Genomic DNA, 57,671 nt, shown 5'->3' with positions numbered 1-57,671 from the left:
AGGCCGACCTGACCACGCTGCCCACCCGCAATGTCGGTAGCGCCGACGACCTGCTGTTCTCCGAGCCGCTGACCCCGCTTTCCTACAATCTGGTGGTGCGGATCAATACCGATCCGCCGCAGACCGTGGCAGACCTGCACAACAAGGTGGTGGCGGTGAATCGTGGGCTGGTCAAGGCCATGCAATGGGAAAAGACCTTTCCCGGCGCCATTTTCAAAGAGGTCAACAATCCGGTTTCCGCCTTTGACATGGTGGAGAACGGCAAGGCTGACATGGCACTGGTTGCCACCATGAACAGCCGCTACTACCTGCCACTGCTGTTCAACGGCAAATTGCGCGAGGCAAACATCACCGGCTTGCCCGGCAATGTGCTGTCGCTGGCGGTGCCGAGCGATCATCGCATCCTGCTGTCCATTCTCAACAAGGCGCTGTTCAGCATCGGCCCGGAGAGCCTGGACAATCTTTTCAATGAACGCTGGCGTACCAATGTGGGGGCCAGCAACCAGAGCTGGTATGACTACAGCCTGGGCCTGATCTATCTGGTGATCGCCGTGGCCAGCCTGCTGCTGCTGGTGTCGCTGGCCTGGAACAGCCGCCTGCGCAAGCAGATCGCCAAGCGCCAGACCGCAGAAAAGGCCTTGAGCGACCAGCTCAACTTCATGACCACGCTGATCGATGTCACGCCTTATCCGGTCTACGTGCTGGACCGCAAAGGCCAGCTGCTCAGTTGCAACGAGCATTATCTGCAGGCGCTGACCCTGACCCGCGAAGAGGCCATGAGCCATCGCGACAATATCGGCGGCATCATCGACATCGACGACAAGTCCCGCTCCACCCTGGCGCAGGATTACCAGCTGGCCATCGAATACGGCGTGCCCATCCAGCGCGACCGTGAAGTCATGCTCAACCGCCAGCACATTTCCGCCTTTCACTGGATACAGCCCTTCCGCGATACCGAGGGCGTGATCCGTGGCGTCATCTGTGGCTGGATAGACATCAGCGAACGGCGCCGGCTGATCGAGGAACTGCAGGCCGCCAAGGAACAGGCCGACAAGGCCAGCCAGGCCAAAACCACCTTCCTCGCCACCATGAGCCATGAAATCCGCACCCCGATGAGCGCGGTCATCGGCATGCTGGAACTGGCCCTGCGCCAGGCCGACCATGGCGTGGTGGATCAGCCCTCGCTGCAAGTGGCCTACGACTCGGCACAAGGTCTGCTGGGCCTGATCGGCGATATTCTCGACATCGTGCGCATCGAATCCGGCCATCTCAGCCTGAACCCGGAGCCCTGTAATCTGCTGGAACAGACCCGCTCCGTCATGCGCATTTTCGACGGGCTGGCCAGGCAAAAGCAGCTGGGGCTGTTTCTGGATGTCGATCCGGCCACACCGGCCCCCTGGCAGGTCATGCTCGATCCGCTGCGTTTCAAGCAGATCCTGTCCAATCTGCTCAGCAATGCCATCAAGTTCACCCAGCAGGGCAGCGTCACCGTGCGCGTGCGCCAGAGCGTGCTGCCCGACCAGCAGTTGCTGGTACAGATACGGGTCACCGATACCGGCATCGGCATCTCGGCCGAAGACCAGCAGCGCCTGTTCCTGCCGTTCGGGCAGGCGGTTGCCTCGCAGCGCAATGTCCAGAGCGGTACCGGGCTGGGGCTGGTCATCAGCCGTACCCTGTGCGAAATGATGCAAGGCTCGCTCACCCTCAGCAGCCGCCCGCACGATGGCACCCGGCTGGATATCGAATTGCGGCTGCCCCTGTCCGGACAAGCCTATGTCGAAGTGGAGGCCGCGCCGTCGGCCAGCCTGCAGGCCGGGCAGTCGGACAAGCTCAGGCTGCGCATTCTGGTGGTGGACGACAATGTGGCAAACCGCCTGCTGCTGTCGCAGCAACTGCGCTATCTCGGCCATCAGACCGATGTGGCCGCCAACGGCCGCGAAGGCCTGGTCATGTGGCAGCAGGGGCGATTCGACGTGGTGTTTACCGACTGCAACATGCCGGAAATGAATGGCTACCAGCTGTCCCAGGCCATTCGCCAGCAAGAGGAGCAGGAACAGCTGGCCCCCGTCCTGCTGCTGGGCTTCACCGCCAATGCACTGCCGGACGAACGCGAGCGCTGCCGCGCCGCCGGCATGGATGACTGCCTGTTCAAACCCATCAGCCTGGCCGGCCTGCGCAGCTGTCTGCAGCAGCACATGCACGGCCGCATCAGTGAAGCCGATCAGGGACAGGACCCCGGCTACAGCCTGGACGAACTCTCCTTCATGGAGGCCGAACAATTGCAGCAATTGCTGGGGCATCTGCAACAGGGTCTGCAAGACGACATGGAATCGCTACGCGCCCTGGTCTTGCTGGGCAATGCCGCCGGTGTCGGACGCATTGCCCACCAGATCAAGGGGGCCGCCCGCATCATCAATGCCAGCCAGCTCATCGTCTGCTGCCAGGCCCTGGAGGAATATTGCCGCCAGCATGAGGAGATCAGCGAGCAGCAAGCCGAGGTGCAGGCACTGTATGCTGCCGTCCCCGATCTGCTGGCCGTGCTCAGCCAGGAAAGGGCGCAGCTGAGCTGAGCCACCAGCCCCCGCCGCCTGCCTCAGCCACACCGCTCGTCGCCTCCACGACACTTGCTGGTAGTATGGATAAATCTTGTCATTTAAACTGCAGGCAAGTCCCGTTTCCCCCGCTGCCGGCATCCCTGCTCATGGCTGGATACCGGCATTGCCATGGCCCGTGCGGCCTGCCCGTTCAACTGCTGGAAGGACCTTTCCCCATGCAAGGCAAACAAAACATCATCGATCTGCTCAACACACTGCTGGCGGGAGAACTCACCGCCGTCGACCAATACCTGCTGCACGGCGAAATGTATGCCGACATGGGCCTGCACAAGCTGGCAGAAAAAGCCCTGCACGAATCAGCCCATGAGCGCGAACACGCCCAGGCCATCATCCAGCGCATCCTGTTTCTGGAAGGCAAGCCCGACCTGAGCAAGCGCGAAGCACTGCAAATCGGCAGCACCGTGCCGGAGATGCTCAAGTCCGATCTGGCCGTGGAATACAAGGTCACGCGCGAGCTGAAAAAGGCGATTGCCCTGTGCGAGCAGGAAGCAGACTATGTCAGCCGTGAAATGCTGGTGCTGCAGCTGGACGACACGGAAATGGACCACGCCTACTTCCTGGAAAAGCAGCTGCGCCTGATCGAGCTGACCGGCCTGGCCAACTACCTGCAAAGCCAGATGGCATAAGGATACATCATGAAAGCCGACAAATCCGTTATCAAATTGCTCAACCTGCTGCTGCGCAACGAACTGACCGCCATCAACCAGTATTTCCTGCATGCCCGCATGTTCCGCAACTGGGGACTGCAACGCCTCAACGACTACCAGTACAAGCAATCCATCCGGGTGATGAAGGAAGCCGACGCCCTGATCGAGCGCATCCTGTTTCTGGAAGGTCTGCCCAATCTGCAAGATCTGGGCAAGCTGCACATTGGCGAAACGGTGGAAGAATGCCTGCGCAGTGACCTGCGCTATGAAACCGAAGTACAACGCCCGCAACTGCTGGCCGGCATTGCCCATTGCGAGCAGAAGCAGGATTTTGTCAGCCGCGAACTGCTGCAGGACCTGCTGGAACACTGCGAAGAAACCATAGACTGGCTGGAAACCCAGCTCAGCCTGATTCAGGATGTCAGCCTGGCCAACTACCTGCAAAGCCAGATCGGCAGCTAAGCCCCCGGCGACGGGTACCAGCCCGCCAGGCCCGCCCAGGCACCCGGCATTCTGCGGGTGCTTTTCTTTTGTCCGCGCTTCCCCTGGCTGGCGGCAACGCGGCCAAGCGGTCAATGCCGCATCCACCTCGCTACATCGTCCATGCGGACGTCCCGGCTGCGTTCTCCCTCATGGCACAGTACAACGCAAGCGGATGACAGTATGTCTTTCCGTGGCAAGACCACGCCAGACAAGCAGGCCTTCCCCGTCCGGCATGAGACGGCATAGCGGCCCATTTGCAATTGTCATGCAGGCAGTTCAAAATCCGAGAGGACGGGGCGCTCAAGGTGTTGCAGGCTGGCCGCCACTGCTGTGCGGCGGCTGGGCAAGTGGCTGATCCGCCTAGCCGCTTGCGATGCAGTTACAGCCAGGCAAACAGATGATATGCTTTTGAGATATTTCATTTGCATGAAAGATGCTTTCATGGAGCCAAAGCGCGATCTGTACCAGATACTTCATGTCAGCAAAGATGCTGACGTGGCCATGATTACTGCCGCTTACAAAATCAGGCAGGAACAACTGGAAAGCAAGCCGGATATCGAGTCTGTCAATGAGCTAAAGCTGGTCAACTGGGCTTATGTGACGCTGCGCGATTCTGTCACCCGGGCGCAGTACGACATGAAAATCCAGAGCACCGCCACACAAGCCAGCCCGGCCATTAGTTATTATCGGGACGCGTCTGAGCTTGCGCATACAGGAGATGGCAAGGGTAAATACACCCTGTTACTGCTGCTTGTCTTTGGCTTGGCTGCGGCCTACCTTTATTCAAATCACAGCAATACGGCAAAGCATTTGGTCAATGAAGGCGCTGCCGTCAACGGCCTGGTCAACAACCAGAGCAAGGAAATTGACATTGCCAAGCAGGCCGAAGAAGAACAGGCGCGGGCCAATGCCGCTCGCGAGCAGGCGCTAAGACAAAATCAGGACACCCAGAAGCTGGCGGCACAACAGCGAGAGTTTGAAGCACAGAGCCGCCGCGATGCCATGGTGGAAATCATCCGCCAGAATCAGCAGGCACAGCAGGAGCAAATGAAAAAGGCGCAGGACAGGATGATACAGTTCCAGGAGCAGCAGCAAGCCAATCGGAGCATTGCCTACTTTGCTTGTTATAACGCCGCACGCAACGCAGCACAGGAGGCGGCTTGCGCCAGAATCAGATAAGTACCATCGTTGCCAAAGGACCAGGCCGTGATATGCATCCGCGATGACAGGCAGCCCGCATTGAGCGCTTGATACAACAGGGACTGCCGCTGGCTGGACGGGTAAGGCGAGTGGAAATTCTGAAGCCGATGAAAAATTTTCGCCGGAGGCAGGAAAATTTTTGCGGAGCTGGGGTGGGTTCAGCTGCACCAACAGCGGCACAATCGGTGTTGGCAAGGTGAGACCTAGATTTGTATGCGGCATCTAAGTCATTGATATTGTTGGCGCACCCGACAGGGATCGAACCTGTGACCTTCAGCTTCGGAAGTAGGTACACAGATCGACATCCTTGTGGTTGTAAATTGTTGATACTTAAGCAGGATTTTAGTGGCAGCGTAGGTGCACGTCTAGGTACACAAACAGGTACACAGCGTGGAAACAGGTCAAAAAATTCTGGCAAAAATTTGTGAGAGATCACCTGGAGGTCTCGCTGGCTGTTTATACCCCCGGTAGCCTTACCTTTGTGGTGAATGCCACCGATAGACCAAGCAGTGGATTGTTCGAAATAAAAAAGCCCACATAGAAGTGGGCCTTGTCAGTTAATTGGCTTAATTAGAACTTGTAGCCAATACCAACTGAGGTCATGAATGTAGACGGCTTAACCCCGTCTTTGGAGCTGTAATTGGTTTGTTGAACTTCAACTACACCATATAGATTAGTAGCAAATTTATATTTAGCACCTGCACCGAACGTTACGCCGTTAAACGTAGTTGAAGTGCTACCACGTACAGCAGTTCCATTCACCGTGGCGTTTACATCCAGTTCACCGGTAGTTTGTGTATAGCCCAGTTTGGCGTAAACCAATGTGTTGTCATTAACATTGAAACCCGGCTCTACAGCGATGCCCCATGTATTTGTACCCTTGGCATTGACAGTACCACTAACGGAACCATCAGTCCCACTGATACTGCCAGCCTTTTGATCGCCCAGAATCACATAGGCAGTGCCAGCCAGATTGTATTCACCAAATGCTTTGGAGTAGCCCAGGCTGATTTCGCCAACTGTACTGTTGTCGGAAGGAGAAATTCCATCAAAATCAGTTTTGGAGTGTGCATAGCCAAGTTTTGCTTCTGCAAACAGGCCATCGAAACCACCTGCGGATGAGGTAGATGCTGCACCCAACAAAGCTGCAAAGAGAACAATTTTTTTCATGTTATGACATTCATCACGATTTTATCGGAGCGGCGATGCTAGATTGCATAGCATAAAACGTCAATTGAGTATTTTTACTTATTTGCAAATGATATTTGCATATGCAGTTGATTTCATTGTTCATATTTTGTACTCGCAATGCCTCGAATTTAAGCACGATGCATCGATCTGTCTTTTGGTGTTGAAAAGTGATCGCTAAGCTGCAGCAGAACATCTCTGTGTCAGCGGTGGCAAAGGAATACGGGATCAGCCGTGCATCGGTGATTGGTATCAGGGATGGCCAAGCGTAATGAATGGGCAAAGTGAATCGCTGGGACAACTTGAGGACATTCTGTCCGGTCGGTCTGAGGGCTGGTCTGCCACGTTGAACAAGATATCACTCTGTTCGATACGCCAGTCCATACCCTGTGGCCGAAGTCGCCAGCCGCCTCGGCGTCTCTGCCCACAGCCTGTATCAATGGCTGAAACGCTACGACCCCAAGCGCGCCCAACCGACCGAGTCTGCAGACCAGCAAGCCGAAATCCGACGTCTCAAGGCAGAGCTCAAACGGGTCACCGAGGAGCGCGACATCCTAAAAAAGGCCGCCGCATACTTTGCCAAGGCGTCCGGGTAAGGTATGCCTTCATCCGGACCCATGCGCAGCAGTTCCCTATTCGACGTCTGTGTCGTGTTATGTCGGTGCACCCCAGTGGCTACTACGCCGGGAAAGCGTCACCGTACTCACCGCGAGCGCGAGAAGACCAGCGCTTGCTGGGGCAAATCAAGCAGGCCTGGCTCGAAAGTGGCGGTGTCTATGGCTATCGCAAGGTGCATGACGACTTGCAGGCTCAGGGAGAGCGCTGTGGCAAACATCGTGTGGCTCGGCTGATGAAGCAGGAGGGCTTACGTTCGCAGACGGGTTACCACCGGCGTCCTGGGCATTACAGTGGCCGCCCGGCAGTGGTGGCACCTAATCACCTGCAACGCCAGTTCACCGTGAATGAGCCAAATAAGGCCTGGGTAACCGACATTACTTATATCCGCACGCATGAGGGATGGCTGTACCTGGCGGTGGTGCTGGACCTGTTCTCACGGCAAGTCATTGGCTGGTCGATGCAGTCACGTATCGATAGAGAGCTGGTGCTGAATGCCCTGTTGATGGCGGTATGGCGACGTCAGCCCAAGCAGGAGGTACTGGTGCATTCCGACCAAGGAAGTCAGTTCAGTAGCTACGATTGGCAGGACTTCTTGAAAGCTCATCGCTTGGTGCCCAGCATGAGTCGGCGCGGGAACTGCCACGACAATGCCGTGGCGGAGAGTTTCTTCCAGTTGCTGAAGCGTGAGCGTATCAAGCGCAAAACCTATCACGACAGGGAAGAGGCCCGGCGGGACATCTTCGATTACAGCGAGATGTTCTACAACCCGAAACGCCGGCATGGTTCCGCAAACGGGCTATCGCCGGTAGAGTTTGAGAAGCAATATTTCCAACGGCTCAAGAGTGTGTAGAGAAGCCGGCGCGATTCAGATGTTTTTCTGAGGCTATGTATCTAATGAATTATAAAATTAGCCATGGAATCCAGCCGTTCCTTTACCTTTTCCCAGCCAGGCATCACTTGCCCCATCAGTCTGTAGAAACGCTCACTGTGGTTGTGTTCGGCCAGGTGGCATAGCTCGTGCAGGATGACGTAATCAATACAGTCTCTGGGCGCTTTGACCAAGTGAGGATTGAGCGTTAATCGTCCAGCAGGGGAGCAACTACCCCATTGGGTTTGCATGGTCAGGACTCGCAGTGGTGGCTTTTCGTTTACCCATAGGGCTTGTTCCAGCATGGCTTCCAGTCTGCGGGCAAAAACTTCTTTGGCACGGGCCTTGTACCAATCAACGAGCAAGGCGCTGATCTTTTCTGCCGACTTCTCACGTGCCGTGACTTCGATCTTACCGCGCAGTAGTTTTACTGCTGGCTTGTCTGCGGGGTTTTCGATGACCTTCAGGACGTACTGTTTGCCTAGGTAAAAGTGGCTTTCACCGCTGATGTACTGTCGTGGACGTACATGCTCCAGGCGCAAGCGAAACTCGCGCAGTTGCTGATAAATCCAACGTGAACGCTGTTTGGCGGCCGCAATCACTTGCTCATCGCTGGCCGTCTCAGGCGCACTGATTTGCACACGGCAATCCGGTAGCACCTTGATCAGGATCTTGCTGCTGCGCTCTGCGCGCGGTAGCCGCTCAAAACGAATCTGCTTGTCTGCATAGTTGAATGACAGATTCGTTTTGCTTGGCTTTGGCTTTATTGTGACGCTCACCTCAAACCCCAGCAGCATTGAGGCCAACCCGGGTAATCTGTACCACCCATTCCACCATCGCCTTGGCCTGATCCATACCTGCGCCAATGGCTTTGCACTCTTTGAACAAGAGTGGCAGCAATTGCTTGCGGATGTTGGCATCGATGTTTTGCGGGTTGATCGAATGCTCGCCAACCACTGTCTCAACCAGTTGGTCGATGTCAAAAGCCAGCTTCACCCATTTGCCCATCACCTGCGCATCGCTGATGGCAAATACCTCGGGCAGGGTCTTCTTGAAGATGCCGAAATAGGCTTGTGCATGACGGTTGCCATTGAATGCATCCGGTAGCTCATCCAGCTGGCGACTTTGCACTTTTTCTTCAAACTCGTGAAACAGCAAATATTGCTTGAGCGGATGATCGAACAGCTTTTCCGCCTCGGCAATGGCATCGCGCAACAGCTTGGAGAAGGCCTCCTGTGCATACGGATCATCTCGCAGCTCTTGCTCGATCATCTTCGCCACCCGGGTCTTGATGATGTCGGTTTCGTTGCGGGTTTTTTCTTCCGACCAGTCTTCCGGTTTGGGTTTACTGCCCATCTTGCCGACTTCATAGGTGCCGCCCGGTTCACGTACGTCAACACCGACCACGTGCTTATCCAGCAATTTTTTTACCTGGGCGGCGTAGTCGTCGTAGTTGATGGTTTCGCCTGAATCTTGCTTTACCAATTGGCGCAGGCTGGAGAACTGTTTCACCGTTTCTTTGTAATGCTGGCGGTCGGCATCGCTAAAACTGGTGTCCTCAAAGAAGGTTGCAGATTGCAGTGCCACTTTCAGGCAGCCGGAGAACTCGCTCAGCGCTTCGTAAAAGTCATCTCGCACCTTCTGGTTTACATCAACCAGCTCGCCGTTGCGTTCTTCGGTTTTCGGGATCAGTACCTGGCGCAGTTGCTCGATGTCGTTCTTGTTTTTAACGCCATCAAAAATCGCCCACAATTGCTTATACAAGCGCGGCAGGCGTTTGTATTCGGTGCTCATCGGGTTGTACAAACCGGCGATATCGTTGATGTCGTAGCCGCCCTGAGTGCGCGAGGCCAAGTCCTGATACTTGGCGATAGTGGTATCCAGCTCGGCCAAAATGCCGCGATAGTCGATCAGCAAGCCGAATTTTTTCAGCGGATGCAGCCGGTTCACGCGGGCAATGGCCTGAATCAGGTTGTGCTCTTTCAGTGGTTTGTCGATATACAGCACGGTGTTTTTCGGCTCGTCAAAGCCGGTCAGAAGCTTATCTACCACGATCAGCAGCTTCAGCGATTCATCTTTATCAAAACGCTCGATCACCTGCTTGGTGTAGGCCTGCTCGTCTTGCGAGCCGACATTGTCTTTCCACCACTGCGTCACTTCCGGGATCGAGGCCTCATCCACTTCCGAATTGCCCTCGCAGCTATCCGGTGCGCTGATCACCACGGCAGATTCAAATAGACCAACCTCATCCAGGTATTTCTTGTACTTGATGGCCGATGCTTTGCTATCACAAGCCAGCTGGCCTTTCAGGCCTGCCGTGATGTTCTTGTCAAAATGCTCGGCAATATCACGCGCAATCAGCTGGATGCGATCGTCTGCACGATACAACTCACCGCGTTTGGCATACTTACGCTTCAGGTCAGCCTTCTGCTCATCGGTCAGGCTGGTGGTAATGCGTGTGAAGCCGGCATCAATCGCTCTGTCGTTGATATCCAGATCGGGGATGCGCTCTTCGTACAGCAGAGGGGTAACCGCCTCGTCCTCCGCCGCTCGCTGCATGGTGTAGGCATGCACAATCGGGCCGAATTTGCTGGTGGTTTTGTCATCCTTCAGCAGTGGCGTGCCGGTAAAGGCGACAAAGGCGGCATTGGGCATGGCCTGTTTCATGCGGATATTGCTCTCGCCCCCCTGGCTGCGGTGGCCTTCATCAATCAGCACGATGATGTCAGGGCTGGTATTCACACATTCCGGCAGCTTGGTTGCGGTATTGAATTTATGAATCAGCGAGAAAATGATGCGTTCGTTGCCGGTACTAATCTGTTCAGCCAGGCGCTTGCCGGAGGTCGCCAGCGCGGCTTCTTTGTCTTTCTTGCTAGACAATTCGCCACCAGAGGCAAAGGTTTTGGAAAGCTGGCTTTCCAGATCAACGCGGTCGGTCACCACCACAATACGACATTGCTTCAGCGTATCGTGCAAGATCAAAGCCTTGCTTAAAAACACCATCGTAAAAGACTTGCCCGAACCCGTGGTATGCCAGATCACGCCGCCTTCGCGGCCACCATCGGCGCGGCGGGTATTGATACGGGCAATCAACCGCTTGATGCCAAATACTTGCTGATAGCGGGCCACGATCTTGCCGACCTTTTTATCGTAGAGCGTGAAGTAACGCACCATCTCCAGCAGACGGGCGGGCTTAAGCAGGCTGATCAGCAATTTATCTTGCCCGGTTACCGCCAGCTCGCCACCGGCTAGCAGCGATTGAAACCAAGCCAAATCCTTGGCGGGGCGATGGCTGAACAGGGTATCAGTCTGAAGCTGGCTTATTGTTTTGTTCTTGATCGCATACATCTTGGCATCCGAGATATCCTCCTCGCGCCATGCTGCAAAGAACTTCGCAGGCGTACCGCAAGTGCCATAGCGACCATCGCTGCCATTAATAGACAGAATCAGCTGGGCATAGGCAAACAGGCGCGGGATTTCATCGTGACGCTGATTCCGCAGCGATTGCGAAATGCCCTCAGCAATGGTCGGGCCTTTTTTGGCATTGCCATCAGGTCGCTTGGCCTCGATGATTACCAACGGAATACCATTCACAAAACACACAATATCGGGGCGGCGGCTCTCAATGCCGCCAGTGCGCGTGATGCTGTATTCCTCGGTAAACAAGAAGCTGTTGTTCTCAGGGGTTTCCCAGTCAATCAGCGCAATGGTCGGATTGGCCTTTTTGCCATCCACAAACTCGGTCACCGAAATGCCGTATAGCATGTGGTTGTAGAGCTTTTCATTGGCCTGAGCCAGGCCCTCGTTGAGCGCCGGGCTACATACTTCGGCAATCAGCTTATCAACAGCTTTTTCCGACAAAGCCTGTTCGCGCCCCTCGAAGCGAAAGCGGCGTGTTTGCAATATTCGTCGCAGTTCATCGTGCAATACCACTTCATCGTACTTATTACCACGCTTGGCCAAAGCGTGATCCGGCGGCAGGAATGTCCAGCCAAGGTTGGTCAGCAGCTTCAGCGCGGGAATTTTTGCGCTGTATTCTTCTTGAAACTTGGGGAGCGCATTCATAGATACTCGGCGTCCTGTTGGCCATTCATTTTGTTATGAAAACTGATCAGCTCATGAATCTGGCTGGTGCGGGGGTTGAAGATCCATTCCTGATCAAACAAGCTCTTTAGTCTTTCTGACATATAGGCTGACCCCACCACTAGCGAATAGAATCTATTGCCATGGTTGCGTTGCAGATCAATATTTTCTCGAAGCGAACCTGGCAAGCCAGCCATTATGAAATCCGAAACCATCAGCAAATCCGCATGGCGGTAGTCATCCTGCTGCATAACGTCCAGCGCATGCGCCAAAGCCGGAGCCAGGTCTGTTCCACCCTGGAAGGACATGCGCAGGAAGTCGATCAAACTTTCCATTTCAAGGCCGGCACCCAAGTCCAATGACTCAATATCGGTAGAAAAGTTGATCAAATAGCATGGACGCTTTTGCTCCCTTGCCTTGCTTGCCATATACAAGGTTACCGCCTTGGCTATGGTTTCTGGCATGCCATGCATTGACCCACTGGTATCAATGCAAATAATCATCGGCCCCAGTTTTTCCTGCTCGCACACCTGACGGTCTTCATCGGTTTGATAATGCTCATGCACGTTCTGCATACCCTGCATGTCAAAGCACATCAACCGTGACTCGACGTATTTCAGATCAAACAACAAAGCCGTTTCTGGATCGGCAAGCAATGCCAGCTCGCCAGGCAATGCATGCTCGATATCCCGCCCCAGCCGGATGCCGACAATCTCTTCGCGCGAGTTGATGTCTGGCAAGGGAATGCTGCGACTCAGGCTGACCTTTACGCGTTCAGTTCTTTCCGAAAGCTCAAGCTGTCTCAGCTTGCCCAGCAGCTCGCAAATCGCTCGTACACCCTTGTCCTCTGCCAAATATTTCAGCCAGCGCTGGAGTGCCTGGATATCCTGGGCGGATAGCTGCCCTTTGGAAAGGTCCAACAACAAACCGGGATCGAGCCCCAGGGCTTCAAGTTGCTGATCAAGCTGCTGTAGCAGATCCAGCGTTTGGCGCAATTTTTCCAGCAGTGCTTTGCGCATGCGGCCCAGTATTTCCAGCTCCCAACGTGCTTTGGCCTTGTCCAGTTCTTTCTGCCATTCTTTCAGCAATATTTTCCCGGCAATAGAGCAGTCTCTGTCCGTTGATTCTGTATCGGTGCCAGGTAAATCTGGCGGAAGAAGCTGGCTATCCCAGAATTTTTTGTTCACGGGGATGCCGTGTGTTTCACAGAAACCCTGATAGTTTTCTAGTGCCGTAAGCAAATTATTACGCTGGATGCCCTGCGCCGTAATGGTTGCTTTCCAGTCACCAAGCTGCTGTGCGGCAGTCGTCAACGGGTTCTGCTCGTCCAATACTGTTGCGGTATCTGCCTGCCACTGCCCGAGCTGATCATCAATATGCCGGGCTACGGTAGCCGAGCGAGCAATCTGCTGTTGGTATTGAGCAAAAATCTCCTCCTTCGCCGTTTTGGCCTGCAGCATGATCTGGATTAATGACATAAGCCTTCCAGTCGTTCGCAATCTGTAATGCGCAACTTAAGGTTATCTATCTGTTCAGTTATCCCTTGAATGGCAATTTCAGTTTTTTCTGGTGGCGTGAAGAGGCTGCTAAGATTTTTTTCAATACTATTACGTTTTATCTGGACAATTTCCAATTTTTTTATCAGTTCCTTACGTATTTCTGAAACTGATTTAGCTAGCGATTTTATCAACCTAGCATTGATGTTCTTCTTGTCACCTTTGTGGAAAAGTATATTTGGCTTGAATTCAAACGAACCATAACGACCATGATAGTCAGTAACTTTGCATGATCCCTGACCATCAAACTCACAACGATAGCGAGTTATTTCATTACCTGACTCGTCTACCGGGATAATTTCCTCTTCTGTCTTGAATGCATCTTGAGGTATGAAAATATTTCTACCATCCCGACTTAGAATATTGAAAAACGCCTCGCCATTGATCATTTCCGTTTCATACACATCTTCTGAGTGATAAAGCTCTTGCATGATCTCCTGATCCAGTCTGTCTTTTTCTCTATCAATCTCAGCCAGGCTAATTCCACTAGCAAAACCCGTTTCTTTTACCGCATTCGCAACAATCTCCATCACAGCGCCACGATTGTCTTCCTGCGTCCACAGACAATGCTGTAGCAACAAGGCATCACTATGGTTGGTTTCCATCCTGCCATTGAAGAACGCAGCAGCCTTTAGCAATACGGCTGCGCGTTGCCAGCGGCGGTCGGATACGTAAACTTTCAGCTCTTCATAACGCTGTACCAGTTCCTCCCTGATCAGGTGAATAATGGTCAGCGTTTCCGGAGAAAGTGCAACATCATGAATGCGCGTGCGCCACGCTTGCCATTCTTCCGGCTTCACCAGCAGATGCGCCGGAATATTGATTGCAGCTTCAGTGGGCTTGCTGTCCAGTAACTGTTCGAAATTTGGTACCTGGTTGATGGGGCCAACCATCAGCCGGAGGATGAAGCGGTCAAACAGCGCCTCCAGCCCCTGCTGGGTGTCCGGTGTTTCATTGGAGGCTGCAATCAAGGCCTTGAGTGGTGCTTTCTCCACCACTTCTCCATTGCGGAAAACATGCTCATTGATCAGCGTCAGCAGCGTATTGAGGATGGCCGGGCTGGATTTCCATATTTCATCCAGAAAGGCAAATTCAGCCTTGGGCAGGTAGCAATCCGTTTTGCGGGTATACCTGTCTTCTTTCAGTGCCTTGATGGACACCGGACCAAATACTTCTTCCGGTGTACTGAAGCGATTCATCAAGTATTCAAAATACACCGGCTTGTCAAAAGCGCAGGCAATCCGCCGGGAAATCAGGCTCTTGGCGGTACCCGGTGGGCCATACAGAAAAGTGTTCTGTCCACAAAGCGCTCCAAGCATGGCCACGGCGATGATCTCTTCACGCTCGTACATACCGGTACTTACTGCGGCTATCAGCTCGCGAATACGCTGCTGCAAACCGGACAAGATTGGTTCCGCTTGCTGTTGTTCTACCATGTGGAGATGCTTTGCGTTCATTATTTATCCTTGTGACTGGGAAGCGATTGCCATTGCAATAGGGCGGCGATGTCCTGTTCGCCCGCGTGTTCCTTCAAGACGCGTTGTTGCCGTGCAAACTGCTCATACTTGGGCTGCTGCCTTTTCATCAGCTATCTGCTTGCTGATCTTGCCTGCGCCGTGCAGCACAGCGCGGTCATTGAGCGAAGGCTGATAGTCGGCCGCCAGTGCAAAAATCTCGCGCACCCGCAGACACATGCGCCGCTCACTGGCGCGAATGTCGCGGATGCGCTCCAGCATCTCGCCAAAGTAATCAGGTACCACGGATGGGCCAACGAGTGGGTTTTTCAGTTGCTCGTCGTCCATCACAAAGCCCTTGATCAGGTACGCCTGTAGCGTCTGTGTTGCCCACTGGCGAAACTGTGTGCCACGGGTTGAGCGCACGCGGTAGCCCACCGCCAGCACCTGGGGCAAACTGAAGTACTGCACCTGATAGTTCTTACCGTCTGCGGCAGTTGTTCGGTAAAACCGAACAACTGAATCTTCGCTCAGCTCACCTTCTGCAAATACATTCTTGATATGCCCGCTGATGGTAGCCTTGGCCTTGCTGTATAGATCACAAATCATCGCCTGCGACAGCCATAGCGTTTCGTTCTCGAAGCGACACTCAATACGTACCTTGCCGTCTGAGCTGGTAAACATTACGAATTCACTAGCTGGCGAAGAGGGTAAGTTGCTGTTGTCAATCATATTCAGTAGATCCTTTTCTCATGCAGGAGCCACTCAAAGCAACGAAGCAGATTAAAAAGGAGGTGACATCTTTGAATGCTCATTCCAAATCGCTACCGCTGCAGTTTCAATATCCAAATACGATTTTGGAATCAGCGGAGTTCGGATTGGCGCAGTTGCTTTGTCCCAGTCAACGGTTGAGCCATCTTTATTTTTCCGGCGCAACTTAGACCCAGAACCAAGGCTCATCGAGAATAAATCAAGGAAGCGTCTTGGTCCCACACCAACGAATGGCTCGAATTTCACCAGTCTGTTATCTGCCGTGGTGGTATTGAGTTCGGATTTAAGCTCAATTGCTTCAGAGTGAAATTCAAGGGCTCGGCTTTTCGGATATGGTTCAACGTACACAACGCGCGTAATCCCGCTCGCAATGATATGTTTGGCGCAGTTATGGCAGGGAAACGTGGTGCAATATAAAGTGCTATCTACTGTTGGAATCCCTGCTCGGCTGCAGGAGAGCAAGGCATCCATCTCGGCGTGAACAATACGACCAAATTCAGTCAGATCAGAAATTTTGCTTTCTTTTAATGCTGCAGCCAAATCAATTTCTTTGTCTGCTGATACAAGGCCCTTATCCAATAGTGCAGTTGCAATTTCACGGATGATCTCAGCTTGAGTCTGCTTGTTGGAATCCATGTCCCGCATGTAATCTTTGCCATCTGGACGATCATTAACCTCGCCAGTTTCAGGGTTCATCTCGGCCCAATACAAACCGCTACCAGATTGAGGAACATCATTGGCTCCGGTGGCAATAATTTGGCGTTCACGGCTAATTACAGCACCCACCTGGCGCGATAAATCGCCTGATCGAACCGAGCTATTAAATGCCATAAACATGGCGAACTCATCAAACGTTGGGTTTTTATATGGGTGAGAAAAAATCAGCTCAAGAAAACGCTGTAGCCCATTTTTAATTTGATCGTCATTCTTGCCGAAATTCAAGAAAAAATCAGCAAGATGATAAGTGTCTCGCGTTTTTTGGCCATGATCAAAGCTTTCATCTTCGTCGATTTTAATCAACTCATTAGCTTGTTCTTGAGTACAGCTTTTATCTTCAGTTAAGTACTTATGGCGTCGTTTAACATCAGCATGAATGCCGATCAAATAAAAGCCATCACCATATACCTTTCTCAGAAACTCGACTTCACGCGGATGTTTAAGAGAATTAACGATGTATGCTTTTTTTGTTGGTGCTCCGCCACGTTTCTGTGAGATTTGCTGAGCTACGCCTGCCGCAAGAATCGCATTATTCTTACTCGACTGACGTAATTTATCACCTTCGCACATATAATGCTTGATTCGGTCATACTCACGCGCTGCGCTAGCGGGGACTGGCAGAATAGATGAAACACGAATGTCTTCAACGGTGTAGCCAAACCCTTTTAGTCGATCAGTTAATGGGCCTATAACGCGTGTTGACTCAGTTCCAACCGCACTAACGATACCAATAACTAACTCACCTTCGTTGACACCAGTAGTTAGAAAGCGTTGCTCCAACGTTTCAACTGTAGTCTTGGTCACGGTCAAGGTTGCTGATGCGCTTACAGGGGCAACCGCAGTAGCAATAAGGCTATCTGTGTTTTCATCTGGATACAGCAGTTTTGGCACCTCGGCTTCCAGTTGGGCTTTGCCATCACCTTTCCCTTGAAACTGAATTGTTCCGGTTGATTCAAACCAATTCATCACCCCGCCATTTAAGCGAAGGACTTTTTTTCCGGGTTGTGAATCATCCCAAGTGCCCGCAAGTGAGCTCAGTTCCTGCTTTAATTCTTCATAAGTACCAGTGAATTTCAGACTCATCTGTAACTCCTAATTATTCATCAACAGAAACACGGCGCTTCCCGGTGAGAAGGGCTTGCATCAGGGCTTTTTTCTCTTGCTTCAGGCCGTCTATCTGAGATTGCAGGGTTTCTATTTCTTGGTCGGCTGTAGATAGAATCGAAGCTATTTTTTGTTGTTCTTTTGGATTTGCAGGAGCAGGAATCCTTATCAACTCGATGTCAGATCCCTTCAAATTATTTATGCTTGACCCAGCAAGTATCTCTAACAATTGGCTTTGATATTGCTCAGATTCAAATATAAATTTTACATATTCAGCCGGGGTCTCTTTCGATGGACGAAAAATTGCACAGAACGCTCCAATGGTGTATTTGACATTGCTTTCTTTAAACGGCGCAGACTTTCCAACTAATGCTTTACTACCATTTGCCATGCATATAGCTAGGTCACCGATTTTGAGAATCTGTGAAGGCTTAACACTATCGCTTGGTAGAATTACCAAGTCTTTATCATTAAGGCTGCCATTTTGGATGTTGGTAGAGCGAAGCAATCGAATAGTAGTACCACTTTCAGTTTCACAAATAATTTCAGGTTTATAACTCACCCCCCGAATACATTGCCCAAAATTGGATAGCGTATATTTTTTCCACTCTCCATCAAATGGCTCCCCATTCTGATTCGGCAAGCGTTTTTTGCCGGTGAGCAGTTGTTGCATCAGGGCTTTTTTCTGCTGGCGGGCGAGGTCGAGCAGGCGCTCGGTGGTGGCGATGGCCTGATCCCAAGTCGAGAGGATTTGGGCGATTTTCTTTTGTTCGGCCAGTGGGGGACAATGCACCTTAACTTTTCTAAGCTCTTCTAATGATATCTCTTTAAATGTGCTCCCTTTGCTCAGCGCATTTACATGATTCAAAACCGAAGTGCTAGTTAATTGGTAATAGTGGAATAAATTGTTATGCTCATTCGAAACAGAAATCCGCGCAGTACCCTGTGTTAAGTTTGCTTCTTTTAACTCATTTGGAACAATTGCTGCTTCACCAATATTGCCACGTAGCGAGAAAACAATATCACCAGGATGAACAGCTGAGCGTCGATACTTATGGTGAATATCATTGCTTGTCTTTTGAAGCTGACTTGGGGTAATACCACCTCGAACATCAGAGCTTTTGATATATGGCACCCCATCATCAATGTGCGGTCCAGCTTGAACAATTCCATATGAGATTTTTTCTTTCACAATCTCACTAAGTGTATTTTGCGTCCACCCTTCAGGCACCATAACCCAGCTCCTGCAGATATTTTGCCATCTCGGCCTCCAGCGCTTGCGCCTGCCCACGTCCCTTATTCCTCATCGCTGCGCTCCTTGGGCAATGCCGAGTCTTTGATCATTTTCTTTTCCGATGAGGCGACGCGGCGCTCCAGTTTTTTCAGGTCTTGCTCCGCAGGCAGCTCTTCGGGCCGGATGCCGCGCTGACCCAGCATGTCACGTACGCTGCGGTTGTTTTGCACATGCTCTGCGGCAATGGCGCGTTCACCTTGCAGATCATGCTGGTTGACGTTGTGATTGGTGATCTCGGTGGCCAGATTTTTGGCGGCAATGGTGACCGTGGGCAGGAAATCCGCCAGCGGTCGCGACTCCGGCACGGCGAGCTGCTGTTTCATGGCTTGCGTGGTCTTGCCGCCAAACAGTGCGGCGTCACCTTGCGAGCGGATGCGACCAAAACCTTGTTCATCAACCCCGCGTTCGTAGATATTTTTGGACAACGCCGTTTCCGACTCGCGCAGCTTTTGGCGGGCACCAAGGCGACTTTGCAGGGCAAGCCGCTCCTCCAGTTGCTCTTGCTTACGGGTCTGCAGTGCAAAATAGGTTTGGGCAAACGCGACCTTAGGCTTGCCGGGGTCGGCATTTTGCGCTGCCAGATAGCAGGCGTAGCGGGTCATCATGGTGTCACTCACCGGGCGTTCGGCACCAGAGCCAATCGACACCATTTTCGTGATATCACGAAAATGGTCGTGGACTGGTACGCCGCTGTTTTCACAAGATTTTTTGGCTTTCTCCACGACTTTGCTGAAGTTCTCCCAGCGGTCGTAGCCAAGCAGGATCATCAGGTCACGGGCGTAGCAAAATTCGATAGCGCTGTCGTCGAGTTTGTGCGTGTGCTGGTCGAAATCCTGTTTCAGCGTGGCAATTTGTTGCTTATTCATACCCCAGCTCCTTCAAGTAGCCGACCATGACGTTTTCCAGCTGGCTAAGCTGTGTTTTCAGCTGTTCGCGCTCGGCGCGCACCGCCATGAGGTCGATTTCTTCCTCTTCTTCAAAGGTATCGACGTAGCGCGGGATGTTGAGGTTGAAGTCGTTGTCGCGGATCTCGTCAAAGCTGGCCAGATAGGCGTATTTCTCCATACTGGCGCCTGCGCGGTAGGTGCTGACGATTTTGGCGATGTTGTCTTCGCTAAGCTGGTTCTGGTTTTTACCGGCCTTGCATTCGCGGCTGGCGTCGATGAACAGCACGCTGCTGTCCGATTTCTCTTTGCTGAAAATCAGGATCGCCGCCGGGATGCCGGTGCCGTAGAACAGTTTTTCCGGCAGGCCGATGACTGCGTCGAGCAGGTTTTCTTCGATCAGCTTCTGGCGGATGGCGCCCTCGCTGCTGCCGCGGAACAGTACGCCATGCGGCACCACCACGCCCATGCGACCGCTGCCGGGTTTGAGCGTTTCGATCATGTGCAGGATAAAGGCGTAGTCGCCCTTGGTCTTGGGCGGAATGCCACGGCGGAAGCGGCTGTATCTGTCGTTTTCGGCTTCGTCATGCCCCCATTTTTCCAAGCTAAACGGCGGGTTGGCGGTGACGATATCGAACAGCATCAGCTCGCCATTTTTATCCAGTAGCTTGGGATTCCGGATGGTGTCGCCCCATTCGATTTTGTGGTTGTCTTCGCCGTGAAGGAACATGTTCATCTTGGCCAGCGACCAGGTGGAGCCGATGGCTTCCTGCCCGTACAGCGCGTAGTTTTTGCTGCCGTGGTTGGCGACGACCTTGCGGCCACACTTCATCAATAGCGAGGCAGAGCCACAAGCCGGATCGCAAATAGTGTCGCCCGGCTGCGGATCCAGCAGCTCGGCGATCAGCTCGGAAACTTCGGGCGGGGTATAGAATTCACCCGCTTTCTGACCGCCGCTGGCGGCAAAGTTCTTGATCAAAAATTCATAGCCATTACCGATGATGTCCAGTGTGCCAACGCGGCTGGGTTTGAGATTAAGCTCGGGCTTGGCAAAGTCTTCCAGCAGGTGGCGCAGGATGGTGTTTTTCTGCTTTTCTTCACCCAGCTTGTCGGTGTTGAAGCTGATGTCCTGAAACACGCTCTTCCCCGCGTCTTTGAGCTTGGTGCCGTTGGCTTCTTCAATGGCGTGCAGCGCCTGGTCGATGCGCTCGCCATTGCCCGGCTCGTGACGACGCTCATACAGCTTGTAGAAGCTGGCTTCTTTCGGCAGCACGAAACGTTCGTTTTTCAGCATTTCTGCTATCAGTTCGGGCTCGTCACCGTATTCGGCCTGGTAGCTATCGTAGTGGTCCTGCCATACGTCGCTGATGTACTTCAGGAACAGCATGGTGAGCACGAAGTCTTTATAGGTATCGGCGCTGATGGTGCCGCGAAAGGTATCGCAAGCCGCCCATAGCGCTTTGTTGATGTCTTCCTGGTTGATCTGGTTGGTCATGGTGCTTCCTTTGATGGCGTATTTTTAACGATATTGTCTTGGAGTAGCAGGCTTGGGGAGCAGGTCGGCAGCTAGCTGATTGGCAATTGCCGCCTGCATTTGCTCGTTATTCCGACGTAGTTGTTCGATCAGACGCAGCTCTTGCTGCAAGGTATGGGTTAGGCCAACGATGCTGTGTTGCCTTGCCATAGAAGGTACGACAATCGGCATCTCGTCCAATGCATTGCGCTTGATGGCTTTGGTCAGGGTGCCTTCGGCGTTCAGGTTAAAGTAACGCTGGCAGGGCGGCTGGTTGAGAAACCAGCACAGGTATTCCGGCAATATCTTGCTCGTCGCGGCGCGGACAATGAAAAACTGCGGTGCGGCGATGGCTTGCCTTCCGGTTGCTGTGAGTGTTGCGTCAATCAGCACCGCGTAATTGTGACTGCCACGCGCAGCAACCAGAATGTCACCAATTTGCAGATAGTCATTCCGGTGACCAGTAGGTTCGGTTTCAATGCACTCAGCCCAATTCACATTGTCCAGTACCGATGCATCTTTCATCTGAACAGCCACAATGCCGGAGCCTCGACTCTCGATAATCTTCCCCCGAAAGGGGTGCCCGGCAGAGATTCTGGCAAGGTCTTTCATGCGTAGTAGTTGCATAGTCACGAAAGTTTCTTTGTTGATGATGCACTTTATGCCAAATGTTTTGTTCCTGTCAAATTCTTTGTTTCTTTCCTGTTACTGCACAAAATCCACGTATATGAACGTGGCTTTATGTTTGTTTGCACCTGTCGTGCTTGCATAGGTACTGATTGATGGTTGAATTCGCTGGCCTTGTTGTTGCAAGCCATGCTGTGCAGTGCCGGTAAGGTGCGGCACAAGGTGTCCGGGGCGGTGTTCTTGAATTTTTCCTGCAGCTTGTGATGCTCTGGTGGAATGCTCCACAAGGCTTTATTGAAGTCTATCTCTTTTTATCTTGGCTCTGACCATTCACTAACTCTGGTGGGCGTGAGTAGGCCCCGTTCCATCATTAAAGAGGTCTGTTTGCTGCCATCGAAGATTGGGGGGCTTGAGGAAGTCTGATCAGTCATTCTGATGCAGTTCGCGTCGTGGATAGCTGGGCTGGTCTCGTCGCGGGTTGCCATCTCCACAACACATTCTTCGGAAGAAAATTTGAAGAATCCGGCAATGGCTAGGTCAAAGAAAGAGTAGGAGCAATTTCAAGGGTGATGGATGAGCGGCAGGGCGGGAAATGCTAGGAGTCCCCCAGGAAGTCCCCCGGAGGTATTTTTAGTGCGATGGCTTAGAAGTGAATTACTCTAAGTCATTGATATTATTGGCGCACCCGACAGGGATCGAACCTGTGACCTTCAGCTTCGGAAACTGACACTCTATCCAACTGAGCTACGGGTGCGCTGTGATCTTGCTATAAAGCAGGGCGGATCATAGCGCAAAGGGCATGTCCGAGTCCAGTGTATGGTTTTTGCCTTGCTTCGCGGCTTACCGTATAATCCCTCCCATCTTAATTGTCATTTTTTTCAGGCGAGGCTCGAATGAGTAATGAGAACGGAATGGCTCCCGGTCAGATCATCAAGGTCCTGATTGGTGTCGTTGTGGGTCTGGTAGTGGCGATCTGGTTGCTGGCGAAGCTGGCGACGGGTGGTTACAACGTTGATGCCGAGGTCATGACCAAGGAGGCTGTTGCCGCTCGCCTGAAGCCGGTTGGCGAATCGAAAGCCAGCGACGCGCCTCCGGGCATGCGTAATGGTGAGCAGGTATTCAAGGCAATTTGTATTTCCTGTCACGGCCAGGGTCTGGCTGGTTCGCCGAAGTTCGGTGATGCCGCTGCCTGGGGCCCGCGTATTGCCAAGGGCTGGGACACGCTGACCCAACACGCGCTGCAAGGCTTCAATGCCATGCCGGCCAAGGGTGGCGCGGCTGACCTGACCGACGACGAAGTGAAGCGCGCCGTTGCTTATATGGGCAATGCCGGTGGTGCCAAGTTTACCGAACCGCCGGTAGGTGGTGCAGGTGCGCCGGCCGATCCGGCCGTGGTGGGCAAGAAGATTTATGAAACCGTCTGCACCAACTGTCACGCGGCTGGCGTGGCTGGTGCGCCGAAGTTCGGCGACAAGGCTGCCTGGGCTGAGCGTACCAAGGTGGGTCTGGACGAAGTGGTGAAGATCGCCACCAAGGGCCTGAACGCCATGCCGCCCAAGGGTGGTTTTGGTGGCAGCGATGCGGAATTCCGCGCTGCCGTCGAATACATGGTGAACAATTCCAAGTAATCGGGATCTCTTTCAGTAAAAACGCGCTGCTTGCAGCGCGTTTTTTTATGTCTTGCCGGCGGGGCCGCGGCTCAGCTGTCGGCCGGTTTGGTTTTTTCGGCCAGCATGGCGCTAAGGCTGGCCAGCTTGGACTTGCCTTCGCTCTTGCTGACGATGGGTTCGGCACCAGGGCGGCCAAAGTGGCGCAGATCGCCTCCGTCGATTTCGGCAATGAAACGTGATGGCTCGACAAACTGCCACTCGCCGGCGCGGCGGCGTTTCACGCAATAGGTGAGGGTGAGCATGCGCTGGGCACGGGTAATGCCCACATACATCAGCCGCCGTTCTTCTTCCACCATGCCGTTATCCACCGATTCGCTGTGCGGCAAAATGCCTTCCTCGGTGCCCACCAGAAAGACATAGGGGTATTCCAGGCCCTTGGAGGCGTGCAGGGTGGACATCTTCACAGCGTCGACCTCGCCTTCGTCGCGGCCTTCCAGCATGGTGATGAGGGCAATGGTCTGCGACAGCTCGATCAGGTTCTTGTTGTCGGCCTCGCCCTTGCGCGCCAGCCAGGCCACCAGCTCCAGCACGTTTTTCCACTTGGTTTCGGCAATGCGCGGGCTGTCTTCGCTGTCGTACAGCCAGGCTTCGTAGTTGATGGCCTTGACCAGCTCCATGGCCAGTTCGCCGGCAGGCTCGCGGGTAGCACGGTATTGCAGGCGATTGATGAAGTCGCAGAACTGGCTGAGCGGCTCCAGCTGCGCGCTTTGCACCTGTACGCGAAAGCCGGGTTCGAAGGCGCTGGCAAACAGGCTTTTGCTGCACTGGCCGGCCCAGCCGCCCAGTTTTTCCAGGGTGCCGGTGCCCACGCCGCGTTTGGGGGTGGTCACGGCGCGGATAAAGGCCGGGTCGTCGTCCGGATTGGTGATCAGGCGCAGGTAGGACAGGATGTCCTTGATCTCCGGCTTGTCAAAAAAGCTCTGGCCGCCCGCCATCTGGTAGGGAATGCGCTGGTTGCGCAGGGCTTGCTCGAAAATGCGCGCCTGATAATTGCCGCGGTACAGGATGGCGTAGTCCTTGAATTCGGTGCGGTATTCAAACTTATGCGCCAGCAGCCGCTGTACCACGATTTCTGCTTCGTGCTCCTCGTCCTTGCATTGCACCACATGAATCGGCTCACCCAGGCCCAGCTCGCTCCACAGCTGCTTTTCAAACAGCTTGGGATTGTTGGAAATGACTGAATTGGCGGCGCGCAGAATCCGGGCGGTGGAGCGGTAATTCTGTTCCAGCTTGATGATTCTCAGTTGGGGAAAGTCTTGCTGCAGCAGGCGCAGGTTTTCCATATTGGCACCGCGCCAGGCGTAGATGGACTGGTCGTCGTCCCCCACTGCGGTGAACTGCCCGCGCACACCGGCCAGCAGCTTCACCATCAGGTACTGGCAGGTATTGGTGTCCTGGTATTCGTCAATCAGCAGATAGCGCAGCTTGCCCTGCCATTTGAGCAGGACGTCCGGGTGGGTCTTGAACAGCTGCACCGGCAGGCGGATGAGGTCGTCAAAATCCACTGCCTGGTAGGCGGTCAGCGTGTCCTGGTAGGCCAGATAGGTGCGGGCGCAGATGCTTTCCCATTCGCCCTGGGCTTCCAGCAGCATCTGGTCCGGCCCTTTCAGGTCGTTCTTCCATAGCGAGATCTGGCTTTGCACCTTGCGCACTTCGTCCTTGTGCGTGGTTTTCAGGATGTCGGCGATGATCTTGCCGGCATCGAAGGCATCCAGAATGGAAAACTGCGGCTTGTAGCCCAGATGCGGCGCTTCCTGACGCAGGATCTGCATGCCCAGCGAGTGGAAGGTGGACACGGTGATGCCGCGGATTTCCTGCGCAGAGAGCAGCTTGCCCACCCGTTCCAGCATTTCGCGGGCCGCCTTGTTGGTAAAGGTGATGGCGGCGATATGCCGTGCCGGGATATTCCCGTGGCGGATCAGGTGGGTGATCTTGTAGGTGATGACGCGGGTTTTGCCGGAGCCGGCTCCGGCCAGCACCAGCAAGGGGCCGTCAAGGTGATGGATGGCTTCGCGCTGCGGCGGATTGAGCTGAGGTGCGGACATGGGTGGAGTTCCGGCGGTGAGGCTGGCCGGGCGAAAGCCAGGGCGGCTGTCGGGCGGCGTAGCATCGTGGTAACCAAGGCCGTGCATTGTAGCATGGGGTATCATGAGACTATCCGCGGTTGGCCCGGTGCGAGCTGCCGCATTGTCAGAGGTGAAGATGGCGACATACGCAATTGGCGATATCCAGGGCTGTTTCGGCCCCTTTCAGCAACTGCTGCGACAAATCGAATTCAATCCCGGCAAGGATACGCTGTGGCTGACCGGTGACCTGGTCAACCGTGGCCCGGAGTCCTTGCAGGTGCTGCGCTGGGTATTCCAGCAACAGGACCGGGTGCAGATCGTGCTGGGCAATCACGACCTGCATTTGCTGGCGGTGTCCGAAGGCTTTGGCAAGCTGCACCGCAGTGATACGGTGGACGACATCCTGAACGCGGCGGACGGCAAGGTGCTGCTGGACTGGCTGCGCTGCCAGCCGCTGATGATTGCCGAGCAAGGCTATGCCATGGTGCATGCCGGCCTGCTGCCGGAGTGGAGCATAGACAAGGCATTGCGGCTGGCTGAAGAGGTGGAGGACGGCCTGTCCGGCCCTTACTACCGCGACTTCCTGTCACGGCTGTATGGCAACAAGCCCACGCGCTGGGCTGACGACCTGAAGGGTGCCGAGCGGCTGCGGGTGATCGTCAATGCCATGACCCGCATGCGCTTCATCACCCGGGAAGGGGAGGTTGATCTGGCTTACAAGGGCGAGCTGGACGGTGCGCCGGCCAACCTGATTCCCTGGTTCGAGGCCAAGGGCCGGCGCAGCAGCCACACGCCCATCATTTGCGGCCACTGGTCGGCACTGGGCCTGCATGTGACCGAAGACATCCTGTCCATCGACAGTGGCTGCCTGTGGGGCGGCAGCCTTACTGCACTTCGGCTTGAGGATCGGCAGACGTTTTCGCTGCCCTGCCCGGTGTATCGGGAAGTGGCAGCTTGAGGCCCAGGCTGACTTCGCGGAACGCCCGCTCCGACAGGGCAAAACGCGTGGTCAGCTCGCCTTCGCCCGCCTTTAGCGGCTGGCCGTATGTCAGTACGACCTCCATCGCCGGCTGTGCCAGTATCCGCTTGATGCTTTGCCAGAAAGTGGTATCACCGGCATAGGCCGGGGCGGTGGTCAGGCTGCCATCGGGCAGCTGGTAGCGCATGGACACCGGCTGCACCGTACTGCGCGAGGGCAGGGCGGCTTCAAACAGCGAGGCCTTGAATGGCAGGATGCCGTGCCCTTCCGAGGTGGTGGCCTCCGGAAACACCGCCATGCAACTGCCCTTGCCCAGCGCATCGGCCAGCAGTTGATTGACGCGGCTGGCATCGCGACGGTTGCTGCGGTCGATAAACAGCGTGCCGCCCGCATTCACCACCCAGCCGATCAGCGGCCAGGAGCGGATTTCGCGCTTGGCGACAAAGCGCGACACCGTGCAGCTGCTCAGTACGAAAATATCCAGCCAGGACACATGGTTGGCCACCAGCAGGGTATTGGGCGGATAAAAGCCCGGATTCACGCCCTCCACCCGCACCGAGATGCCGAGAATCTTCAGCAGGTGACCGGACCAGCGCCGCGTGACCACGGCGCGCTCGGCCTGGGCCAGGCACGGATAGCGGGTGGCGACGATGAAAATGCCCAGGGCAATGTGACAGACCAGGCGCAGCAAACGGCTGGCGCGGGTGAGGTAAGACGTGGTAGCAGTAGACTTCAAGGTGCGCGGCGCTTCATGTGCGGGGTTGAATGATCAGCCACTCTAGCATGGCTGGCACAGCGGGCAATAGTAGGAACTCCTTTGGCCTTGCCGTATCTGCCGAATCGGGCTGCTGCAGATGCGACAGGCCTGCTCCTGCCGGTCGTAGACAAAGTATTCCTGCTGGAAGTAGCCGGACTTGCCCTCGGTGTTGACGAAATCGCGCAGCGTGCTGCCACCGGCCTCGATCGCCAGCGCCAGTACCCGCTTGATTTCCGTCGCCAGTGCCTGGCATTCCGCCCGGCTCAGCGTGCTGGCCGCGCGGGTGGGGTTGATGCCGGCATGGAACAGCGATTCGTTGGCGTAGATATTGCCCACGCCAACCACCACGTGATTATCCATGATGACCAGCTTGATGGCGGCGCTGCGCTTGCTGATGGCAGCGTGCAGCACATCACCGTTGAAGTCGTCGGTCAGGGGCTCCGGCCCCAGCGCCTGCAATAGCGGATGAAACTCCAGCGGCCCCACATGCCACAGCATGGCGCCAAAGCGGCGCGGATCGCGGTAGCGCAGCACATGGCTGCCCAGCTTCAGGTCGATATGATCATGTTTCTGCGCCGGGGTGGTGGCCGGAACATAGCGCAGGCTGCCGGACATCCCCAGATGGATCAGCAGGGAACCACTATCGAAATGGATGATCAGGTACTTGGCACGACGCGTGACTGCGCGTACTGTCAGACCGGAAAGAATGGCGTCCAGTTGTGGTGGCACCGGCCAGCGCAGGCGGCCATCACGCACGATGGCACCTTGCAGCGTGGCACCGTCCAGATAGGGTGCCACACCACGACGGGTCGTTTCGACTTCAGGCAATTCAGGCATGCTGCTTTTGCTTTCAGGACAAGATTGACTAGATCAAATAACCGAGCGTGCTATTCTACGCGTTCAACCGGCACAGACTCCATGCGAATGACACCGCTGAATCGACCTATTTCCTTGCTGCTGGTGCTGCTGTTGTCAGCCTGCACCACCTTGAAATCCCCCTTGCACAGCAATGCGCCGGCCCCGAGCAATGCGGAAGCGGCTGACGACGAAGCGACAGCCAGCGCCGAGGACACTGCCAATCTGCCCCGGCTGGAGCTGACGCCGCAAATCGTCTATGGCGTACTGGCCAGCGAAATCGCCGCCCAGCGCGGCGCGGCCGGCTCCTCTGCGGTGACCTATCTCGATCTGGCCCGCCAGACCAAAGACCCGCGGCTGGCCCAGCGCGCTGCCGAGTTCGCCCTGTTCTCCGGACAATTGAAAGAAGCCTCCGCTGCGCTGGCCTTGTGGATGGAGCTGGACCCCAGCTCGCAAGTCCCGCGCGAGCAGCTGTTCATCACCATGTTGCGTTCCGGCAAGCTGGCGGAAAGCGAGCCGCTGGTGGAAGACCTGCTCAAGCGCGAGCCGCAGCGTGCCCCCGACATCTTCGTGCAACTGGCGCGGCTGACGGCCCGCCAGTCCGACAAGCAGGCGGCATCGGCGCTGGTCAACCGCCTGGCCAGCCGCTATCCGGAGCTGCCGGAAGCCCGTTTTGCCGTCATCGCCGTGGCGGCAGAGATCAATGACGAAGCCACCATCCAGCGCGAGTTCGACCGGCTGGCGCAGATCGCCCCCAAATGGGATCTGCCGGTAGCCTGGCAAACCGACCGTCTGCGCCGCATCCGGCTGGATCAGGCCATCGATTTCCTGCAGCGCGAACTGCAGCGCCGTCCCGATGCCGGGCTGGAACTGCGCACGGCCTATCCGCGCCTGCTGGTGGGGGCCAAGCGCTTTGTCGAGGCACGCAGTGCCTTTGAAGCCTTGCTCAAGCAGAATCCGGACAATCCGGAACTGCTTTACGCCACCGGTTTGCTGGCCTACCAGTTGCGTGATCTTGACGCAGCCGACCAGCGCCTGAGTGCCGCCCTGCAGCAGAAGCACCCGGAAGCCGACTTCATCCGCTTCACCCTGGGCCAGGTGGCAGAAGACCGCCAGGACAAGAGCGCGGCGTATCGCTGGTATGAAAGCGTGGGCAAGGGGCCGCAGTATCTGCCCGCGCAAGCCCGGCTGGCCGCACTGGACGCTGCCGATGGCAAGCTGGACCAGGCGCTGCAGCGACTGGCGCCGCTGGGCGAGGGCGAGCAGGAAAAAGTGCAGGTGGCCATGCAGCAGGCCGAAATGGCACGCAATGCCAAGCGCTACGACCTGTCCTACCGCATTCTGACCCAGGCGCTGGAAAGCTGGCCACGCTCGCCCGAGCTGCTCTACGACCGCGCACTGGTCTCCGACCAGCTGGGCAATCTGGGCGATGCCGAACGTGACCTGAAGGCCCTGCTCAAGGAAAAGCCGGACGATCCACAGGCGCTCAATGCCCTGGGCTATACCCTGGCCAATCGCAGCAGCCGCCACCAGGAGGCTCTCGCTTATATCGAAAAGGCACTCAAGGCCGACCCGGATAATCCGATGATCCTCGACAGCATGGGATGGGTGCTGTTCAAGCTGGGACGCAACGAAGCCGCCCTGAAATACCTGGAACGCTCCTACGCCGCCATGCAGGACAGCGAAGTCGCCGCCCATATGGGCGAGGTGATGTGGAAGCTGGGCCGCAAGCAGGAAGCGCTGGGCGTGTGGAACCGTGCGTTGGCGCGCGATCCCGGCAATGAGGCGCTGCAGGACGTCCTCAAGCGTTTCCGTCTGCCATGAAGTGCCCGCTCCTCGTGGCCGTGCTGGCCGGCAGCCTGCTGCTGGCCGGCTGCGCCACGGAAACCGTATTCCGTCCGGCAGGCAGCGCCAGCTCCGCCGTGCAGGACCGGCCGTTTACCGTCAGCGGCCGCATTTCCATCAATATGGATGGCAAGGGCTCGGTCGGCCAGTTCGACTGGTCGCACCAGCCACAAGCCGACCAGCTCTCGGTGAGCAGCCCGCTGGGCAGCACGGTGGCCCAATTGCGGCGCGATGCCAGCGGCGTCACCCTGCTGGCCGATGGCAAAAGCTGGCAGGCCGCCAATGTCGAGGACCTGACCCACGACGTGCTGGGCTGGACCCTGCCGCTGGGCAATCTGGTGTGGTGGATACGCGGTCTGCCTGCGCCGGATGCGCCCTACCAGTTTGCCAGCGATGGCAGCCTCGACCAGCAGGGCTGGACCATACGCTTTGTCAGCGATGCCGACGCACCAGGACTCTATCCCAAACGGGTGGAAATGCAGCGCGACAAACTCACCTTGCGTTTGTTGCCGCAAAACTGGCGCTAAGCGCTGATTGTCTTTTCCGCTTAATTCCCGGATGAATTCCCGCATGTCCCCACAATTTCACAGTTACCCCGCCCCGGCCAAACTCAACCTGTTGCTGCACATCGTCGGCAAACGCGCCGATGGCTATCATCTGCTGGAAACTGTCTTCCGCTTCATCGACTACAGCGACACGGTGGAACTGGCGGTGCGTGACGATGGCCGGATTGTCTTGCTCAACCCGATTGAGGGTGTGGCGCCTGAGCAGGACCTGACGGTGCGTGCCGCCCGTTTGCTGCAACAGGCCAGCGGCTGCAGCCTGGGCGCCTCCATCCGTTTGACCAAGCGCATCCCCATGGGCGGTGGTTTGGGCGGTGGCAGCTCCGATGCCGCTACAGTTTTATTGGCGCTCAACCAGCTGTGGCAGACAAATTTCTCCCGTGAAAAATTAATGGAGCTGGGTTTGTCGCTGGGTGCGGACGTTCCGGTGTTCGTTTTCGGCAAAAATGCGCTGGCTACCGGGATTGGCGAAAAACTGAATGAAATCAATCTCAAACCAGCCTGGTATGTTGTAATTCATCCCGGGGTACATGTACCAACTGCAGAAATATTTAAAAAATTTGCAGGAAGGGTGTTGACAGAGGAAGGTCGCATCAGCATAATGCGAATCCTCGAAACAACGCAGCAACGACGAAACGAGCTGCAGCAAGTTGTTTCAGAGATGTACCCGGCGGTGAATGAAGTACTGAGCGAGTTGAAAAAATATGGTTCGCCGCTGATGACTGGTTCAGGAGCATGTGTGTTTCTGGAGTGCCAGTCAAAGGAAGAAGCTGATAAAGTTTATCAGGCAATGTCCGTAAAATATAAGGGATTTGTTGCAAAAGGGCTGAATAGCCACCCCTTGCTGGACATTGAATGAAAGTTTATTGGGGAGTCGCCAAGTGGTAAGGCACCGGATTTTGATTCCGGCATTCGTAGGTTCGATCCCTACCTCCCCAGCCAAGACTTTCTCTCAATAGAGAGAGCATGAAAAAAGCGTGTAAGAATCCCTTACACGCTTTTTCTTTATCCTGCTAAGGCAAATGGAATCATGGCGTCATACGACAGTTTGATGGTATTTACCGGGACCGCTAACCCGGAACTCGCTCAAAACGTGGTCAAGCATCTGGATATCTCCCTCGGCCGCGCCGATGTCGGCAAGTTCAGCGATGGCGAAGTCGCTGTTGAACTGCTGGAGAATGTCCGTGGTCGCGACGTGTTCATCCTGCAGTCCACCTGTGCGCCCACCAATGACAACCTGATGGAAATCCTGACCATGGCCGACGCGCTCAAGCGTGCTTCTGCCGGCCGGATTACCGCAGCCATCCCGTATTTTGGCTACGCCCGTCAGGACCGCCGTCCGCGCTCGGCGCGCGTACCGATCTCCGCCAAGCTGGTAGCCAACATGCTGACCAGCGCCGGCATCGACCGTGTACTCACCGTCGACCTGCACGCGGACCAGATCCAGGGTTTCTTCGACATCCCGGTGGACAACGTTTACGCCACCCCGGTGCTGCTGAAAGACATCCGTTCCCAGCGCATTGACGACCTGATCGTGGTCAGCCCGGACGTCGGCGGTGTGGTGCGTGCCCGTGCCATGGCCAAGGCCCTGAACACCGACCTCGCCATCATCGACAAGCGTCGTCCCAAGGCCAATGTGGCCGAGGTGATGAACATCATCGGTGATGTATCCGGCCGTACCTGTCTGATCGTGGATGACATGATCGACACCGCCAACACCCTGTGCAAGGCCGCTTCCGCGCTGAAAGAGCGCGGTGCCCAGCGCGTGCTGGCTTACGCCACCCATGCGATTTTCTCCGGCCAGGCCGTGGATCGCATCAAGAATTCCGACATCGACATGGTCGTTGTCACCGACACCATTCCGTTGACTGCACAGGCCCTGGCCTGCCCGAACATCCGGGTTGCCAGCATCGCCGGCCTGCTGGCCGAGACGCTGCGCCGCATCAACAACGAGGAATCGGTGTCCTACCTCTTCAATGAGGAACTGGTTTCGTCGGGCGCTTGCCTGCCGTAACATCAGGCCCGCTGGTCGCGGCGGGGCTGGTGCCTTTAACTTGAAATACTGGAGCTTTACATGGCTTATGAACTGATCGCCGCCAAGCGCGAAGAGATGGGTACTGGTGCGAGCCGCCGCCTGCGTCACGCTGGCAAACTGCCGGCCGTGGTATACGGCAACGGCGCTGCAGAATCCATCGTGCTGGACCACAACACCGTGTTCTACGCACTGAAGGAAGAAGCATTCCACTCCGCCATTCTGGACCTGGTCATCGACGGCCAGAAGCAAGCTGTCATCCTGCGTGACTTCCAGAACCACCCGTACAAACAGCAAGTGATGCACGTTGATTTCCAGCGTGTTGACCTGAGCCAAAAAGTACACGTGAAGATTCAACTGCACTTCGTTAACGCCGACCAATCGGACGCCGTTAAGCTGCAAGGCGCCAAGATCAGCCACATCATCAATGAAGTGGAAGTTCGCGCACTGCCGGGCGACCTGCCGAAGTTCATCGAAGTTGACCTGTCTGCCATCAAGGTAGGCGAAGCCGTACACCTGTCCGACCTGAAACTGCCGGCCGGTGTTGAAATCGCCGCCCTGGTTCGTGGCGAAGACGCAGCCATTGCTCTGGCCAACGCCTAAGCATTAGTGCTTGTTTGACAAGGGCTCGTTGTCAGGCTTTGGCCTGCAGCGGGCCTTTTTACTGGAAAATCCGATCATGTCCGCCATTCGCATGATTGTCGGTCTGGGCAACCCCGGGCCGGAATATGAAAAGACCCGCCATAACGCCGGTTTCTGGCTGCTGGACGAGCTGTGCTGGAAATACAAGGGCAACTGGCGTACCGAGGGCAAGTTCCACGGCGATATTGCCCGTGTGCAGATCGAAGGCCAGGATATCTGGCTGCTCAAGCCGCTGACCTTCATGAACCTGTCCGGCCAGGCCGTGCTGGCGCTGGCGCATTTTTACAAGATACTGCCGGATGAAATCCTGGTGGTGCATGATGAGCTGGACCTGCCGCCCGGCACGGCCCGCCTCAAGCAGGGCGGTGGCCATGGCGGCCACAACGGCCTGAAAGACATTGCCGCACGCCTGAGTTCCCCGGCGTTCTGGCGCTTGCGCCTGGGCATCGGCCATCCGGGCGACCGCAACGAAGTGGCCAATTTCGTGCTGAAAAAGCCGCGGGCCGAAGAGCAAAGCGCCATCGATGACGCCGTGCTCAAATCGCTGAATCATCTGCCGCTGGCCATTGCCGGCAATATGGCGATGGCCATGAAAGAACTGCATACTGCAGCCAAGTAATGAACCGGGCCGGCGCAAACGGCCCGCCTGATTGTGAACCGATTTCAAGGAATGCTGACATGAGTCTGAAGTGCGGTATTGTTGGCCTGCCCAATGTTGGCAAGTCCACCCTGTTTAATGCGCTGACCAAGGCCGGCATCGAAGCCGCCAACTATCCCTTCTGCACCATCGAGCCCAATGTGGGCATCGTGGAAGTGCCGGACCCGCGTCTGGCCGAACTGGCCAAGATCATCAACCCGCAAAAAATCCAGCCGGCCATCGTCGAATTCGTCGACATCGCCGGCCTGGTGGCGGGTGCGTCTAAGGGTGAAGGCCTGGGAAACCAGTTTCTGGCCAACATCCGCGAAACCGACGCCATCGTCAATGTGGTGCGCTGCTTTGACGACGACAATATCGTGCATGTGGCCGGCAAGGTCGACCCGATTGCCGACATCGAAACCATCGGCACCGAACTGGCGTTGGCCGACCTGTCCTCGGTGGAAAAGGCCATGCAGCGCGAAGGCAAGAAAGCCAAGTCCGGTGACAAGGACGCCCGTGCGCTGATCGCCGTACTGGAAAAGCTGGTGCCGCATCTGGACCAGGGCCAGCCGGTACGCTCGCTGGATCTGTCCGACGAAGAAAAGGCCATCCTCAAGCCGCTGTGCCTGCTGACCATCAAGCCCGCCATGTACGTGGCCAATGTGGCGGAAGACGGCTTCAGCAACAACCCCTACCTGGACAAGCTGCAAGCATTGGGCGAGCGCGAAGGCGCGCCGGTAGTGGCCCTGTGCGCGGCCATCGAAAGCGAAATCGCTGATCTCGATGACGCCGACAAGGCCGAATTCCTGGCCGAAATGGGCCTGGAAGAGCCGGGTCTGGACCGCCTGATCCGTGCCGGTTACAAGCTGTTGGGCCTGCAGACCTACTTCACCGCCGGGGTGAAGGAAGTGCGCGCCTGGACCATCCACGTCGGCGACACCGCCCCGCAGGCTGCCGGTGTGATCCACACCGACTTCGAACGCGGCTTTATCCGCGCCCAGACCATTGCCTACAACGACTTCATCACCCTGGGTGGCGAAGCCAAGGCCAAGGAAGCCGGCAAGATGCGTTCCGAAGGCAAGGAGTACGTGGTACAGGATGGTGACGTGATGAACTTCCTGTTCAACGTCTAGTGGGTGGACGGTCTTTCCAGAAACGCCGGGAAAGGCCATGCAATCCAAGAAACACGACAAAGCCGCGACTTTACGCGGCTTTGTTGTTTATGGTTGTTGCCTGAAATTAGATGAGTGGCCTCGCTGGATATATCAGAACGCGGAGGATGCATGACGGAGTGCTCATGCCTCTTTGCCATACCTTTGTACTGTCGGCGTCAGCGCGCCATGCTCCAATGACGCTACGTTATTTTGTTGCGGCTCTTATCCGGGCGTGGTCCATAGTGCAGGCGCATATCAACTCAACGCATCTAGTGGGAATGGGGTAATGGCAATTTTATTGGGGTAATGGCTATTGAAAATACCCTTATTTACTGTAGCATTACCCCATTCTTTCCAGCCCGGATGCATGCTGCATGCAATCACTCTCACCTGACTACCTCGCCAAGTTGCGTTTCGACGCGCGGCAGTTGGCGACCCTGCGTGCCCTGGGTGAATACAGAGGCAAACAGCAGCTCTTCGTGGCGCAGTCGCCCGAGATACTGAGCGACTTGCGGCAGGTGGCAGTGGTTGAGTCCACCGAGTCGTCGAACCGGTTGGAAGGCGTCATCGTCGCCGCGCACCGGCTCAAATCGCTGGTGCTCAAGAATGCCACGCCGCAAAGCCGTTCCGAGCAAGAAGTGGCAGGCTACCGCGATGCCCTGAGTCTGGTCCATGAGAGCGGCGAGCAGATGCCGTTTTCTGACAGCACAGTCCTGCAACTACACAGCATGCTGTACCGCTACATGCCCCAACCCGGCGGGCAATGGAAGGCCACCAACAACGACATCGTCGAGCGTCACCCCGATGGCAGCGCACGTATTCGCTTTCGTCCGGTCGCCGCTCACCTCACCCCCATGGCGATGGCAGACCTGATTGCGCGCTATCGCTTGGCCTTGGATCAGCACTTGGCAGACCCCTTGGTGCTGGTGCCATTGGCCATTCTCGACTTCCTGTGCATCCACCCCTTCCCGGATGGCAACGGTCGCATGGCACGGCTGCTCACCTTGCAGCTGCTCTATCACTTCGACTATGCGGTGGGCCGCTTCATCAGCCTGGAGCGCATCTTCGAAGAATCGAAGGAAAGCTACTACGAAACGCTGGAGGCCAGCTCCCAGGGTTGGCACGATGCCGCACACGACATCGCCCCGTGGCTTGACTACTTCTGGGGTGCCCTGCTGCGCGCCTACAAGGAATTCGAAGAGCGCGTGGGCACCATCGAGCGCGGCCGGGGTGCCAAGGGCGACCGCGTTCGCTCTGAAATTCTCAAACGCCAATTGCCCTTCTCCATTTCGGAGATCGAAGAGGCCTGCCCCGGCATCAGCCGCGACATGGTGCGCGTGATCCTGCGCGCCATGAAAGCCGAGGGGGTGATTGCCCCGACAGGGAAGGGGCGCACAGCGAAGTGGATTAAGTTAGAGCCAGGGACCCCAAGCCCCGAGATAACGGGATACCAGCCTGAGGAGCCATGAAAAGTAGGCTGACCAAAACGACTTAGACACCAAGCTGGCTGGACAACAGCAAGCACCAGGGCAATCAGGCCGCCCAAACACGAACAAGCGAACAGCAGAGATAAAGCAAGCAAATATGCAGAGTACAAAACACCAAAACCTCGTCGACTTCATCTGGAACATCGCCAACAAGCTTCGCGGCCCCTATCGTCCGCCACAGTACCGTCGCGTGATGCTGCCGCGGATTGTGCTGCGCCGCTTCGATCTGGTACTGGCCGAAAACAAGCAGAAGGTGCTGGACGAAAAAAAACGCCTGGAAGACAAAGGCATCACGGGCCCGGCACTGGAAAAGGTACTGTCACGTATCGCCGCTGCCGACAGCAAGCAGGAGTTGTTCAACACCAGCAGCTTCACCTTTCACACACATGAATGTCGGGATCATCGATTCTATCGAATTTCCATATCCGCCAATTGCCTTGCAGGAAAATTTTTTGACTATTGTCAATCGCATTAAAAGGCAAATTTCAAAGAATGTCGTTTTCCAAGAAAAGTTAGATGAAATGCACTTTGCAATTAGTCAAATAGCTTTCTCAGAAAGTGGGAACGAATAGTGAAGCGTATTCGTACGCATGTACGGCTACCGTGCCGCCTAACCTTGCCATCACTTTGTAAAACCATCATCACGCGCTGACCTCAACTTGGCCGTGCGACTGCGTCCAACCTTTCTGAATTGATCAAAATCAATGGACATTCTGTATTACTGGAAAAATGCCGATCAGGACATCCTGACCGGAAAAATCGGCTGGCTGCGCTCGGATCAGGGCGTGCTGGCTGAGTTGGCCGCCACTCCGGCTGACAACCTCTGGCTGGTCAAAACGCCTGTGGGCCACAAAGGTGAACTGGAATTGCTGGGCCGGGTGTGTCTGGTAGACAAGCCGGTACTGCCGGTACCCAAGCTGGATGCACGCTCGGTGGTGTATTACGACCCTTACCACCGTTACAGCGTCTGGTTTGATTCTACAGACCCTGCACTTAACCGTTTGCCGTTGACTGCCTGGATGCGCCGTCACTTTCCGTCGGCAGTAAGCGGAAACTTTCAGGGTGCCAATGGTGTGCAGCCATTGCGCGGCGATGTGCTGCTGCAATTGCAAAAGCTGGCGGCTAGCCTGCCTGCACGGCCGTTTAACGAAATGGCTGCTGCCACGTCCTGCTAGCCATGAGTCCATGCCGCTGTGAATGGTGGCCATGAATCGACCATTTGCCATGTGTAATGATTTTCCATGCCTGCCTAGCTATTGATTTGGGATAATATGCACCATCCGGCTGCGTGGCATGCTGGGCTTGATCGATACGGGTTGGTCCGCTGATTTGGTTGGCAATCTGATCCGCAGTGACACAGCAATAGAGGTGGTTCGGCTGAATGGTCTGGCCACACTTTCAATGAATACAGGGGATGAGATGAAGCACTACATTCACTTTGGCAAACCGGCAATTACCCAGATCCTGCTCAATGGTTTCGAGGCATTCGTCATCAATCACGCCAACCGCAAGCGCAACGGCCTGGAGATGCATGCTTCGCTGTATGGCTACTACGAAGAAACCAGCCGTACCCGCCACCACCATGTCGAGTTTGTTTCGGTGGATACCTCTGCGGAAATGGCCGGCGGCTATGTGGTGGCCGATCCGGATGCGCAGGCCCTGAAAAAGCATCTTGCCTTGGCGATGGATTATCAAGTACTGGGGGCCATGCATACCCACCCTTACCTGTTGGCTGAGGAGAAGGCTAGTCTGGATTTCGTTCGACAAGAGGGCTGTGACTTCTCCCGTGGAGATCTGGATTGGTTTACTGCCAAGCTGCAGGAGCTGCATGCTGCCGGACAGGAAAGTGCGGAAATCCTGGAAGTCGTGCTGACCATCAAGCAGGTGGAGCGTCTGAATAACAGCAAGGATGGCTACCTGGATGGCCAGGAGAATGTGTTCGAGTTTGCCGTGGGCAATTGCAAGTGCTTCCTGCGGGCACAGGTGTTCAGCCTGGATGAACAAGGTGTCCTGCAAGCCGAGCCCAGTGTACTGAAGTGCGACTATCTGCAAGGTTTTCACCATGTAGCCACTGACTTTGGCCGGGTACGGGTTGTTCCGGGTAAACAGCGCATTGTGGAACATAAGGTCTGAATCAGCAGGTTTTACATGGTTGGCTGGCGTGTCCGGGCGTACGCGCTGGTCGTGTGCGATATTCCTGATCCCTTGACGACGTCTGACCCTGAATGGCATATGGTAAAACCATGCAGGGTTCATTACTCATGAGCACCTTGGGCGCAAGGTGCTTTCCTTTATCAATTACTCCCTCTCTTATGAAATATCTGTGCTTTTCGCCGGCGCCGGTCTTACGCGCATGTTGTTTGTTGATTGCATCGCTTTCTGCCAGTGCCATGGCAAGTGAGCAGCCGCATCCACCGCTGGGCATGCTGAAGCATGCCAGTGCTGCGTTCCAGAGCATGTCGGATTGTCGTGGTAGTGCAGTCAAAACCTTGTTTGAACAGATGACGGTGCTGGTGGCCGGTCGCTATCGTTGCCAACCGTCTTACGGAGAGGCAAAGGATTATCTGGTGGCCTATTACGGCAAGCAGCGATTCTTTATCGAGAACAGCGACGTGTTCATGGCCGATGAAAAGCGGGCGGCCCTTCCTGAGCTGGATGAGCAGAAGCTGGCAAACCAGGACTTTGGCGAGCTGGAGCAATTGGGAGTGGCATATCGTCACCATATTTTGGGTGAGGCACTGGATGCTTACGCTGCGCCAGCCAAATACGGCATCAGTGTGTTGGCTTTCTCGGCATTTGATGAAGGTGAATATGCCAACAGCACAGGATTCCGGCTACGTGTGTTCAATCCGACCAAGAAAACCATCAAGTATATCCGTGTGGAGTTGACGGGCATGAATGCGGTGGATGATGTTGTGCGTGACCGTTTCGCCGGGCCAGTGAAAAAAGTGAGAGGCATCGGCCCCATCGAACCGCAAGGTATCAGCGAGTACACCTTCGATCACCTGTGGTTTACCAATACGGTGGAGTGGCCAAAGCTGGTTTCACTCCGGGTTGATTATATGGATGGCAGCAGCAAGACCATCAAGAATCTCCGCCTGGTGAAGGTTGCGCAGAGGTTTCAGGATGTTGTGGATTGGGAGAGCGACTGATTTCTCCAGTATGCTGGCCGTTTTATTCTGCTTAGTGCCAGGACTCCAGACACTGCATCTTGGTGAAACTGATGCAGTGTTTTTTTGGGGCTTGAATCAACTTTCAATTTTCACTGTTTGTAAATAATTTTACCCAATAGATAATTATTTTCTCCTCAGGGCTGTGCTGGGCGCAGCCTTGTGTCACGGATTTCTGCTAAGTTGTTGTTTTTGCGTATTAATTTCAATGATGGTTCTGCGCAGCTTCTTGGCACGCTTCTGGCTCTAGTGGGGTATGCCCAACCAGGAGCCGCGCCATGATAACCGCATCACCGCAAGCCCTTGCCAATCACCCTCTTGTTCCACACGCCTGGCTACGCATGCAGCAGCGAGGCATTCGTCCTGCACTGGTTGAGCAGGTGTTGCGCTATGGGCGAGTGGTCTATGCGCGTGGCCTCCGGTTTCAGGTGGTCGGCCGTCGCGAGGTGGATTTCTTTGCCACCCGTGGCATCAATCTGCGTGCTGCGGAAGGTGTGCACGTACTGGTGCAGCCGGATGGTTCGGTTCTTACCACCTATCGTAACCACGACTTGCGTGCCATTCGTCCATGCAAGCGTAAGCATGCGATGCACCACTGATTACTACTTATCCCCTTATTTATTCCATTGGCCTGATCGCCCTCGATCAACCGCTGCGCAGCACGGTGCAGTACTTCCGTACTTCGGCGGGGCGGGCTTAACCCTCGGCGCAGCGCATGATGGCGCGGTCGTTGGGCAGGCTCAGGCAGTGTCTGAGGTCGCGCTGCGGGCCGGGTAGGGCGTGGTGGGCCGGGGCCGTTGTGGCTGGCTCGGCCTTGCTGGCCGCCACGGTGGCGGGTATCGGGCTGCTGTTGGCGCTGGCTGCTGCCACTTTGGGAGGTGCCGGAGCCACTGGCGGCGCTGGTGCGATGGCCGCTGCGGCGGACGGGGCTGCTGTTGCGGATGGGGCTGCCGCGGCAGGGGCGACGGGGGCCGGCTGAGGCGGTGCGCCGTTCATGCCGCTCATGCCCGCCATGGCGGCCGGCAGCTTGAGCGGCTGGCCATTGGCCTTGATGCCGTTGCTGTCGATTTGCAGGCTGCTGCTGATGAATTTGCCATCATCCTTGATCAGCCCTTGTGCCTGCCATTGCGCCAGCATGACATCGGCGCTTGCCCTGGCCTGGGCGGTTTGTCCGGGGCCGCCGCTACGGGGCAGCAGGCCGTCGAGCAGGCTGCGCTCCAGCGTCATGCCCGCTTGCAGGCTGCTGCGGCGCTGTCCCTGTGCCGCCAGCCAGGGCAGGGTGATGTCGGCCGCTTTGACGCCCGATCCATCAAAAGCGATGGTGAAATTGGCCTTGAAGCTGCCCTGTGGCATGTGGAAGGACAGGCGATCCAGCTTGAAACTGGGGGATTGGGCCAGGAAGGTGCCCATGTATTTGTAGACCAGCGCCATCGACGCCTGCTGCATGGCGGCTGGGTTGGCGCGCAGGTCGGCGCGGTTGTTCAGTGCCAGGGCTTCGCTTTGCCAGGCGGTCAGCGTCTGTTTGTGCAGATTGTTGTAGCTGAAGTCGGCATCGATATTGTCCTGCTGGATGGGTGGCAGTCCGGGGGGTGTCAGCTTGAGGCTGGCCAGGTGGGTGCGATAGCTGACGTCGACATTGCCAGCCTTGTCGCGCACGCTGATCTCCAGATGGGTGGGGCCTAGCTGGGCCAGCGGCAGTGCCCCGCTTTGCAGGCTGGCGCTGTCGAATTGCTGTGTCAGCTGCGAGGCCCACGGTTCTTCCGGCGTGCTGAAGGCGGCCAGGCTGCCATTGAGCTTGAGATTGACCAGGCTCAGCCTGATGTCGCCAGCCGCCGGGACGGTAGCGCGGTAGCTGATATCGGGCAGGGTCAGGTCGTAGCTGACTGGCTGCCCTGCCTGGCTGCGTGCGCTGCCCTTGATGCTGAAGCTGAGGGCGCCGGCCGGGCTGCCCAGCGTGATGTTCTGCCCGGAAAACTGGCTGCTGGTGCTGCCATCGGTGGCGCGGATGGTGTCAATCTGCAGTGGTAGCGGCTGGCCGGGCTGGCCCTGGGCATCCAGCGGGGTGATGGTGGTTTGCGTGCGCGACCAGCGCACGAAAGGCAGCGGAAACTGGTTGATGTGGTAGTCGAGCTGGAAGATTTGCTGCTGGCCGCCCAGCGGCAATTTCAGCTGGGCACGGGCGCTGGAGCTGAACCAGCCACGATCAAACTGCTGCAGGCTGAGCAAGGATCCCGCGCTGCTGTTGCCCAGCGCGGCAAAGTCGCTGCGCATCTTGTCTTCGCTACGCATGCCGACAATGCCGGGGGCGATGGTGCACCAGCCTGTTACGGCCAGCGCCAGTGCGGCGGTGACTCCTGTGATCAGCTTCATGTTTTCTCCCTGCCGCAGTGGATGCTGGCGGCCTTGTCGGCGTATGCCGACAGACTAACAGGGCTGCTGGCCGACGGCCAGTCTGCCGGCTTGCCGTGCGCTGCATGTGTGTCCCGGCGGGAAAACCCGAGTGTTTTTCTTCGGTATCCAAGGCAGAATGGCGGCTGGCGTGTGGCCCATCTACTGCGGAGCTGTTTTTATGTCGAATTTGTCCCTGCCGCTTCCCTTGCTGGCACTGATTGCTGCGGCAGGTTTGTATGCCGGCATCCAGAACGCGCTGGCCGGCGGTGGTTCCTTCATTACCTTTCCCGCCTTGTTGCTGGCCGGGCTGAACCCGCTGGCGGCCAATATGAGCAGCACCATTGCGCTGTTTCCCAGCCAGATCACCTCGGCGCTGGCCGGGCGCAAGCTGGTGGGCGGCGTGGGGCCGGTGCCGTTTCGGCAGCTGTTTGTGGTCAGCCTGATTGGGGGCGTGCTGGGGGCGCTGCTATTGCTGTCGACGCCGGTGAGCATCTTTACCCGGTTGGTGCCATGGCTGGTGCTGTTTGCCACCAGCGTGTTTGCCTGGGGCAGCTTTCGCCGCAAGCCGGTGGTGGCCGCCGATGCCCCCGCGCGTCATCTGCCCACGCCCTTGTTGCTGCTGATCCAGGGGGTGATTGCCGTTTATGGCGGTTATTTTGGTGGGGGCATCGGTTTTCTGATGCTGGCGGCGCTGACCATTGCCGGCCAGCAGGTGCGGATGGCCACGGCCACCAAGAATGCATTGGCCATGACCATGAATGCTTCGGCGGTGGTGATTTTTGCCTTTTCGCCGCTGATCAACTGGTCGGCGGTGTTGGCCTTGGGCGCGGGTGGCATTGTCGGTGGCGTGGTGGGTGGCTGGCTGATGCACCGCCTGCCGGAGCGCTTGTTGCGCGGCTTTGTGGTGGTGGTGGGAACCGCACTGACAATATGGCTGTTTGTACGCTAAACCCGGCGTATGCTGTGACCACTGTAGAAGTTGCTGGCTTGCCGGCGTGAGTATTGATATATTCCGCCTTTGATTAAATTGTTTGTTTAAAATAACTCAGGGTTATTTTGATATGAAAAAAATTCTGCTGGCTACCCTTATCGCCGCCTGCGCTGGCCACGCCCTGGCTGCTGACCTGCTGGATACCGTGAAACAGCGCGGTACGCTGAAAATTGCCGTGGAAGGCACCTACCCGCCCTTTACCTTCAAGGATGCCAATCAACAGCTCACCGGCTTTGATGTGGAAGTGGCCACCGAGGTGGCCAAGCGCCTGAAGGTGAAGCCGGAATTCACCACCGGTGAATGGAGCGGCCTGCTGGCTGGCTTGCAGGCGGGCAAGTTTGACGTGGTGGTGAACCAGGTGGGCATTACCGACAAGCGCAAGGAAACCTTCGATTTTTCCCAGCCTTATACCTATTCCAGCGCCCAGCTGATCGTGCGCAAGAACGAGAGCCGCGTGTTCAAGTCGCTGGATGACCTGAAAGGCAAGAAGGTGGGCGTGGGCCAGGGCAGTAACTATGCCGACATGGTCAAGGCGGTGAATGGCATCGAGGTGAAGGTCTATCCCTCGGCACCGGAGAACCTGCAGGACCTGGCCAGCGGCCGTATCGACGCCGCGCTCAATGACAGCCTGCTGATTCCCTTTGCCATCAAGCAAGCCAAGCTGCCCTTGAAGGCTGGCCATCCGGTGGGTGACATCACCACCATGGGCATTCCGTTTGCCAAGAACAACCCCAAGTTCAAGCAGGCGGTGGACAAGGCACTGAATGACATGAAGGCCGATGGCAGCTTCAAGAAGATTTCGCTGAAGTGGTTTGGTATTGATGTATCCAAGGCGCCGACCGCCGCCAAGTAAGCGGGTCTGGCCCGCTGCGGCCATCGTGTTTTACCGTCAGTACCATTAGAATGGGCTGATTGCTGCGCCCCTGCCGGTCAGGGGCGCAGGTGTTTTTGAATGGGGATGAATACATGGAGTGGGCCGATCTGATAAGGGCCGCCTTGCCGGTCATGCTCAAGGGCGCGTTGTATACCTTGATGTTTGCCGTGGTGTCCATGGTGCTGGGTTTGCTGCTGGGCTTTGTGGTGGCCCTGCTGCGGGTGGGCAAGGTGCCGGTGCTGTCGCAGCTGGTGGCTTTTTACGTCAGTGCCATGCGCGGTACGCCGCTGCTGGTGCAGATTTTCGTGATCTATTATGGCTTGCCGGGCATCGGCATCGAACTGGAACCGGTGCCGGCCGGCATCATCGCCCTGACGCTGAATGTGGCGGCCTATCTGTCGGAAAGCCTGCGCGGCGGCATTGCCGGGGTGGAGCGTGGCCAGTGGGATGCCGGGCTGTCGCTGGGCCTGAGCTGGTGGCAGACCATGCGTTATATCGTGGCACCGCAGGCGCTGCGGCTGTCGGTGCCCAGCCTGTCCAATTCGCTGATCAGCCTGATCAAGGACACCTCGCTGGTGTCGGTGATTACCGTGACCGAGCTGATGCTGGCCACCAAGGAAGTGATTGCCCAGACTTTCCAGCCGCTGCCGCTCTATCTGGGCGCGGCGGCCTTGTACTGGATGATGAGTGCCAGCTTCGAGCGGCTGCAAAAGCGGGTGGAGCGCAAGCTGGAGCTGGCGCACCAGCGTTAAGCCACGGCGGGCTGGGGGCTAGGACAGGTATTCGGAAATCTCGATCAGGTTGTGATCGGGGTCGCGCACATACACCGAGTTGATCTTGCCGGTGGCACCGGTACGCAGTACCGGACCTTCGACAATGGCAATCTGCCTGGCTTGTAGTTGCTGGATGACCTCGGCCAGCGGCAGCGCGGCGATCAAGCACAGGTCCAGTGCGCCGGGGGTGGGCAGCTGGGCCTTGGGCTCGAACTCCTTGCCCTGCACATGGATATTGATCTTTTGCCGGCCAAAGCGCAGCGCCAGCCTTTCCACCGCTGGCGTGCCGCCGATGAAGCGCTCCAGCGTCATGCCCAGCGCATCGCAATAAAAGGCGATGCACTCATCCAGGCGGGCGGTGGTCAGTACGATATGGTCAATGGCGGCAATCATGAAGTCTCCTGCGTGTTGGGCGCCCGCCAGGGCCGGCGCCTTGGCAGGCGCGGGCTCAGGCGTGGCGGTACATGGTGTCGATCAGGGCGCGGCAGCGTTCGCTGATTACCTTGCGCCGCAGCTTGAGTGTGGGGGCCAGCTCACCGGCGTCCACGCACCAGGGCTTGTCCAGCAGGGAAAACTTCTTGATGTGCTCCCAGCTGCCGAAGTGCCGGTTGAAGCGTTTCACTTCGCGCTCGATCAGCTCGACGATGCGCGGATGCAGGCGCATCTCGCTATTGGTAGTGTAAGTGATGCCATGTTCCTGGCACCACTCCTGCAGCCGCTCATACAGCGGCACGATCAGCGCGGCGGCGAATTTCTGCCCGTCGCCCACCACCATGATCTGGTCGATATAGGCCGATTCCTTCAGCTTGTTTTCCAGCAATTGCGGGGCGATGTATTTGCCGTTACTGGTCTTGAACATTTCCTTCTTGCGGTCGGTAATGCGCAGATAACCCTGTTCCAGCACGCCGATATCGCCAGTATGCAGCCAGCCGTCCTGCACGGTTTCCGCGGTGAGTGCCGGCTCCTTGTAATAGCCCACCATGACATTGGGGCCGCGCACCAGGATTTCACCATCATCAGCCAGTTTCAGCTCCACGCCCTTGAGCGGAATGCCCACGCTGCCGATGCGTACGTCTTTTGCGCTAAAGGGATTGGCGCTGATCACCGGTGCGGTTTCGCTCATGCCATAGCCTTCGGCCACGGCAATGCCGCTGGCCCATAGCAGGCGCGCCAGCCGTGGCTGCAGCGCGGCCGAGCCGACATTCACCCAGCGCAGTTCACCGCCCATGGCCGCGCGCCACTGGCGGTAGACCAGCCGGTCGGCAAGCGCATGTTGCAGCGCAGCCAGGCCGCGTGGCGGCTGGTCGGGCTGGTAGGCTTCGGCGCGGGCGATGGCCCACAGGTAGAGGCGGCGGCGCCAGCCTGACAGATCGCGGGCCTTGCCCACCAGCTTGTCATGCACTTTTTCCAGTACGCGCGGTACTGCGCTGAAGGTATGTGGGCGTACTTCCCGCAGGCTGGTGGACAGGCTGTCGACGCTGGCAAAATACACCCCGGTGCCCGTGAACAGGTAGTACAGCACGCCGGCGCGCTCGAAGATATGCGACAGCGGCAGAAAACTCAGTGCCCGGCACTGGCCGGCGGGCAGGCGGGTGTGCTCGGCCGTGGCGATGACGGTGCTGAGCACATTGCGGTGCGACAACATCACCCCCTTGGCGCGACCGGTAGTGCCCGAGGTATAGATGATGGTGAATACATCGTCGGCCCGGATGCTGCTGCGCAGCGCAGCCAGCTGGCGCAGATCGCCATGGCGGCCGGCATCGCGCAGCGCGGTCCAGCATGGCAGCCCGGCCAGCGGGTTCAGCGCGTACAGCGGGCAGCTGCGTCCATCCAGCGCCTGCGCCAGCTTCTTGTGCAGGGCAGCGCTGCCGACAAAGGCCAGCTTGACCTCGGCATGCGCCAGGATATAGCGTGCATCATCCAGCGTGCAGGTGGGGTAGAGCGGTACACTGATGGCCCCGATCTGTTGCAGTGCCAGATCGACAATGGTCCAGGCCGGGCAGTTGTCGGCGGCGATGGCCACCTTGTCGCCGCGTACCATGCCCAGTTGCAGCAGGCCCAGGCTGACGGCATTGACCGCCTCCATCACCTCGCGGCTGCTGAGCGACTGCCACTGCTTGCCGGTTTTGGCAGACAGGCAATCGGCGCGCGGCAGGGTTTCCAGTTGGTGAAAGAGAATGTCAAAAGCGCGTTCTAGCTTCATTCGTACAGCCGTTTGAATCTGAAACGGCGAAAAATAGTCCCAATCGCCGGGGCTGTAAAGAAAATTGCGGCGGATTATTGGGAATGATCAAGAAAATGCCGGCAAGCTGCCGGGTTTTACCGTGATCATGCTTTTATTCATGCCAGTGGTATGGCCTGCCCGTACCGGCCAGTCCGGCCGCTGGCGGCGGGCTGCCGCAGCATGCAGCAAGGAAAAATCAGGAATACATCATGAAATTTGCCACCAAAACCATCCATTCCGGCCATGACAGCACTCAGCACAGCCGCGCGGTGATGCCGCCGATCTATCAGACATCGGTATTCGAATTTGCCGAAATCGGCGAACAACTGCCCTTTGCCTATGCCCGTACCGGCACTCCCACCCGTGCCGCGCTGGAAAACTGCCTGGCCAGCCTGGAAAACGCCCAGCATGGCCTGGCTTTTGCCAGCGGCATGGCGGCGATCGACGCCGTGCTGCGTGCCACGCTGAAGCCGGGCGATGAAGTCATTGCCGTGGCCGACCTCTACGGCGGCGCCTACCGCCTGCTGACCAAGGTGATGGCGCCGGCCGGCATCACCGTGACCTTTGCCGACCTCACCGACCCCGCCAATCTGGCCGCCATCATCAGCCCACGCACCAAGCTGCTGTGGCTGGAATCGCCCACCAACCCCTTGCTGAACCTGGTGGACATCAGCGCGCTGTCGGCGATTGCCCACCAGCATGGCTGCAAGGTGGCGGTGGACAGCACCTTTGCCACGCCTTATCTGCAAAACCCGCTGGATCTGGGGGCCGATATCGTGGTGCATTCCGCCACCAAATACCTGGGTGGCCACTCTGACGTACTGCTGGGGCTGGTGGCGGTGAATGAGCAGCAGCTGTTTACCGACATCAAGTTCATCCAGAACTCGGCCGGTGGCGTGCCGGGGCCGCAGGATTGCTTCCTCACCCTGCGCGGCATCAAGACCCTGCACCTGCGCATGGAACGCCACTGCGACAATGCCGAACAAGTGGCGGCCTTCCTGCGTGACCATCCCAAGGTGGAAAAGGTGTTTTTCCCCGGCTTTGCCGACCATCCCGGCCACGACATCGCCAAGCAGCAGATGCGCCGTTTTGGCGGCATCATCACCATCTGGCTGAAAGAAGACAGCCGTGCCGAAGCCAGCCGCGTCGCCAGCAAGCTGCAGCTGTTTGCCCTGGCCGAATCGCTGGGCGGGGTGGAGTCGCTGGTCAACCACAGCTACACCATGTCGCACGGCGGCATGCCGCCGGAGCAGAAGGCCGCGCTGGGCATCCGCGAGGGCGGGCTGCGGCTGTCCATCGGTGTGGAAGATATCGAGGACATCCTGGCTGATCTGGCACAGGCACTGGCGGATTAAGCCGTCATGACTTGAAACGGGCTGCGCAACAAGCCGTGTCTGGCTTGTTGTGGCGGCCCTGATGCGGTAAATTACCTGAGTAAATTGCTAAGGTATTGCTCATGACCGCCCCCGCCGCAGAAAAATTCACCACCCAGCCCATCCTCTCCTTACACCACTGGAACGACAAGCTGCTCAGCTTCCGCCTGGCCCGCCCACCATCCTGGCGCTTCACCCCCGGCCAGTTTGCCCGGCTGGGCCTGCCGCTGGAAAATGGTGGCATGGTGTGGCGCGCCTATTCCATGACCTCCGCCAGCTGGGACGAGCATCTGGAGTTTTTCTCCATCGTGGTGCCGGACGGCCTGTTTACCTCGCGCCTGGCCCGTTTGCAGGCCGGCGCTGAAGTGCTGCTGGACAACAAGGCCAATGGCTTTTTCACCGTGGACCGCCTGCCCGATGGCGAAGACCTGTGGCTGCTGGCCACCGGCACCGGCCTGGCGCCCTATCTGTCCATCCTGCAGCAGCCGGAAGTGTGGCAGCGCTTTGCCCATATCGTACTGGTGCATTGCGTGCGTGAAGCCGGCGAACTGGCCTATCGCGAGGAAATCGCCGCCTTGCGTCAGCACCCCTTGTGGGCGGAGTGGGGCGAGCGGCTGCAGTATCTGCCGGTGGTGACGCGTCAGGCCGAGCCCGGCATGTTGCAGCAGCGCATTCCGGCCTTGCTGGCCAGTGGCGAGCTGGCTGATGCGGCTGGCCTGCCGCTGACCGTGGAGCGCTCGCGCTTCATGATTTGTGGCAATCCGGCCATGGTGGAAGACACCCACCGCCAGCTGATGAAAATGGGCTTTCGCCTGAGCCGGCTGAGCGCGCCGGGCCATCTGGTGCTGGAGAACGGCTGGTAAGCATGGGGCTGGCCAATGGCCGGCCTTGACTTTGCTTAACATATTAATAATATGGAGCAAGGTCAGTCGTGGGCTATTCCCGCGTCTGGCAAGGCCGAGCGGTGATGACACCGCCGGCTGTACGGCCCCGCGCAAGAGGGCCATCCGGAGGAGAAACCATGCACACCATTACCCACCGCGCCGGTCGGCCTGCGTGGCCGCCTGCCATGTGTCGTCCCGTATCTTGCCTGCCGTCAGCCGGGAGCCGCCGATGACCGCCCGCGTGCTGGCGGATGTCAGCATTTCCACCCGTGCAGTCAGCCGCAGCGAACGGGTGGATTTCTGGCGCGAACAAGTAGGACGGCTGCTGATTGATGTGGAGTGCCAGCGCCCGCCAGAGCAGGAGCTGGACGCCAGCCTGCGCTATCAGGACTTCGGCCTGTTCCGCATGGCCACCATCCAGGCCAATGCCCATGCCGTGGCACGCAGCGGCCACAGCATCCGCCATGATGGCCGCGACAGTATCTTTGCCTGCCTGATGCTGCAGGGGCGAGGCTTCAGCCATCAGGGCGTGGACTGCGCACTGCATGTACCGGGTGATGTGGTGCTGTATGACACCGCCCAGCCCTATGGCCATGGTTTTCCCGAGCAGATGGCCATGGCAGTGCTGGATATTCCGCGCCAGCTGTTCGAGCAGCAGGTAGGCGGCTGGCCGGGGAAGGGGCTGGTCAAGATCGACCACAGTGTCGGTATTGCCGGCTGGGGGCCACAGGCAGTACGCCAGCTGCTGGCCGAAGGCGTGCCGGCAGCGCTTGCCGCGCGCGCGCATCAGGCCAGCCAGTTGCTGGAGTGGCTGCATTCCTTGTGGGCGGTGCAGTGCGGTCAGGCGCTGGCCGGCAAATCCACCCTGTGCAGTTTGTGGCGTGCCAAGGCTTATATCGAGCAGCACCTGACGGAAGATGAGCTGGACGGCGAGCGCATCAGCCGCGCGCTGGGGCTGTCTGCCCGCCAGCTGGCGCGCATTTTCGAGCAGGAGGGCCTGTCGGTCAGCCGCTATCTGTGGGGGAGGCGGCTGGAGCGCTGCCGCATCGATCTGCAAGACCCGGCGCTGCGCCACCTGTCGGTGAGCGAGCTGGCTTTCCGCTGGGGTTTCAATCACCTCGCCCATTTCTGCCGCAGCTACAAACAGCGCTTTGGCGAAACGCCCAGCCATACCCGCCGGCAAGGTCGCAGCCAGCCCGGCGTGTGTAAGTGCTAGAGGGCAGTTCGCTGTGGGCCAAGCTGGTGCTGCCTCTCTGATTGTTGCGGATTAACCAGCAGCAGCCCCTTGCCTTGCGGCAGCGGGCTTTTCGCTTGGGGGCAGGGCTCAGGCTTGCAGAATGAAGTCGGCGCAGCGTTCGGCAATCATGATGACCGGCGCATTGGTATTGCCGGAAATGATGCTGGGCATGATGGAGGCGTCGCAGATGCGCAGGCCCTCCACGCCATTCACCTGTAGCTGCGGATTGACCACGGCCTGGACATCGCTGCCCATGCGACACGTACCTACCGGGTGGTAGACGGTTTTGGCATGGCTGCGGATGTGTTCAATCAGCAGCGCATCACTGGCCTCTGCGGCGGGCGAGGGCAGCAGCTCGCCGCTGATCACCTGCTGTAGCGAAGGGGCCCGCAGAATGCGCCGCGCCAGCTTGACCCCACGCAGCAGGCCGGCCACATCGTCCTCATGGCTGAGCGCACCGCTGACAAAGCGCAGCGGGGCGCGGGCATCGGCACTGCTCAGGCTGACCGAGCCGCGTGATTTCGGCCGTAGCAGGCAGGGGTTGATCGAGATGCCGTGGCCGGGCAGTGGCGCCCGTTCCACATCGCCCACCAGCACCGGCAGCACGTGAAACTGGATATCCGGCCGAGTGCCGCCGTCGGTGCAGGCAAAGCCGCCGCTTTCCACCACATTGGAGGTGAGCAGGCCCGTACGCAGCAATTGCCACTGCAAGCCGTTGCGCAAGGCCTTGAAACCGCGCTCCTGCCCCAGCAGGCTGATCGGCTCGCGGCAGCGGCCATACACCGATACCTCCAGGTGATCCTGATAATTCTGGCCAACTTCCGGCGCATCCTGCACGACCTCAATGCCTTGTTGGCGCAGCTGTGCCGCCGGGCCCACGCCGGACAGCAGCAAAATCTTGGGGGTGGACAGCGCACCGGCACACAGAATGACTTCGGCTCCGGCATGGGCCTGCTGCTGGCCATCAGTAGTACGCCACTGCACGCCGATGGCACGCTTGCCCTGCCATAGCAGCTTTTCCACATAGCAGCCGGTGCGCACTTCCAGATTGTCACGCTGCCTTACCGCTGCCAGATAGGTGGCGGCGGTGCTGCCACGCTGGCCATTGAAGGTGGTGGTATGAAAAAAGCCACTGCCTTGCTGCACGGGGCCGTTGAAATCATCGTTATAAGGCAGGTCGCACTCTTGCGCCGCCTTGACGAAGGCCAGGCTCAGCGGGTGGCGATAGCGGGTATCGCTGACGTGCAGTGGCCCGGCTGTGCCGTGGTAGGCGCCGGACAGCCGCATATGGTTTTCGGCTTTCTTGAACGCCGGCAACACCTGCTCCCATTCCCAGCCCGTGCAGCCCTGGGCCGCCCAGTCGTCGTAGTCGGCAGCGGTGCCGCGGATATACACCATGGCGTTGATTGAGCTGCCGCCACCCAGGGTGCGGCCTTGCGGTACATGCATGCGGCGGCCGGCGGCACTGGCCTGTGGTTCGCTGTGGTAGATCACGCTGCGCTCGCTGCCGATGACCTTGATGAAGGTGGCCGGCATGTGGATGAAGGGGCTGTTGTCGGGCGGGCCGTCCTCCAGCAGCAGTACCCGCTTGCCGGCTTCCACCAAGCGGCAGCTGATGGTGCAGCCCGCCGAGCCCGCGCCCACCACGATGTAGTCATATTGTTGCATTGCCTTCTCCTTGTTCTGCTGCGCCCGTAGCGGGCGGGACTTCAGCTTACGGGCTGGGGAAAAGGCAAGTTGACTGTCACGGCCATCGGTTTTGACCGGGCCTGCCAGCGCGCGGAATCATGCCCGGCGCGCAGGGTGAGATGATGCGCGCTATGCCTTGGCCTACCGGGACAGGCCGGGGGGCGCAAGGCTGCCGCTGGTTTTTGTTAGCGGCATCAATAATTGGCAACTATCTTTAAACAGACTGTCGGCATCGCCGAGCAGCGGTACGCCAGCGCGAAGGTGAGAGCGCGCTGACGGCCAATAACAAAATGGGTGGAAACCAGCGGATGTCTTTACCAGAACAAGGCGCCATCGCCGGCGAGCTGCAGGCGGCGCTGCACGATTCGCCCGTGCTGTTGGCCCTGTTTGATCGCCATGACCGGTTGCGTTATGCCAATGCGGCGTTTTGTCAGGCTTATGATGTGGCGCCGCACGAAACGCTCAGCTGGTCCGAGCTGATGCGGCGCAATTATCAGCGCTGCATTGGTGCGCTGATCTATACCCATGATTTCGAAGCCTGGCTGGTGTCGGCCCGTTCGCGTCGTGGCAAGCAGGTTTATCGTGCCTTCGAGGCCGACCTGACCGATGGCCGCTGGATATGGATGACCGAGGCCATGCAGCCGGATGGCAGCATGTTGTGCGTGGCCACCGACATGAGCGAACTCAAGGTGTCCGAGCGCGAATTGCGCCAGGCACGCGACCTGGCCCAGCGCGCGGCACAGACCGATCCGCTGACCAGCATCTGCAATCGCTCCGCCATCATGCAGCAGTTTGCCCGTTTGCTGGCACGGGCCGCGGCTAGCGGCTTGCCACTGGCGGTGGCGATTATCGATCTCGATCATTTCAAGCAGATCAACGACCGCCTGGGGCATCCGGCCGGAGACCGCGTCATCATCGACTTTGTGCAGCGCATCCAGCCCATGTTGCGGCCGCACGACGGTTTTGGCCGGCTGGGTGGCGAGGAGTTTCTGTTGCTGCTGCCTGGCTACAGCCAGTCCGAGGCCGAGCTGTCCTTGCACGCCATGCTGGCCGCGGTGGCGGCGTCGCGACCGCTGCCCGAGCTGCCGGGTTTCGGCTATAGCTGCTCGGCCGGGCTGGCCATGTGGCGGGCTGGTGATGATCTGGCCCAGCTGTATGCGCGTGCCGATGTGGCGCTGTACCAGGCCAAGGCCAGCGGCCGCAATACCCTGTGCCGTCATTGAGGCGCCGCAGGCCCGGGCAAGAAAAAAGCCGCAGGACAGTGCCTGCGGCTTTTTGCATGGTGCAAGGTCGGCGCCTTACTTGACGCAATCCACGCAGTACACCTTGCGGCCTTCCACATCGGTGGCCACCAGGCCGTGCACGTCGGTCTCGAAGCCCGGCAGTTCGCGGTTGAAAGCCTGGGCAAAGCGCAGGTAGTCGACGATGGTCTTGTTGAAGCGCTCGCCCGGAATCAGCAGCGGGATGCCCGGCGGGTACGGCGTCAGCAGCACGGCGGTAACGCGGCCTTCCAGCTGGTCGACCGGCACGCGTTCGATCTCGCGGTGCGCCATCTTGGCAAAGGCATCGGCCGGACGCATGGCCGGCTCCATCTCGGACAGATAGATCTCGGTGGTCAGGCGGGCGATGTCGTGCTTGGTGTACAAGGCGTGAATGCGCTGGCACAGGTCCTGCAGGCCCACGCGCTCGTACTGCGGGTAGCGCGCGACAAAGTCCGGCATGGCGCGCCACAGCGGCTGGTTCTTGTCGAAATCGTCCTTGAACTGCTGCAGCAGCGAAATCAGCGTGTTCCAGCGGCCCTTGGTGATGCCGATGGTGAACATGATGAAGAAGCTGTACAAGCCGGTTTTTTCCACCACCACACCGTGTTCGGTCAGGTACTTGGTGACGATGGCGGCCGGAATGCCCATTTCTTCGAAGCTGCCGTCCACATCCAGGCCCGGCGTCAGCACGGTGGCCTTGATCGGGTCCAGCAGGTTGAAGCCTTCTTCGATGCCGGCAAAACCGTGCCAGTGCGCGCCGGGTTTCAGTTCCCAGTCCACCGGGTCGCAGATGCCGTCGTCGGACAGCTCTTCCGGCCCCCATACGCTGAACCACCAGTCGTTGCCGTATTCCTCGTCCACCTTGCGCATGGCGCGGCGGAAGTCCAGTGCCTCCACCAGCGATTCTTCCACCAGCGCCTGGCCGCCCGGCTGTTCCATCATGGCGGCTGCCACGTCGCAGCTGGCAATAATCGAGTATTGCGGGCTGGTGGAGGTGTGCATCAGATAGGCCTCGTTAAACCAGGCGGTATCCAGCTGACGGTTTTGCGGGTCCTGCACCAGAATCTGAGAAGCCTGGCTGATGCCGGCCAGCAGCTTGTGGGTGGACTGGGTGGAGAAGATCAGACTGTCCTTGCAACGCGGACGGCCTTCACCAATGGCGTGGAAGTCGCCATAGAAATCGTGGAAGCTGGCATGCGGCAGCCAGGCTTCGTCAAAGTGCAGCGTGTCCACTTCGCCATCCAGCAGGCCCTTGATCTCTTCCACGTTGTACAGGATGCCATCGTAGGTGGACTGGGTGATGGTGAGGATGCGCGGCTTGAGCTTGGGGTTCTTTTCCAGCGCTTCGCGGGCAAAGGGGTTGGCCAGAATCTTTTTCTTGATGCTGTCCAGCTGGAATTCCGACTTCGGAATCGGGCCGATGATGCCGTAGTGGTTGCGCGTGGGCATCAGGAAGACCGGAATGGCACCGGTCATCATGATGGCGTGCAGATTGGACTTGTGGCAGTTGCGGTCCACCAGCACGATGTCGCCGGCCGCCACGCAGCTGTGCCACACAATCTTGTTGGATGTGGAGGTGCCGTTGGTGACGAAGAACAGGTGGTCGGCATTGAAGATGCGTGCGGCATTGCGTTCCGACGCGGCAATCGGGCCGGTGTGGTCCAGCAGCTGGCCCAGTTCGTCCACCGCATTGCATACGTCGGCGCGCAGCATGTTTTCACCAAAGAACTGGTGGAACATCTGGCCTACCGGGCTCTTCAGGAAGGCCACACCACCGGAGTGACCGGGGCAGTGCCAGGAGTAGGAGCCATCGTGGGCGTAGTCCACCAGCGCGCGGAAAAACGGCGGGGCCAGGCTGTCCAGATAGCTCTTGGATTCGCGGATGATATGGCGCGCCACGAATTCCGGCGTGTCCTCATGCATGTGGATGAAGCCATGCAGCTCGCGCAGGATGTCATTGGGAATATGGCGCGCAGTACGGGTTTCGCCGTACAGGTAGACCGGGATGTCCGGGTTGCGGCGGCGGATTTCCGCCACAAAGCTGTACAACTGGCCCAGGGCGTTTTCCGAGGCGTCGTCGGTCTGGAATTCCTCGTCGTCGATGGACAGGATGAAACCGGCTGCCCGGCTTTGCTGCTGGGCAAAGGAGGTGAGGTCACCATAGCTGGTGTAACCGATCACGCTCATGCCTTCGGCCTCCATGGCCGCTGCCAGTTCGCGGATGCCGGAGCCGCTGGTGTTTTCCGAGCGGAAGTCCTCGTCGATGATGACGATGGGAAAATGAAAACGCATACCTGAGTCCTTGTCGGTCAAAACTCGGACACCACAGCCGGGGATGGCCATTCAGGAAGGCAGCCTTTGCCATGGGCAAGAGCAATACCGTGCACCTGTAACGCCTGTCGGCCCGCAGCTTGCTGCAGTGTCACTCGGTGCGCGTTGGGGCGCAGTCGCCGGTGGGCGAGGCTGGCCTTGAGGCGCGTAAATGTTACTGGGCGCGCACGAAAACCGGGGTGTATCCTGCAGGCTGACGTGGTGTGGCCGCAGACCCCCGGCTTTCTTAGGGAGCAGCCAAATGGTGCGTCCTTCACGTCGGCCAGCTTGGAGAACATCCCAAGAAAGCGCGCATTGTAGACCTTTTACCGTGCTTGTGTTGCAAGGCAATATCAGGGAGTGAAAATATTCTGCAGGTTTGATCAAATATCCGGTTGAAAGCCTTGTCTGGCAAGGATTTCAGCCCGGTGCTGCCGCGTTAACGGATTGTTTTAAGACAGATTAGCCGGCAGGCGGTGCTGGCGGTTTGAGATTATTTTTTGTCGCGGCCAACTGTTGTTTTTTTTCATTACGGCGGCGGTACAGGCCCAGTGCCTTGAGCACGATGGCACCACCGCTAACCAGCAGCAGGAAAGCCAGCGGTCCGGCCACCAGCCAGGGAAACAGCAGCACCAGCACGGCCAGTGCCAGCAAGGCCAGGCCGATGGTGAGAAAAGCCGCCGCCTCGCTGGTATCGATGCTGCGGGTGCCGCGTACCACCGCACCCAGCGCATCGCCGATGCGTGCCGCCTGGCGCGCCGCGGCACTGGCACTGCTGCGTGCAGCATGGCTGGCCGCCGGCAGCAGGAAGGAGGGGGGCTGGCGCTGGCGCGGCTGGGTCAGTACCGGGGTGCGCTTGTGGCCGCTGAGCACCACCTCGGTGGACTGCTGCAGATCCTGCAGAAAGCGCGCAGCCAGTTCACCGGCCACTGTTTCATCTTCGATGGCGACATCGATTTCACGGTTGGCCAGCCAGCTGGAGATATTCAGATTGGTGGAGCCGATGCGTGCCCAGCGGCCATCGGCCACGGCGGTTTTGGCGTGAATCATCGGGCCATTCCATTCGAACACCCGCACGCCGGATTCCAGCAGCGGCCGGTACATGGTGCGCGACACGGTGGCAATCCAGCGGATGTCGCTGGAACGCGGCACCAGCAGCCGCACATCCACCCCGTCGCGTGCGGCCTGTTTCAGTGCCGACAGATAGGTGCTGGTGCCCATGAAATAGGCATCGGTCAGCCACAGCGTGCGGCGGGCAAAACTGGCAATCAGCATGTCCAGCCGCATCATGTGGGCGGTGGACGGGGTGGTGGCAATCAGGCGGGCGGCAATGGTGCCGCATTCCGCGATGGGGGTGGAAAAATCCAGCCAGTGCGCGTCCAGTGGCGGGCCACAGCTGGCCCAGCTATCGGCAAACGCCGCCAGCGCCTCGGCCAGCAGCGGACCGCGCAGTGCCAGCCCGGTATCGCGCCAGGGGGCGATGCCGGCTTGCGGCTGGCCTTCCCAGCTGGAACTGATGCACAGGCCGGAAATAAAGGCGGTTTGCCGGTCCACCACGATCAGCTTGCGATGGTTGCGCCCCAGCAGGGTCAGCCCGCCAGTGAGCGTGGGCGGGTTATAGGCACGCACCTCGGCGCCGGCACTGGCCAGCGGTCGGAAAAATCCGCCCAGGCTGGCTTTCCAGCTGCCAAGCCAATCGTATAGCAGGCATACCTTGACGCCGGCCGCGGCCTTGTCCATCAGCAACTGGCGGATCTCGCGGCCAAAACGGTCGTTGGCCACGATATACATTTCAATGAATACCGACTCTTCCGCTGCAGCAATGGCCTGTTTCCAGGCGGGAAAGTTATCGCTGCTGTCATACAGCAATTGCACACTATTGCCGGCAATCAGTGGCGCACCGGCCGAGCGCGCGAAGGCCTGGTCGGCCAGCTTGCGCACGAAAACCTGGGTTGCCGCTGTAGTGGCATCGCTACGCATATCACCTCGTGAATGTTGTCAGACAATATTCAAAATATGGTGTTTTTCCCGGTTTTGGATAAGGGCGGTACACGACGGAGAAAGTCGTAAATATGAATATGGGTGTCACAAAACTGGAAGAAAAATGTGCATATTTTGCGGGTTTTCCCTGATTTTTCTACAGAAAAACGCAATCAAGCTGTTGAATTTAAACAATTATTGCGC

Annotated in this window: 47 protein-coding genes, 2 tRNA genes and 1 pseudogene (2 of these 50 cut by a window edge); 29 read left to right on the top strand and 21 right to left on the bottom strand. The window is 57.5% G+C overall.

The window, feature by feature from the left end:
* From JHD64_RS05560 to JHD64_RS05545, 4 genes are all read left to right on the top strand, one after another.
* Positions 1–2,570, top strand: partial view of a transporter substrate-binding domain-containing protein gene (locus JHD64_RS05560; RefSeq protein ID WP_199052541.1) — the 3' portion only. It extends 1,069 nt beyond the left edge of the window; the window shows 2,570 of its 3,639 coding nt (coding positions 1,070–3,639); its start codon lies off the left edge, out of view; its stop codon occupies positions 2,568–2,570.
* A 200-nt stretch (positions 2,571–2,770) separates the two neighbouring features.
* The gene (bfr, locus tag JHD64_RS05555) at positions 2,771–3,241 is read left to right on the top strand and encodes a bacterioferritin (protein ID WP_110313136.1); all 471 of its coding nucleotides are present in this window, start codon (positions 2,771–2,773) and stop codon (positions 3,239–3,241) included.
* A 9-nt stretch (positions 3,242–3,250) separates the two neighbouring features.
* The gene (gene bfr, locus JHD64_RS05550) at positions 3,251–3,724 is read left to right on the top strand and encodes a bacterioferritin (RefSeq protein WP_199052540.1); all 474 of its coding nucleotides are present in this window, start codon (positions 3,251–3,253) and stop codon (positions 3,722–3,724) included.
* A gap of 447 nt (positions 3,725–4,171) precedes the next feature.
* On the top strand, positions 4,172–4,924 hold the full coding sequence (locus JHD64_RS05545) for a DnaJ domain-containing protein (protein WP_199052539.1): 753 nt from the start codon (positions 4,172–4,174) through the stop codon (positions 4,922–4,924).
* Positions 4,925–5,515: 591 nt separating this feature from the next.
* On the opposite strand, the gene JHD64_RS05540 is transcribed toward JHD64_RS05545, so the two are convergent.
* On the bottom strand, positions 5,516–6,115 hold the full coding sequence (locus JHD64_RS05540; RefSeq protein WP_199052538.1) for an outer membrane protein: 600 nt from the start codon (positions 6,113–6,115) through the stop codon (positions 5,516–5,518).
* Positions 6,116–6,519: 404 nt separating this feature from the next.
* On the opposite strand from JHD64_RS05540, the pseudogene JHD64_RS05535 reads away from it, so the two are divergent.
* A pseudogene (locus JHD64_RS05535) lies at positions 6,520–7,601 on the top strand (IS3 family transposase); the annotation flags it as partial.
* 41 nt (positions 7,602–7,642) lie between these two features.
* Here the strand turns inward: JHD64_RS05535 and JHD64_RS05530 are convergent.
* The 11 genes from JHD64_RS05530 to JHD64_RS05480 all read right to left on the bottom strand — a co-directional run bounded on the left by JHD64_RS05530 (position 7,643) and on the right by JHD64_RS05480 (position 22,376).
* The gene (locus JHD64_RS05530; RefSeq protein ID WP_199052537.1) at positions 7,643–8,416 is read right to left on the bottom strand and encodes a M48 family metallopeptidase; all 774 of its coding nucleotides are present in this window, start codon (positions 8,414–8,416) and stop codon (positions 7,643–7,645) included.
* A complete protein-coding gene (locus JHD64_RS05525) occupies positions 8,400–11,684 on the bottom strand; it encodes a type I restriction endonuclease subunit R (RefSeq protein WP_199052536.1) in 3,285 nt (1,094 codons plus the stop codon). Before JHD64_RS05525 ends, JHD64_RS05530 begins: the two co-directional genes overlap by 17 nt.
* Positions 11,681–13,180, bottom strand: coding sequence for a VWA domain-containing protein (locus JHD64_RS05520; protein ID WP_199052535.1), 1,500 nt, complete (start codon positions 13,178–13,180; stop codon positions 11,681–11,683). Before JHD64_RS05520 ends, JHD64_RS05525 begins: the two co-directional genes overlap by 4 nt.
* A complete protein-coding gene (locus JHD64_RS05515; protein ID WP_199052534.1) occupies positions 13,171–14,694 on the bottom strand; it encodes an AAA family ATPase in 1,524 nt (507 codons plus the stop codon). Before JHD64_RS05515 ends, JHD64_RS05520 begins: the two co-directional genes overlap by 10 nt.
* Positions 14,695–14,817: 123 nt before the next feature.
* Positions 14,818–15,444, bottom strand: a complete 627-nt coding sequence (locus JHD64_RS05510; protein ID WP_233170349.1) for a virulence RhuM family protein — start codon at positions 15,442–15,444, stop codon at positions 14,818–14,820.
* Between the two features lie 51 nt (positions 15,445–15,495).
* Positions 15,496–17,283: an anti-phage dCTP deaminase gene (locus tag JHD64_RS05505; RefSeq protein WP_199052533.1), complete on the bottom strand. Its 1,788-nt coding sequence runs from the start codon at positions 17,281–17,283 to the stop codon at positions 15,496–15,498.
* 13 nt (positions 17,284–17,296) lie between these two features.
* Positions 17,297–18,538, bottom strand: coding sequence for a restriction endonuclease subunit S (locus tag JHD64_RS05500; protein ID WP_199052532.1), 1,242 nt, complete (start codon positions 18,536–18,538; stop codon positions 17,297–17,299).
* Between the two features lie 62 nt (positions 18,539–18,600).
* Positions 18,601–19,464, bottom strand: coding sequence for a DNA damage-inducible protein D (gene dinD / locus JHD64_RS05495; RefSeq protein WP_199052531.1), 864 nt, complete (start codon positions 19,462–19,464; stop codon positions 18,601–18,603).
* Complete coding sequence (locus JHD64_RS05490) at positions 19,457–20,977, bottom strand: type I restriction-modification system subunit M (RefSeq protein WP_199052530.1); 1,521 nt, start codon at positions 20,975–20,977, stop codon at positions 19,457–19,459. Before JHD64_RS05490 ends, dinD begins: the two co-directional genes overlap by 8 nt.
* Before the next feature lie 24 nt (positions 20,978–21,001).
* Complete coding sequence (locus tag JHD64_RS05485; protein ID WP_199052529.1) at positions 21,002–21,607, bottom strand: hypothetical protein; 606 nt, start codon at positions 21,605–21,607, stop codon at positions 21,002–21,004.
* 692 nt (positions 21,608–22,299) lie between these two features.
* A tRNA-Arg gene (locus tag JHD64_RS05480) sits at positions 22,300–22,376 on the bottom strand.
* Positions 22,377–22,533: 157 nt separating this feature from the next.
* Between JHD64_RS05480 and JHD64_RS05475 the strand changes: the two genes are divergently transcribed.
* Positions 22,534–23,250 carry a cytochrome c5 family protein gene (locus JHD64_RS05475; RefSeq protein WP_233170348.1) on the top strand — a complete coding sequence of 239 codons (717 nt, stop codon included), beginning with the start codon at positions 22,534–22,536 and terminating at the stop codon, positions 23,248–23,250.
* Positions 23,251–23,321: 71 nt separating this feature from the next.
* Here the strand turns inward: JHD64_RS05475 and JHD64_RS05470 are convergent, their stop codons facing one another.
* On the bottom strand, positions 23,322–25,337 hold the full coding sequence (locus tag JHD64_RS05470) for a UvrD-helicase domain-containing protein (RefSeq protein WP_199052527.1): 2,016 nt from the start codon (positions 25,335–25,337) through the stop codon (positions 23,322–23,324).
* Positions 25,338–25,494: 157 nt separating this feature from the next.
* Here JHD64_RS05470 and JHD64_RS05465 point away from each other — a divergent pair, with 157 nt between their 5' ends.
* The gene (locus JHD64_RS05465) at positions 25,495–26,316 is read left to right on the top strand and encodes a symmetrical bis(5'-nucleosyl)-tetraphosphatase (protein WP_059286220.1); all 822 of its coding nucleotides are present in this window, start codon (positions 25,495–25,497) and stop codon (positions 26,314–26,316) included.
* Here the strand turns inward: JHD64_RS05465 and JHD64_RS05460 are convergent.
* Entirely contained in the window at positions 26,243–27,073 is an 831-nt protein-coding gene (locus JHD64_RS05460) for a 1-acyl-sn-glycerol-3-phosphate acyltransferase (RefSeq protein ID WP_199052526.1), read from the bottom strand. The genes JHD64_RS05465 and JHD64_RS05460 overlap by 74 nt on opposite strands.
* Before the next feature lie 42 nt (positions 27,074–27,115).
* Positions 27,116–27,931, bottom strand: a complete 816-nt coding sequence (gene mutM, locus JHD64_RS05455; RefSeq protein ID WP_059286216.1) for a bifunctional DNA-formamidopyrimidine glycosylase/DNA-(apurinic or apyrimidinic site) lyase — start codon at positions 27,929–27,931, stop codon at positions 27,116–27,118.
* Positions 27,932–28,018: 87 nt separating this feature from the next.
* Between mutM and JHD64_RS05450 the strand changes: the two genes are divergently transcribed.
* The 14 genes from JHD64_RS05450 (at position 28,019) to JHD64_RS05385 (ending at position 40,078) form a co-directional block, all read left to right on the top strand.
* Entirely contained in the window at positions 28,019–29,773 is a 1,755-nt protein-coding gene (locus JHD64_RS05450) for a tetratricopeptide repeat protein (protein ID WP_233170347.1), read from the top strand.
* Positions 29,770–30,321, top strand: coding sequence for a lipoprotein insertase outer membrane protein LolB (gene lolB, locus JHD64_RS05445; RefSeq protein WP_199052524.1), 552 nt, complete (start codon positions 29,770–29,772; stop codon positions 30,319–30,321). Before JHD64_RS05450 ends, lolB begins: the two co-directional genes overlap by 4 nt.
* A 43-nt stretch (positions 30,322–30,364) precedes the next feature.
* Positions 30,365–31,216, top strand: a complete 852-nt coding sequence (gene ispE, locus JHD64_RS05440) for a 4-(cytidine 5'-diphospho)-2-C-methyl-D-erythritol kinase (RefSeq protein ID WP_199052523.1) — start codon at positions 30,365–30,367, stop codon at positions 31,214–31,216.
* Between the two features lie 8 nt (positions 31,217–31,224).
* A tRNA-Gln gene (locus tag JHD64_RS05435) sits at positions 31,225–31,299 on the top strand.
* Between the two features lie 88 nt (positions 31,300–31,387).
* Positions 31,388–32,371, top strand: coding sequence for a ribose-phosphate pyrophosphokinase (locus tag JHD64_RS05430; RefSeq protein ID WP_045846690.1), 984 nt, complete (start codon positions 31,388–31,390; stop codon positions 32,369–32,371).
* A 60-nt stretch (positions 32,372–32,431) separates the two neighbouring features.
* Positions 32,432–32,992 carry a 50S ribosomal protein L25/general stress protein Ctc gene (locus JHD64_RS05425; protein WP_059286218.1) on the top strand — a complete coding sequence of 187 codons (561 nt, stop codon included), beginning with the start codon at positions 32,432–32,434 and terminating at the stop codon, positions 32,990–32,992.
* Between the two features lie 73 nt (positions 32,993–33,065).
* The gene (pth, locus tag JHD64_RS05420; RefSeq protein ID WP_199052543.1) at positions 33,066–33,650 is read left to right on the top strand and encodes an aminoacyl-tRNA hydrolase; all 585 of its coding nucleotides are present in this window, start codon (positions 33,066–33,068) and stop codon (positions 33,648–33,650) included.
* 59 nt (positions 33,651–33,709) lie between these two features.
* A complete protein-coding gene (gene ychF, locus JHD64_RS05415; protein WP_199052522.1) occupies positions 33,710–34,801 on the top strand; it encodes a redox-regulated ATPase YchF in 1,092 nt (363 codons plus the stop codon).
* Positions 34,802–35,196: 395 nt separating this feature from the next.
* Positions 35,197–36,291, top strand: coding sequence for a Fic family protein (locus JHD64_RS05410; protein ID WP_199052521.1), 1,095 nt, complete (start codon positions 35,197–35,199; stop codon positions 36,289–36,291).
* 115 nt (positions 36,292–36,406) lie between these two features.
* The gene (locus JHD64_RS05405) at positions 36,407–36,784 is read left to right on the top strand and encodes a type I restriction-modification system subunit M N-terminal domain-containing protein (RefSeq protein ID WP_199052520.1); all 378 of its coding nucleotides are present in this window, start codon (positions 36,407–36,409) and stop codon (positions 36,782–36,784) included.
* 229 nt (positions 36,785–37,013) lie between these two features.
* On the top strand, positions 37,014–37,484 hold the full coding sequence (locus tag JHD64_RS05400) for a hypothetical protein (RefSeq protein WP_199052519.1): 471 nt from the start codon (positions 37,014–37,016) through the stop codon (positions 37,482–37,484).
* Positions 37,485–37,728: 244 nt separating this feature from the next.
* The gene (locus JHD64_RS05395; RefSeq protein WP_199052518.1) at positions 37,729–38,442 is read left to right on the top strand and encodes a hypothetical protein; all 714 of its coding nucleotides are present in this window, start codon (positions 37,729–37,731) and stop codon (positions 38,440–38,442) included.
* A 128-nt stretch (positions 38,443–38,570) separates the two neighbouring features.
* Complete coding sequence (locus tag JHD64_RS05390; RefSeq protein ID WP_199052517.1) at positions 38,571–39,461, top strand: hypothetical protein; 891 nt, start codon at positions 38,571–38,573, stop codon at positions 39,459–39,461.
* A 296-nt stretch (positions 39,462–39,757) separates the two neighbouring features.
* Positions 39,758–40,078, top strand: coding sequence for a DUF4258 domain-containing protein (locus JHD64_RS05385; RefSeq protein ID WP_199052516.1), 321 nt, complete (start codon positions 39,758–39,760; stop codon positions 40,076–40,078).
* A gap of 97 nt (positions 40,079–40,175) precedes the next feature.
* Here JHD64_RS05385 and JHD64_RS05380 read toward each other — a convergent pair whose 3' ends face one another.
* Positions 40,176–41,849 carry a DUF945 family protein gene (locus JHD64_RS05380; protein WP_199052515.1) on the bottom strand — a complete coding sequence of 558 codons (1,674 nt, stop codon included), beginning with the start codon at positions 41,847–41,849 and terminating at the stop codon, positions 40,176–40,178.
* 199 nt (positions 41,850–42,048) lie between these two features.
* Between JHD64_RS05380 and JHD64_RS05375 the strand changes: the two genes are divergently transcribed.
* The 3 genes from JHD64_RS05375 (at position 42,049) to JHD64_RS05365 (ending at position 44,487) form a co-directional block, all read left to right on the top strand.
* Complete coding sequence (locus tag JHD64_RS05375) at positions 42,049–42,819, top strand: sulfite exporter TauE/SafE family protein (RefSeq protein WP_199052514.1); 771 nt, start codon at positions 42,049–42,051, stop codon at positions 42,817–42,819.
* A gap of 112 nt (positions 42,820–42,931) precedes the next feature.
* The gene (locus JHD64_RS05370; protein WP_059287396.1) at positions 42,932–43,714 is read left to right on the top strand and encodes a transporter substrate-binding domain-containing protein; all 783 of its coding nucleotides are present in this window, start codon (positions 42,932–42,934) and stop codon (positions 43,712–43,714) included.
* Between the two features lie 113 nt (positions 43,715–43,827).
* Positions 43,828–44,487: an amino acid ABC transporter permease gene (locus JHD64_RS05365; protein ID WP_059287398.1), complete on the top strand. Its 660-nt coding sequence runs from the start codon at positions 43,828–43,830 to the stop codon at positions 44,485–44,487.
* 18 nt (positions 44,488–44,505) lie between these two features.
* Here JHD64_RS05365 and JHD64_RS05360 read toward each other — a convergent pair whose 3' ends face one another.
* Positions 44,506–44,901, bottom strand: a complete 396-nt coding sequence (locus JHD64_RS05360; RefSeq protein ID WP_199052513.1) for a VOC family protein — start codon at positions 44,899–44,901, stop codon at positions 44,506–44,508.
* Between the two features lie 55 nt (positions 44,902–44,956).
* Positions 44,957–46,711: a long-chain fatty acid--CoA ligase gene (locus tag JHD64_RS05355; RefSeq protein ID WP_199052512.1), complete on the bottom strand. Its 1,755-nt coding sequence runs from the start codon at positions 46,709–46,711 to the stop codon at positions 44,957–44,959.
* 230 nt (positions 46,712–46,941) lie between these two features.
* On the opposite strand from JHD64_RS05355, the gene JHD64_RS05350 reads away from it, so the two are divergent.
* From JHD64_RS05350 to JHD64_RS05340, 3 genes are all read left to right on the top strand, one after another.
* Positions 46,942–48,087 carry a PLP-dependent aspartate aminotransferase family protein gene (locus tag JHD64_RS05350; protein WP_199052511.1) on the top strand — a complete coding sequence of 382 codons (1,146 nt, stop codon included), beginning with the start codon at positions 46,942–46,944 and terminating at the stop codon, positions 48,085–48,087.
* Between the two features lie 101 nt (positions 48,088–48,188).
* Positions 48,189–48,968: a ferredoxin--NADP reductase gene (locus JHD64_RS05345; RefSeq protein WP_199052510.1), complete on the top strand. Its 780-nt coding sequence runs from the start codon at positions 48,189–48,191 to the stop codon at positions 48,966–48,968.
* A gap of 250 nt (positions 48,969–49,218) precedes the next feature.
* Positions 49,219–50,205, top strand: coding sequence for a helix-turn-helix domain-containing protein (locus tag JHD64_RS05340; protein ID WP_199052509.1), 987 nt, complete (start codon positions 49,219–49,221; stop codon positions 50,203–50,205).
* Positions 50,206–50,313: 108 nt separating this feature from the next.
* On the opposite strand, the gene JHD64_RS05335 is transcribed toward JHD64_RS05340, so the two are convergent.
* Positions 50,314–51,894 (bottom strand): GMC family oxidoreductase, encoded by a 1,581-nt coding sequence (locus tag JHD64_RS05335; protein WP_199052508.1) that lies wholly within the window; start codon positions 51,892–51,894, stop codon positions 50,314–50,316.
* 329 nt (positions 51,895–52,223) lie between these two features.
* Between JHD64_RS05335 and JHD64_RS05330 the strand changes: the two genes are divergently transcribed.
* Positions 52,224–53,138: a sensor domain-containing diguanylate cyclase gene (locus JHD64_RS05330; RefSeq protein WP_233170346.1), complete on the top strand. Its 915-nt coding sequence runs from the start codon at positions 52,224–52,226 to the stop codon at positions 53,136–53,138.
* Positions 53,139–53,213: 75 nt separating this feature from the next.
* On the opposite strand, the gene JHD64_RS05325 is transcribed toward JHD64_RS05330, so the two are convergent.
* Both JHD64_RS05325 and JHD64_RS05320 read right to left on the bottom strand, forming a co-directional pair.
* Positions 53,214–55,469, bottom strand: a complete 2,256-nt coding sequence (locus tag JHD64_RS05325) for an arginine/lysine/ornithine decarboxylase (protein WP_199052506.1) — start codon at positions 55,467–55,469, stop codon at positions 53,214–53,216.
* A gap of 480 nt (positions 55,470–55,949) precedes the next feature.
* Positions 55,950–57,467 carry a phosphatidylserine/phosphatidylglycerophosphate/cardiolipin synthase family protein gene (locus JHD64_RS05320; RefSeq protein ID WP_199052505.1) on the bottom strand — a complete coding sequence of 506 codons (1,518 nt, stop codon included), beginning with the start codon at positions 57,465–57,467 and terminating at the stop codon, positions 55,950–55,952.
* Between the two features lie 102 nt (positions 57,468–57,569).
* On the opposite strand from JHD64_RS05320, the gene JHD64_RS05315 reads away from it, so the two are divergent.
* On the top strand, positions 57,570–57,671 hold the 5' portion of the coding sequence (locus tag JHD64_RS05315; protein ID WP_158527695.1) for a hypothetical protein. 51 nt of this gene lie beyond the right edge of the window; 102 of the gene's 153 nt are visible here — the first part of the coding sequence; it begins with the start codon at positions 57,570–57,572; the stop codon falls past the right edge of the window.

Origin of the sequence: Aquitalea sp. ASV15 (assembly GCF_016429115.1) — a bacterium.
Taxonomy (GTDB): Bacteria; Pseudomonadota; Gammaproteobacteria; order Burkholderiales; family Chromobacteriaceae; genus Aquitalea; species Aquitalea magnusonii.
Note: the sequence above shows the minus strand (reverse complement) of the source record. Positions and strands in the feature narration are given on the sequence as shown.

Excerpts from the sequence above, each read along its gene's own strand:
- lolB (WP_199052524.1), top strand. The coding sequence starts at position 29,770 with ATGAAGTGCCCGCTCCTCGTGGCCGTGCTGGCCGGCAGCCTGCTGCTG.
- JHD64_RS05370 (WP_059287396.1), top strand. The coding sequence starts at position 42,932 with ATGAAAAAAATTCTGCTGGCTACCCTTATCGCCGCCTGCGCTGGCCAC.
- JHD64_RS05345 (WP_199052510.1), top strand. The coding sequence starts at position 48,189 with ATGACCGCCCCCGCCGCAGAAAAATTCACCACCCAGCCCATCCTCTCC.
- JHD64_RS05540 (WP_199052538.1), bottom strand. The coding sequence starts at position 6,115 with ATGAAAAAAATTGTTCTCTTTGCAGCTTTGTTGGGTGCAGCATCTACC.
- JHD64_RS05390 (WP_199052517.1), top strand. The coding sequence starts at position 38,571 with ATGAGCACCTTGGGCGCAAGGTGCTTTCCTTTATCAATTACTCCCTCT.
- ispE (WP_199052523.1), top strand. The coding sequence starts at position 30,365 with ATGTCCCCACAATTTCACAGTTACCCCGCCCCGGCCAAACTCAACCTG.
- JHD64_RS05380 (WP_199052515.1), bottom strand. The coding sequence starts at position 41,849 with ATGAAGCTGATCACAGGAGTCACCGCCGCACTGGCGCTGGCCGTAACA.
- JHD64_RS05450 (WP_233170347.1), top strand. The coding sequence starts at position 28,019 with ATGACACCGCTGAATCGACCTATTTCCTTGCTGCTGGTGCTGCTGTTG.
- JHD64_RS05510 (WP_233170349.1), bottom strand. The coding sequence starts at position 15,444 with ATGATTGACAACAGCAACTTACCCTCTTCGCCAGCTAGTGAATTCGTA.
- JHD64_RS05410 (WP_199052521.1), top strand. The coding sequence starts at position 35,197 with ATGCAATCACTCTCACCTGACTACCTCGCCAAGTTGCGTTTCGACGCG.
- JHD64_RS05490 (WP_199052530.1), bottom strand. The coding sequence starts at position 20,977 with ATGACCAACCAGATCAACCAGGAAGACATCAACAAAGCGCTATGGGCG.
- JHD64_RS05425 (WP_059286218.1), top strand. The coding sequence starts at position 32,432 with ATGGCTTATGAACTGATCGCCGCCAAGCGCGAAGAGATGGGTACTGGT.
- ychF (WP_199052522.1), top strand. The coding sequence starts at position 33,710 with ATGAGTCTGAAGTGCGGTATTGTTGGCCTGCCCAATGTTGGCAAGTCC.
- JHD64_RS05485 (WP_199052529.1), bottom strand. The coding sequence starts at position 21,607 with ATGAAAGACCTTGCCAGAATCTCTGCCGGGCACCCCTTTCGGGGGAAG.
- JHD64_RS05395 (WP_199052518.1), top strand. The coding sequence starts at position 37,729 with ATGAAGCACTACATTCACTTTGGCAAACCGGCAATTACCCAGATCCTG.
- JHD64_RS05470 (WP_199052527.1), bottom strand. The coding sequence starts at position 25,337 with ATGTCCGCACCTCAGCTCAATCCGCCGCAGCGCGAAGCCATCCATCAC.
- JHD64_RS05340 (WP_199052509.1), top strand. The coding sequence starts at position 49,219 with ATGACCGCCCGCGTGCTGGCGGATGTCAGCATTTCCACCCGTGCAGTC.
- JHD64_RS05475 (WP_233170348.1), top strand. The coding sequence starts at position 22,534 with ATGGCTCCCGGTCAGATCATCAAGGTCCTGATTGGTGTCGTTGTGGGT.
- JHD64_RS05355 (WP_199052512.1), bottom strand. The coding sequence starts at position 46,711 with ATGAAGCTAGAACGCGCTTTTGACATTCTCTTTCACCAACTGGAAACC.
- JHD64_RS05515 (WP_199052534.1), bottom strand. The coding sequence starts at position 14,694 with ATGGTAGAACAACAGCAAGCGGAACCAATCTTGTCCGGTTTGCAGCAG.
- JHD64_RS05385 (WP_199052516.1), top strand. The coding sequence starts at position 39,758 with ATGATAACCGCATCACCGCAAGCCCTTGCCAATCACCCTCTTGTTCCA.
- dinD (WP_199052531.1), bottom strand. The coding sequence starts at position 19,464 with ATGAATAAGCAACAAATTGCCACGCTGAAACAGGATTTCGACCAGCAC.
- JHD64_RS05500 (WP_199052532.1), bottom strand. The coding sequence starts at position 18,538 with ATGGTGCCTGAAGGGTGGACGCAAAATACACTTAGTGAGATTGTGAAA.
- JHD64_RS05525 (WP_199052536.1), bottom strand. The coding sequence starts at position 11,684 with ATGAATGCGCTCCCCAAGTTTCAAGAAGAATACAGCGCAAAAATTCCC.
- JHD64_RS05520 (WP_199052535.1), bottom strand. The coding sequence starts at position 13,180 with ATGTCATTAATCCAGATCATGCTGCAGGCCAAAACGGCGAAGGAGGAG.
- JHD64_RS05330 (WP_233170346.1), top strand. The coding sequence starts at position 52,224 with ATGTCTTTACCAGAACAAGGCGCCATCGCCGGCGAGCTGCAGGCGGCG.
- JHD64_RS05530 (WP_199052537.1), bottom strand. The coding sequence starts at position 8,416 with ATGCTGCTGGGGTTTGAGGTGAGCGTCACAATAAAGCCAAAGCCAAGC.
- JHD64_RS05405 (WP_199052520.1), top strand. The coding sequence starts at position 36,407 with ATGCAGAGTACAAAACACCAAAACCTCGTCGACTTCATCTGGAACATC.
- JHD64_RS05505 (WP_199052533.1), bottom strand. The coding sequence starts at position 17,283 with ATGAGTCTGAAATTCACTGGTACTTATGAAGAATTAAAGCAGGAACTG.
- bfr (WP_199052540.1), top strand. The coding sequence starts at position 3,251 with ATGAAAGCCGACAAATCCGTTATCAAATTGCTCAACCTGCTGCTGCGC.
- JHD64_RS05400 (WP_199052519.1), top strand. The coding sequence starts at position 37,014 with ATGGACATTCTGTATTACTGGAAAAATGCCGATCAGGACATCCTGACC.
- JHD64_RS05465 (WP_059286220.1), top strand. The coding sequence starts at position 25,495 with ATGGCGACATACGCAATTGGCGATATCCAGGGCTGTTTCGGCCCCTTT.
- JHD64_RS05360 (WP_199052513.1), bottom strand. The coding sequence starts at position 44,901 with ATGATTGCCGCCATTGACCATATCGTACTGACCACCGCCCGCCTGGAT.
- bfr (WP_110313136.1), top strand. The coding sequence starts at position 2,771 with ATGCAAGGCAAACAAAACATCATCGATCTGCTCAACACACTGCTGGCG.
- mutM (WP_059286216.1), bottom strand. The coding sequence starts at position 27,931 with ATGCCTGAATTGCCTGAAGTCGAAACGACCCGTCGTGGTGTGGCACCC.
- JHD64_RS05325 (WP_199052506.1), bottom strand. The coding sequence starts at position 55,469 with ATGCGTTTTCATTTTCCCATCGTCATCATCGACGAGGACTTCCGCTCG.
- JHD64_RS05350 (WP_199052511.1), top strand. The coding sequence starts at position 46,942 with ATGAAATTTGCCACCAAAACCATCCATTCCGGCCATGACAGCACTCAG.
- JHD64_RS05430 (WP_045846690.1), top strand. The coding sequence starts at position 31,388 with ATGGCGTCATACGACAGTTTGATGGTATTTACCGGGACCGCTAACCCG.
- JHD64_RS05375 (WP_199052514.1), top strand. The coding sequence starts at position 42,049 with ATGTCGAATTTGTCCCTGCCGCTTCCCTTGCTGGCACTGATTGCTGCG.
- JHD64_RS05335 (WP_199052508.1), bottom strand. The coding sequence starts at position 51,894 with ATGCAACAATATGACTACATCGTGGTGGGCGCGGGCTCGGCGGGCTGC.
- JHD64_RS05320 (WP_199052505.1), bottom strand. The coding sequence starts at position 57,467 with ATGCGTAGCGATGCCACTACAGCGGCAACCCAGGTTTTCGTGCGCAAG.
- JHD64_RS05365 (WP_059287398.1), top strand. The coding sequence starts at position 43,828 with ATGGAGTGGGCCGATCTGATAAGGGCCGCCTTGCCGGTCATGCTCAAG.
- JHD64_RS05545 (WP_199052539.1), top strand. The coding sequence starts at position 4,172 with ATGAAAGATGCTTTCATGGAGCCAAAGCGCGATCTGTACCAGATACTT.